This window comes from Methylobacterium jeotgali (genome assembly GCF_022179345.1).
In the GTDB taxonomy this organism is placed as follows: Bacteria; Pseudomonadota; Alphaproteobacteria; order Rhizobiales; family Beijerinckiaceae; genus Methylobacterium; species Methylobacterium jeotgali.
Map to the genome: position 1 here is coordinate 112,493 of NZ_BPQR01000010.1, position 51,512 is coordinate 164,004.

The window sequence follows — 51,512 nt, forward strand, 5'->3', positions numbered from 1 at the left end:
GTGGCGCAAGGCGGTCCAGGCCATCGGACTGCTGGTCGATCACAGGGCGGCCACGCAGGCCGCGACCGGACTTCCCGCCCCCTGGGGGCCCCACTACCTCCAGACGCTCAAGATGCACCTGCGACACGGCACGTTCGTCGAGGTCGACAAGGTACTCGCGTGCCCATTGGGCCTTCACTGGCAGGGCCGCGGCGAGCGGGCCGTCTGGGAGGCCATGTCCCACATCACCCGGTTCGGGGACTTCTGTACGGAGCGCTACGGCTGGCCGTGGCTGAACCCCTACGCGATGCTCCCCGTCCCCGGGCGGACGTGGCGCCGCACGGGACCGGACGGAGCGTTTCCGCGGGGCGATGCGGGCCGAGGGAGACTGGACAACGAGCGGGTCGTTCCCATCAGGATCGGCGGTGGCGGCCCGGCGTACGGGGATCCACCGGCCTTCCCGGCGGGCCGCCTCGACGACCTGCTCGGGGCCTTCCTCCGCCGCGGGGCGCGGGAGGGTCAGCCCCGCGAGACCCGGCTTCACCTCCGGGACATGATGATCGCGGTGCTGCAGGGGGCCGCCGGCCTGCGATGCTCAGAGCCGTTCCACATCTACGTGGGCGACGTGGAGGAGGACCCGACGCAGCCCGGCGTCGCGCGCGTCCGGGTGCACGACCCGGTGGACAGCGCCGTGCCGTGTCCCGGGCCGGGAGGGACCTGGCACCCAGTCCGACGGGCCGATTTCCTCCAGGGGCAGTCCTACGTGCCGCGTAACCAAACCCACGGGGGGACGCGGGCCGGCTGGAAGAGCCCGATCGTCAAGCAGGACGGTCGGTACCGGTATTTCGAGGTGCAATGGTACCCGATCCGCTACGGTGTCCTCTTCCTCGACCTGTACAGGGAATACACCGCTCGCGGGGGGGCTCGCTCGTCGCCCTACCTGTTCCTGAACGACGCGGGCTCGCCCTACACGATCAGGCAGTACGAGAAGAAGCTCAAGCTGGCCTGCCTGCGTGTCGGCGTCGAACCCACGAAGGCTGCCGGCGGCACGACCCACGGGCTCAGGCATCACTATGCGCAGGGGCTCAAGGCCGCGGGACTGTCGGAGTCCGCCATCGCCGCCTGCCTGAACCAGAGCGACGAGCGTAGCGCGGAGACCTACACGCGCCCGTTCATGGCCGACGTGGCCCGGCAACTCCGGGACGTCGACCCTCTCACGGCCAACGTCGTCATCCCCGGCCTGTCGTCCCGGTCGGCGCATGCGCCGCGCGCGCGCGCGGGGGAAACCCGGTGACGAACAGGACGGTCAGGGCCGCGGCGCCCCGCATCGCGACGGACGCTTCCGGCCGCGCGCTCAAGCTCGGGCCGGCGCGGAGCGACCAGCACTTCACCATGCTGGAGCCTTTCGAGGCCGACCGCGTGTGGCGCGCCTGCGACTTCTTCCTGAAGTCGAAGCAGGACGTCCGCCACGCCAGCGAGCGCCCGCGGAAGGAAGTCCGCCTTGCCATCGCCAAGTTGCGTGACGTGGAGACCGCGCGTGCGTTCAAGGACGCGCTCGACGAGACGTTCGAGTCCATCGCCAAGTGGAACCATCGGCCGCAGCACGCCCTGGAGCTCGCCGTCCGCCTTTGGGAGGAGGGATGCATCGTCCTGCCCAAGGGCCTGCTCATCCCGGGCACGGACCACGTGTTCAAGGAAACGCTCAAGCGCGACCGCGCGTTCAAGTGCCTCCCGAGCCTGCGCGGCGATGCGGGCGCGCTCATCGAACGGGTCCGCGCCCACGCGCACGAGACCGAGGCGTGGCCCGAGCCCAGGCGCGTCGTGGCCGCGCTCTTCTGGGCCTTGGTCACGACCCAGGGGCTGGCCCGGGGCGCCACGCTGTCCTGGACCGAGGCGCGGGAACTCTACGGGATCGGCCGGGACGACACCAACAGCTGGCGGCTCAAGCACGCGCTCGACGCGCTGCTCCCGCCCGTCGACGACGCGGTCGGCCAAGCCCCCGACGGCCGGGCCCCCAACGTCCGAGGCGGCGGCGAAGGTTCGAGGTCGGATCCGGAGTTCCGTTGGGTCCTCGCCGTCGATCCCGCCATGGACGCGTGGCGGCGGCTCTGCGCGCAATGGATCCGCATCCAGGAAACGAGGCAGGCCCAGGCCCAGCTCACGACGGCGAACTTGGTTCTCCAGGTCCTGTCGAGCCTGCCTGCGGATTGCCGCGATCCCTACGTCCTGCTCGACCCCCGCCACGCGATCCACGGGGCCGTCGTCGAAGGCATGAAGAAGCGCCTGAAGGGCGGCTACCTGACGGCGTCGCTCAAGCGTGCGCGCGCCCTGTTCGCCCAGGCGCTGCTGGAGCTGGAGGCCGCGCCGGACCGGCGCCTCCGTCCGACGACGGCCCTGGAGAACCCCGTGGCGCCCAGCCAGATCCCAAGACCCCCGGCCAGGCAGAGGAAAACGTCCAAGGAGCCGATCCCGACCGAATGGGTCGAGATGATGGCGCGCATCCTGACGGACGACGACTATGCTTGGCCGCGCACCCGTCAGAGCGACTACTTCCTGGACACGGACGGCCGGACGAGGATCTGGTCCCCGGTGAGGGCGTGCATGATCCTGGCCCTGCTGAGTTACCAGGGGAGGTTCTCGACCTTCGCCATGGCGGATTCGGGCGAGGGCGACCCGTCCCTACCGCGGTATCACGACGAACCCCACCCCGAATGGGACGACGGTCGTCCCGGTTGGGTCGAGTGGGTGAACAACGACTTGCCCGTCGAACGGCACAAGAGGGAGCGCGGCATCATCCGGCGCATCGAGGCGGCGCCGGGCGCGCGGTTCCACTTCGAGGCGAACAAGGGCGGCAAGGAATACGCGTCGCACTGGCGCAACAGGCCGCTGTACAGGATCCTGACGGAGCTGCGGGATTGGCAGGTCGCCAACAATCCCGTTCGCGCCCCGACCCCGTACGACCGCGTCCCGTCAGGCAAGACGGCCACGAAGATCGGTCGCGAGGCGAATTCGGCGCGATACTACCTGTTTCGGGACCCGACGAACACGGCGGACCCGACGCTTCCGGTCTCGCGCAGCCGCGTCCGACGCTTCTTCATCGCCCTCCTGGACGAACTGGAGACCCGGTTGAGGGCGCAGGGTTGCGACCTGCCGGACGGATCGCGGCTGCGCCTCGTCCGCTCGCGCACTCGGTCCGGGCTGGCCAAGAGCGTGATGTTCACCGTGCACACGACCCGCGTGACCGTGATCACGCACCTGATGGCGGCCAGGGTGCCGCTCGCCGTCGTGCGGTCCGATACGGGGCATTGGAGCCACGCCACCACGTCCTACTACGACAAGAGCGGGTATGCACCGAGGCAGGCGGGCCCCGGGGAGCCGGCGGAGGCCGGGGGAAGGCCCGGGGCCGCGGCGCACTTCCTGGCCAGCCTCGCCGGCAGCGAGACCGCGCGCGACGTGCAGCTCGAAAGCGCCGGCCGCGGTCCGGCGAATCCCGGGCCGCCCGCGTCGGCGCGACCGTGGCGCCTGTTCGAGTACGGCGCCTGCCCGAACGGAGCCACGCGGTGCGCGGAGGCCGGCCACGCGTCCCCGGATGCGGGTGGGGAAGGCGCGCCCTGCCTGCGTTGCGTCCACCTGCTGTCGGGGCCAGGCTTCGCGTCCGGCATGATCCGCCGGCACAGGGCCGCGTGCGAGGCCGCGTCGACGGCGGAGCGGACCAAGCGCGAGCTCACCGCGGAGATGGACAGCATCGAGGAACTCCCGCTTCCGGTTCCGGCCGACAGGCTCCGGAAGGTCGAGGCGGATCTCGCGGCGGCCGGCGCCCGGTACGAGGCCGCCATCGACGAGTTGGCGAGCCTGTCCTGCCACCTTGAGGCGAGCATGCGGCTGCTCGTAGACGCTGGACCGGGGCCGGGCCATGGTCCCACGTTCGTCGCGGTGCACGCCGGGGCGGAGCCGTCCGTGGCAATGCCGCCCCACGGCGCGGCGACCGTCGCCGGGCCGGGGGGCGAGGCCGTCAGGGTCGTCCGGGCGGACGCGGACCCCGCCTCGCCCCGGATGCAGCTCGCGGCGATGCTCGTGGCACTCGGGAAGAGCGATGACGCCGAGGCCGCGCCGGCGCGCGCGCCCGCCGCGTCGGCATCCGTGCGTCTGGCGATGCGGTCCGCGTCCGCCGAACTGGAGCGCTGGGCCGCCGCCAAGCATGCGAACAGGGCGGGCGTGTGGGCGCCGGACGGCAACCCGGGGACAGCGGCCGGCTCCGGCGAGCGCCCCATGGGCACGCCCCGGCGGCCCGTGTCCGGTGGCACTCGCCCGCAGGCCCCCGGCGCCGGGAGCCGGGACCTCGCATCGGAGGCATCATGACCACGAGACCGACGCCGCCCCAGGACACCGGACGACCCGCCTTCTTCAAGCCGGAAGGGCACGATCTCGTCGGCACGTTCGACCCGGAGCGACTCGATCCGTTCCCGGGAACCCGGGCACGTTACGACGCCCTGGTGGCCCAGGCCCGGAGCCCCACCGCGCGACGCCAGCTGGGCAACGTGGCCCATGCCCTGCTCCAGCTGCACAAGGGCGGGGCACGGATCCTCGGTCCGTCCGCCGTCGGCGCCGTTACGCAGAAGTGCGGCGGCCCGAGCGTCAAGGCGCTCAGCAACGCGACATCGGCTCATCACCAAGCGCTGATCGCCGCATTCAACGAGGAGACCGGGGCGGCCGCAGGCAAGGTCAGGCCCAAGCGGCCGGAGGGGCTCTACGACGAGATCATCCGGGCCCTACCCGACATGCATCATCGCGCCGCGGTCCAGGCCCTCGTGCAGTCCAAGAGGTCCAACGAGCGCCAGATCCATATCCTCAAGCAGCAGGTCGGGGCTGCGTCGCTGCCGCTGGCGAGCCCGCTCGTCGTCGGCGACGCCGGGCCGTTGCCGGCCGTCGCCCCAGGCGGTCGCCAGAGCGCCGAGCCCGGCCAGGACGACGAGCGGCTGGCGCTGCTCCGGAGGGCCTTCAGCGTCGACGGCCTGAGGAGGAAGGGCCTCGCCATCGTCGATGGGGCGCTCGTTCTGGAAAGGATCAACCAACGCATCCTCAGCCCGCCCGAGTTAAGGGCCATCCGCGCGCTGCTGGGGGAGGACGTGGGCGGTGCTAATGGCACCGACTGACGCGATCCGGCCCGACCGGACCGGAGGTTCATCTCGTCCACGTACGCGCGAATGTGGATCTCGTGACGGGACGTCGTCGTCCCGGGTTCGGGCAAGCCGGTTACGGCCGAAGAGGTCGCCAAGCCGACCCGGCGCAAGCGGCGGTGTTCGGGCCTTGCCGCGGTGTATCCATGGGGATGGGCGCGATACCCTCTCAGCAGTCGCGGCGGGCGCCTTCTCGCCCAAGCGCCGCCAAAGCTTCCCACGTCCCGTGCGCATCATGACGGGCCCGAGCCGCCGACCGGCCGGCGGTCTGTTGCCTCAGCCCGTTACGCCGGCGAGCGCCCGGGGGTGCAACTCGGCCTGGTAGGTGCTGGAATGCCTGAGCAGCCGGCGCATCTGGTCCAGCCAGCCGAGGTCCCGGGCCGCCGTGTCGTAGATGCAGATGGAGAGGCCCATCGTCAGGGCGGGCTCGATCTTGGCGTAGGCGTTCGAGACACCCATCGAGACCAGGGTCGGATCGGCCAGGGGACGCCTGACCAGCATCGCGAACTCGATGTACCGGATGTCGCGGTCGCGCAGGTGGAAGACCACGGACTTGTGCCGGAACCGGGGGCGCTCGAACACCGGGCACGGTCGCAGGTCCACGAGCGCGGTCACGGCGTTCAGCGCCAGGAGCCTGAACAGCCGCTCCTCGTCGAGCGCGCCGACGTCGACGAACGCGACCTTGCCGCGGCCCTCGTCACGGGCGGGGAAGAGGGAGTGCTGCACCTGCACGCAGGAAGCGGCGGTTGCGGCCCCGGCCCTGACCGGGAAGCCTATGACCTTGGCCTCAAGCATCGCGCTTCTCCGGAACGAGGGCGGCGGCCTTCTCTTCCACGGACTCCAAAGCCCTCAGCCGCACCGCGTGTTCCGGGATGCCGCCGACGGGGGCCCGGTAGCTCCCGTCCTCGTTCTTCAACTCGGCCCGCTTGACGAAGAAGTCCTCGTACATGCGCACGCCCACCCCCGTGAAGGGGACCACGACCATCTTGTCCGCATCCACGGCGGACCCGCCCCTCTGGCGCCTCGGGAGCTCGTTGGCGATGGCGTCGGAATGCAGCTCGCTGGCGAGGCTTTTCTTGTAGGGTTCGACGTAGTAGACCCGCTCAACCCCGGCGGTCACGAGGTGCCGGGCGCAGTTATGGCACGGGTAGGTCGTGCAGTAGAGCGTCGTGCCGACCGGCGACACCCCCTTGCGGGCCGCCGAGAACAGCGCATCCATCTCGGCATGGATGGACCGGGAGTATTCGATCAGGTCCTTGACCCCCGGCATGTCCCCCATGATCTCGGCCTTGGCGATGAGCTTGGCCGAGATGTCGGCCTGGGCCCTTTCGCGCGCGGTCTTCGCGACGTCGATGCCGGTCTCGGGCACCGGGTGGGCTGCCAGGGCGAGGTCCGCGCTGAGGTTCGTCGCCATCCAGCGGGCGAGTTCGTTCCTTAGGTTGTTCTTCTTGCGGGTGTTGTGGCAGCCGACGAACTGCAGGCCGCCCTCGCCAGTCCACCGCCACGCGCTGCAACGGTTGTCGTCGGGGCTGTCCTCGTCATAAACGCCGCCGCCGAACGCCGGCGGGTCGTTCGTCCCCGTCGAGACGATGGTCCCGTCTTCCGCGGTTAAGGCGGCGCCGACCTGGCGCGACAGGCATGAGGATTGTCGGGCGGCCGCGTAGGCGTGCTTGATCGCCCGCTCGGCCCGCGTCGGGCGCACCAGGCCGGTCCCGAGGAGGAGGTTCGTGAACCGCCGGAGATCGTCCGTGAGGTTTTCGCCCTCCTGGCTGACCTCGTTGTTGTCGATGAAGAAATCGGCGAGGTGGAAGGCGTCGCGCACCTGTTGGCCGTGCGGCTTCCCGACGTCCTTCTCGTCCCGCTCCATGTACCGGAGCACGTCCTCGCGGTCGACGCCGCGGTACTTGGCGACCGCCATCTGCGCACCGATCAGCCGCCGTTCGCGGTTGGCGGGCTCGCAGTGCGTGGCGACGAGGCGAAACGACTGCCCGTAGACGTTCTGAAGCAGCTTCACCTCATCCGAGTGCTTGATCGAGTCGAGGATGACGGCGAGCTTCCTCTCGCCGGGGACGGCCTCGCCCCGCAGCTTCATAATCTCACGTACTGCCAGGGCTGCCACGGCATGGTTGCCGTGGGCCTTCCTGAGTTCATCCCCAAGGTTTTGCAGGTCGCAGGCGCGGGCGAACCGCGACGGGCCCAGATGCACGCCGGTACCCAGCTGGGTTATCGGACTGCCGGCGAACTGCCGCTCGATCAAGGTGCTCAGCTTGACCGGCTCGACGTCATACCCGGCGACTTCCAGGAGAAGTTGGAGCCGCTTCACGGCGGTCGAGCAGCCCGAGCCGGCGAACCCGACGATGCCGATCACGAGCTCCTTCGACAGCGGCGAGACGCCGGATGGATCGGGCGCGTCCGCGGCGTCCGGCACGGCCTTCAGCTTGGTGTTGCCCGCCTTCGCCACCGACCGCCGCCCCCATTCCGGCCCAGCGCGGCCATCGGCCGGCTCGAATCCCCCGTCGCGCGGGACCCTATGGCGGCAAACCTTACCGATGCGTGGGCATCCGACAATGGTCGAGATTGCGCGCCGGCAGCCTGTCCACGACCGTTCAGCCGATGGCATGCCCGGCCGGGTCCGCAACCATCAGCCGGAGCTGGGCGCTCGCATCCGACGCGGGGATTTCGGCCATCCGATCGAGCGCCGTCGGCTACCGGTGCCTGCCACTCGTCGCGCGGTCAGGCCAAGCCAGCTTCGACGGGGTGGGCGGGCACGAAGTCCGTCCGCTCCTCGATCCGGCCGCGCGCTGCAGTTCCGCGCGGAGGGGTTCTGGGACCGCGTCATGCAGGAGATAGCCGAGTTCCTCGTCGGGCGCGGCAGCCTGAGGCCAACCGAGATCCAGCCGAACTCGGAGCCTTGACGCTTCGCGGCGCCACCCTGCACAGGGAGCCGCTTAAACCCCGGGCAGCCTCAAGAAGAAGATGGACGTCCCGGTCTCGTCAGGACGCTGCTTCGAGCCTCGCGGCGAGGGACGCCATGCCCTCTGGGCCGGGTGAACCCCTTCCTGGCCTACTCTGCGTCGTAGCCGCCCTGTTCGCCGGCCGAGGGTTTGTGCGGGCGATGCTCGGCCGTGGTGGGACCTGGGCGGGTCGCGACAGCTCAAGCCCATGTTCCTGAGGGTGAGGCCGGTGCGATCACCGGGCTTTGGGAGGGGCCTTCACGGCTCATGTCCGCGAACCTCGCCCGGCTTGTGTACGGTCGCCCGAAGGTAGTCGGGACTGGCCCAGGCTCGCGCGAGCTCGAAGGACGTCGTCGTGCCGCCGCCCCTCCGGTCAGGGGAGGCGCGGATGGCCGTTTCGGCAGCCTCCAGTCGCGGTGCCGGGACGATGACCTGATAGTCCGCGTCAGCCTGGCCGTCCGCAGCGGCCATCGCGATGACGGGAGCCGTTCCACCGTTCCGTGATGGGCATCGGGAAGCGAGGCCCCGACGACTAATTCAGGCGGTTGGAGGCCAGGGCCGCGCGGTCGGCGAGCTCGACCTGCCCGCGCCGCAGGATGACGAGACCGGCCTCGGCCCACTGCGCCAGGATGCGGCTGACAACCTCGCGGACGCTGCCCACGTCGGCGGCGAGCTGCTGATGGGTCTTGTGGACCACGCCGTCGGGACCGGCCTCCGTCAGCAGCCGGCGCGCGAGCCTTTGCTCCAGCGGCGCGAAAGCCACCTCTTCGATCAGCGTGAACATGCTCGCCATGAGCCTGGAATAGTCGTCGAGGACGAAGCTTCGGAACTCCGGGCTCTCGGCCATCAACTGCTGGAACGTGGCCGCCGGGATCGCCGCCAGTTCGGTACGCTCCTCCGCGATGCTCTCGGCAGGGAAGCCGCCGCCGGCCAACAGGCACTGGGTGGTGAGCACGCATGTCCCGCCCGCCTTGACCTTGTAGATCAGCACCTCGCGCCCGCCCTCCGACAGCCGAAACACGCGGGTCCGACCGTCGATGCACATGAGGTAGTTCGCGCACGCGCCGTCGAGCTCGTAAGCGACGGCGCCGGCTTCGAGGACAGGGAAGTGCACCGTGCCGCGCGCGATCTGCAGGTGGGCGGCCGAGAAGCCCTTGATGAGGGGAAAGCGCTCGATCCAGCGCTCGACCTGATGGTTGTCCGGCATATGTGACGTCCGCCTGCCGCCGGTGCGATGCATGACCGCCCGGTCGTTCTTGCAAGTTTCTCCCGCCGTTCAATGCCGGTGCTCCCTGAGGGCACCGGCTCGTTCGGCCTCGTCGGCATAGCATTTCCCGCGAGGCCCCATAAGCCGCTCACGAGGACGTTAATCCGTACCCTCGCGATGCACCTCGACGCACGCGGACACACGCCGTCCCCGTCCGGCGTCGGCCGGCGAGTTGCAGCCCCGTCCGCCATCCGACGCGAACCCGACCCAACCGCGCAGCGACCGTTCCAGGGAGATTCTTGAGCGTCCGCCGACTTGCGTGACCCAGGTCACCGACGCCCGGCCAGAGAACGGCTACCGTCTCCTTAACCGGACCTGCGAGCGGCAGGCATGACAACAACGGAGGAGCAAACGCCATGGCATCATCGCGCCGGACGACCGCCCTGCTGGCGGGCCTGATCCTGCCCACCCTGCTCGCCGCCGGATCGGCGCATGCCGCGGCGGGCGACACCGACAGCCAACGCGCCGAGCGCTGGGGCGAGATCAAGCAGCAGATCTTCGGCGACGCCAAGATCCAGTCCGGCGGCAAGGCGGTGAAGATCGACGCCCCGAAGCGGGCGGATGACGCCTCTCTGGTGCCGATCACCCTGACCGTGCCCGACAAGGACAACGTCGCGGAGCTGTCGCTCATCATCGACGACAACCCGACGCCGTACGCCGCCCACTTCGTCTTCGGCCCGGCGGCCGACCCCAGCGAGCTCAAGCTCCGCGTGCGCGTCAACAACTACACCGACGTCCACGCCGTCGCGAAGATGAAGGACGGCACGTTCCAGGAGGCCACCGAGTACGTGAAGGCGTCCGGCGGCTGCTCGGCACCGATGGGCATGAGCGACGAGGAGGCGATGCAGGGCATGGGCGACATGCGCATGAAGTTCGGCGAGACGCAGCCGGGCAAGCCCGTCCAGGCGACCCTGATGATCCGCCACCCGAACTTCTCGGGCATGCAGATGAACCAAGTGACGCGCGACTACACCCCGGCCCGCTACATCCAGAAGATCACCGTCAGCTACGGCGACAAGAGCGTCTTCACGATGGACGGGGACATCTCGATCTCGGCGAACCCCGTCATCAACTTCGGCTACCTGCCGGACGGCGCCGGCCCGATGAAGGTCACCGCCACGGACAACCAGGGTGGCCACTGGGAGAAAAGCTTCCCGGTCCGCTCGGCAAGTAACTGATGCGACCCATGCTCCGCCTTCCCATCGCCGCCGCGGCCGCCGTGCTCCTCGTCGCCGCAGCTCCCGCCGACTCGCCGGTTGGCGTGCGGGAGCCCGACGGCTACTGGCAAGGCGCGCTGCACGGCTACACGCCGAAGACCCTGGCAGGGGCCACGGTCGTCGACGCCGCCCAGGTCGCCAGGCTGATCGAGGAGCACAAGCCGGTGCTCCTCGACGTCTCCGAGGTCGACCGGAAGCCCGCGGGCCTGCCCCCGGGCGGCCTGTGGTTCCCCGTCCACCGCAACATCCCCGGCAGCACGTGGTTGCCGGGCGCAGGGGACGGGGACCTCGACGCGGCCGCCCAGGACGCCCTCAAGGCACGTGTCGCCGACCTGACCGGGGGCGATCTCGAAAGGCCCATCGTCACCTACTGCCACCCGGACTGCTGGGGCAGTTGGAACCTGGGCAAGCGCCTCGTGACCTTGGGCTATCGGAAGGTCCACTGGTTCCCGCAGGGCATCGACGGCTGGCAGGACGGCCACGACACCGCCGTCTCGCGCCCAGACCCGAGCTGGGCCGCCCGCCCCAAGGCCACAGCCGGCCAATAACGCTTACCGTCCCCCATCCTGAAGGCTCGTCCCGATGATCCGCCGCTCCCTCCTGGCTTGTCTCGCCATAGCGCCGCTCACGCTCGCCCCGGCCCGAGCTGCCGACTTCCTGCCGTATACGCCGGAAGCCCTGGCCGCCGCACAGAAGGCCGGCAAGCCCATCCTGGTCGAGATCAGCGCGCCCTGGTGCCCGATCTGCAAGACGCAGAAGCCGATCCTGGCGAAGCTCGGTGCCGACCCGCGGTTCAAGGACCTGCAGGTGTTCGACGTCGACTTCGACAGCCAGAAGCCGGCTCTGAAGGCGCTCAACGCCCGCATGCAGAGCACCTTGATCGCGTTCAAGGGCGAGAAGGAGGTCGGGCGCTCCATCGGCGAGACCCAACCCGAGTGGATCGAGGGACTCGTGGAAAAGGCGCTCTGAGGCAAAGCCCATGGTCGCCACCCTCGGCCTCGCCTTCCTCGCCGGCGTCCTCTCCGTCCTGTCGCCGTGCGTGCTGCCGTTGCTGCCCCTGGTGCTCGGCGCAGCCGCCTCCGAGCACCGCCTGGGGCCTGCGGCGCTGGCGGCAGGCCTCGCGCTGTCGTTCGTCGTGATCGGGCTGTTCGTCGCCACCGTCGGCTTCGCCATCGGCCTCGACACCGACGTCTTCCGCACCGTCGCCGCGGTCCTGCTGGTGCTGGTCGGCCTCGTCCTGATGGTACCGGCGGTCCAGACGCGGCTGGCGGTAGCCGCCGGTCCCGTGAGCGACTGGACAGAAACCCGGTTCGGCGGCTTTTCGACCGCTGGCCTCCTCGGCCAGTTCGGCGTCGGCGTGCTGCTCGGCGCGGTCTGGAGTCCCTGCGTCGGCCCGACGCTGGGCGCCGCCTCGCTCCTGGCTTCCCAGGGCCGGAACCTCGGCACCGTCGCGTTGACCATGTTCCTTTTCGGCGTCGGTGCGGCGCTTCCGCTCCTGATCCTCGGCACCCTGTCGCGGGAGGTCCTCCTGCGTTGGCGCGACCGCATGATGAGCGCCGGCAAGGGTCTCAAGGCCGCGCTGGGCCTGATCCTGGTGGTGAGCGGGGCCGTAATCCTCTCGGGCTACGACAAAGCCATCGAGGCCGCGCTGGTGAATGCTTCGCCCTCCTGGCTCACCGACCTCACCACCCGCTTCTGAGGGCCCGACCACCCATGCGCCTCGTCCAATCCTGCCTCGCTGCCTGCCTCGTCATGACGCCGTTGGGCGCCGAGGCCTGGGACATGAGGGGCACAAAGCGGATCGAACTGCGTACCCGGGACGGCGATACCATCCCCGTCGGTACCGTGACCTTCGAGCCCGACGGCGCGGGGTCGAGGTTCAAGGTCGCGCTCGACCTGTCCGATTTCCGCGACCATTTCCTATCCATGCGCGAGTTCAAGTGCCTGGAAGGACCCGAGCTGCAGTGCTTCGTGCCTTACCCGTACAAGAACCCCGCCATCGTCACACAGGCGGATCTTTCTTGGCTGGAGCACAACCTGATCTTCTTCTTCAAGGCCCCTACCGACTATGGGGCCAAGCTGGCGAACGGCCTGTACTACACGATGCGGGTCACCGATGCCGGCATCGTCGGAACCCCGCAATCGGTCGATCTCAACGAGATCGCCGCTCCGCCGGGCAATCCCGACATACCGCCCCTGGGTCCCGAAAGCCGATCCGACATCGAGCCTCGGGCAAGGTGGATTGAGGCGCTGCTCATCCGCTGACATCGGCAGACGCGACCGCCTCGTGCCAGCACTCCGCAGTGGCGGCACTCGGCCGGAAAGACCACGGGCCTGTGACCGACCTGGCCGGCGCCGGTCGCGGGCCGGAAAGGCGAAAGACCGCCAGTTCGCCGGCGGCCTTGCTGCTGTTCCAGGTTGCTCAAGTGCGGAACCTCGACGTCTGAGCCCGTAAGACCGGGTCGGCTATCACCGTCGGCTTCGGGCCCTCGCCCGAGGGAGGCGGTCTCCGCCGCCCTTCGCGAACCCGCCGACCGGACCCGCCCCAACGCGCCTCGCTGCTGGGCCATTGTCGATTTATTATATCAACGGTATAATAGATGGTTCGGTCGTGAAGCCGCGACCGTCCTCGCCTCATGCCATCGGGGAGCCGAGCCCCGAGTGAACGCGGCTTGGAGTTGGCCGCCGACCGTCCGAGGCGGTGGCGTCACCGGCATCCCCTTTGCCGCTCGCGCCGGGGAGGCCTACCGCAACGGAGATCCTCATGCCGAACGACACTCTTGCGGGCGCGCCGCCCGGTGACATCCATCTCGGCGGCCTCGCGCGATCCGTCGACGTGACGCTCGCCTCGGTCCTGGCGACCGAGTTCCCGGTCGACCCGATACTGGGCAGGGAGATCTCCGACCTGGTGTCCAAGGCTGCGAGTCTCCAGAAGCGGCACGGCCTTCTGTTGGAGGCCGGGATCGTCGCCGCGTTGCGCGCCTCGGGCCGGTTCGAGGTCCTGACCGGCGTGTCCATCCCGATCACCGCCGCCGCGGACTCGCTCGTGGCCTCGACGCCCCCCGAGACGCTCGAACGGATCGCGCTGCGCTACGACGCCCCCGTCTCGCGTGCCGTGAACATGGACTTCGTGGTCGTCGATCTGGAGGCGGGTTGGGCCGGCGCCTACGACTGCAAGCGGGGGAACGGCACGCTGACCACGCGTCTACTCCGCCCGCTGGTGCGAGACGTGGAGTGCGTGGGCATCCTGCTCCGCTCCTTCCTGAGGGACAGGGGATACGCTGCGGTCGACAGGGTGACGGCCGGCCTGGTGGACATCTACGGCCAGAGCGGCGTACCCGCCCACCTGGCCGTCGGCCTGCGTGATCTGGACGCGCATTTCGGCGTTCCGGTCGCGTCGATCCTCGAAGCGATGAACCGGCGCCTTACGGCCGGCTTCAAGGCCGCGGTCCCGGGCCTCTTGGCATCGGTTCAAGCGAAGGTGTCGGAGGAAGCGGCTCACCGCGCGGTCATGGACGGGCCGGTGGACGCCGGCCCCCGAGCGACCGCGGTCCGCACCCCTGCGCGCCTCGCGGGTCCCGGGCACCTGACGGCCAGACGCGCGCCCGGCCGTCATCCCGGACGACGTCCTGGCGTTCCGCCTGCGGCGCGTCAGCCCCTCGACCCGGCACGGCGCGCCAGAGGCTGACCATGCGGACGCGTGCGGCCCCCGGACCCGGCATCGCGCGGCGAGGGGGCCGGCGGGCCTTGGGGCGCGGGTCCCACGGTTGAGACGCCCCCGGCCGACAGGGTATCGAGCCATGCGTGCCGACCGCGACCCGGGGGCGGGGCGGGCTCTCGGCGTGCCGGCCATCCTCGTTCGCGCGGCGGCCCTGGCGTGGGCCAGCGGCCGCCCGGGACGCGTCGTCCTCCACGACCTCTACCTAGAACTCCGGATGCAAAGCAGGCGCATCCGATGGGATGGCCACCCGAGTTGGAAGGTGTCCCGCCGAGCATCTTCCACGTCGCTCCGACAGACCCCGTCGACGCGACGAACGCGTGCCCATAGAGGTCGACGAGCCGAACGACAGGATCGGCTTGGCCTGACCCGGAACATGCCCTGCTGCCCGGGCCAGGACGAGCCCATCTTCGGAGGGCGCCCCGGTCTACCGAAGCCGGCGATGCGACCGCGTCGGGGCGAGGTGCTCGCTCCCGTTGGGGTCGAAGCGACGCTCGATACCGTTGCCCGCCGATCCCGTGTCCGAAGGGACCGGCGACCGCGAGCGGTCCCTCGCCGGAGGTTCTTCTTGACCCTCGCAGGGGGATTCCCGTCCGGGCATCGGCGCGGGACGGGATCCGGTCCCCGTCGTTTTTCCGCCGCCGACGAGGTCGACCCGCCTTCGACGGGCCGCGGACATCGCGCGTTCGGCGCCGGCGTCGGCACGGTCTCGTCAGCCGCGCGCGGGGTCGATGGCTGCGATGAACTCCGGGTCGTTCGCGAAGTCGCCAAGGTCGTTGTCGGATGTGTTCGCCGACGGGTCGAACAGGCTGCGCATCGTGACGCGCGGCGGAGTTTCCGGATCGGGCGCCAGCGCGACGGCACGCGCCAACGCCGCCAGGGCCTCCGCCCTGGCCTCGGCCTTCTCGCTATCCGCCCCGGATGTCTCCGACAGCCAGCGATGCCTCTGACCGTATGCGCAGGCGCGCCAGACGTGGACCATCGGGTCGAGCGCCCCCTCCGGATGCTGTGCCAATCCGTCCGCCAGCCGGAGCGCACGCGTGAAGCCATCCGGCATCGGCAGGTACAGGGCGTGGAACAGCTCCCGACGCCGGATCCGCCAATCGTGCGGTGCCTTGTCGGCCGCCTCGCGCAGGTTCTCGACCGCCCGCCGGATGTCCCCCCGCAAGGCTCGGACCTCCGCCAGCCTGCGGAGAACGAGCGAGCTGGTGGGATCGAGGGCATTGGCCCGCTCCAATGCCGTCTCGGCCGCCTCGAAGTTGCGGGCACGCGCCTGCGCGGCGCCCCAGGCCGCGAACTCCTCGGACGTCCGGAGGCGGTCGAAGTTCACCCCGAGAAGCGTGGCATCGGCCGGCAACGAGGGCGCGGTGGCAGCCGGAAGGCCGATCCTGGCGGAAAGCGCGGCGATGGCCGCACGTCGGAACCCCTCGTCGACGATCGGGGCTTCGTTGGCCGCGTCGATGTCCGCCTTGGGGACGACGGTGGCATCCTGCGCGTCCTCGGTGGCGAAGAACATCAGCGTGATGCGGGTTCTCGTCTGGAGATAGAAGTAAAGGAAGCCGATCAGGAGCCCGCTCAGGCCCACGCCCATGACCAGGAGGTCGGAGGCCGGCGAACCCCGGAGGCCGCTCGTCGCGACGTAAGCGGCCAGTCCACGCACCGTCGAGACCGCCTCGCTCGCATGGACGAGGCCTAGGCCGACGAGGATCTTGGTGATCCAGTCGGAGATCTCCTCCAGGTTCGAATTGCCGACCAACGGCCGGACCTGCGTCATCGAACCGGCGCTGCCGGGTTCGGACGCTGGGGATGCACCCGCCGGGTCGCCTTGCGCCAGGAGCCGGGGGATGCCGAAGAGAAAGCCTGCCAGGGCCCCGGCGAGGCAAGACGCGACGAGCACGCAGGCCAGGACGGACAGCGAGGTGGCGAAAGCCCGCGGATCCGTCGCCTGTCCCAGGCAGTACGCCGCGGCGACCGCGCAGACCGTGAGAAGCAGGACGGTCGCCCATCGGTCGAAGCGTGCCAGGTTGTCGTCGAGATGCGAGCCGAGCTCGTCCCGCGGCCTGCCCACCGCCTTGCCGCCCGCCATATCCATGCGACGATCCCTCATCCACCACCGAAACCTCAAAGACGGCCCGACGCCTTCCGGCGTCATCGCCCAGGGACGGGCATCAGGACGGAGGCGGATAGCGCTCGATGCTTTCGACACCGTCGCGGCCATTGCCGCGCAACTCGTACACCCGCAGGATCGGGATGCCGTCGCCGCGGGGACCTGCACCCTCCACGCGGTCGAACTTCTCGATCAGGTGCCTTGCCATCGCACGGCTGGAGGTGGTGACGACGAGGTTGGTCCGGTGTCTGCCGGAAATCGCCGAGGCCCGGAGGACGTCGAGGAGGCCCACCCTGTTCACGTCGTCCAGATGAATGACGGGCTCGTCGAGGAAGAAGGTTCCTCCGAGACTTCTCGCCCGCGCGATGAAAAGGGCCAGGGCGAGGTCCTGCCGCTGGCCTTGGCTGAAATTCCGGCCGGGATCGAAGCTTCGGCCGCCGATGTCCGACCGCCACCGGAGCAGGTCGTCGCCCTCGCCGAAACCGATGCTGTCGTAGACCTTGTTCGCGTGCATACGGGCGAAGAGCGGGTTCACGATGTCGCGGAGCGCATCGACCTGCCGCCGGCTGGCTTCCTGGTAGTGTGTGTCGAAAGCGCGGTAGGCCCTGTCCGCCGCCGCCTGCTTCCGCGTCACCGAAGTGAGCCTGGCCTGTAGCCGCGAGAGATTGGCCTCGGCCGCCGCGAGGCCCTCCCGGCGGTTCTCGCGGGCGATGGCGGCGTCGGCGGCCGCGATATGCGCTTCCGCCCGTTCGAGCCGTGCCGTCTCGTCCGTGATCTCGGACCTGACGATGGCCAGGTTCGCCTCGGTCCACGCGCGTTGACCGGCAAGGCGCGTCCAACCCCCGACCAGTGCGTCCAGGCGTGCCTGGATGGAGGCCCGGCGCTCCCTCGCCCGCTCATCCGCGGCCGCTCGTTCCGAGTTCGCGGACACGAGCGCCGCGACCGCGGAACGCGCGCCGTCCAGCGCTTCTCCGAGTTGGAGCCGTTCGAGGCCTACCGCGGCGGCCCGCTCGGCGATGTCCCGGTCGAGCCGCGCCCGGGCGGCGGGGAGGGGCGCGCGGTCGTCGACGGCGACGCCGAAGCCCGTCGCGAGCAGATCGCCGAGCCCGTCGGTCTCCAGGAGCGACGCGGCGAGGCGTAGGCAGGCGGCCTCCTTCCGGAGCCGTCCCTCGAAGGTTGAGGCTGGTTCCGGATCGATCCCGGCGGAGCGGGCGGACCTTTCGAAGCGGGCGATGTTCTGGCGGAGCTGGGCGAGCTCCGCTGTGAGCCGTCTCTCGCGCTCCGCGGCCTGCGTGGCTGCCGACAGGCTCGACCGGGATGCCGCCACGGCCAACGTCGCCCTGTCGACGGACTCCTGTGCGACGGCCACGAAGGCGGGGGTGCGGTCCATCAGGGCCTGCACTTCGGCCAGCAACTTGCCATGCGATTGCCAATCGTGACCGCAAGTCGGACATTGGGTGGCGTCGTGGTCATGCCGCAGGAAGGCCTCCCCGGCGGCGCGGAGCCGCTGCATCGGCCCTGCCTCGCGCTCAAGCCGCTCGACTGCCGCCGCCAAGTCGTGTTCGGCCCGCGAGAGCGTGTCGGCCAGCGACTGGATCTCCTCGGGACCCCTCGGTTCGGATCGGACCTCGGCGAGGGCGGCCTCCGTTTCCGCGAGGCGCGCCGACCAGGTCTGGATGTCGAGGTACCTGCTGAGCAGTCCCTGTATCTCCCGTTCCACGGCAACCCTGCGTGCGGTCGGCAAGCGCGCTTGAGGGACAGCCTCGCGAACGACTTGGAGGGGCGGCCGCGCAGGCAAGCCGATGTCGGTGGCCAGGAATTCGCACTCGGTCGTGAAGGCGGAGAGTTGCCGCGACAGGTTCGCCCCCAGCTCCTCCAGCCTGCGCCTGCGGAGCTCGACGGCCCGAACGTCCGCCTCCGCGTCTCGAACGCGCGCATTGGCTTGCTGCATCCGGTCTTCCGAATCCTCGGTCGCGGCGTCCCGCTCGGCCGCACCCTCGCCTTCGAGGGCGCGACGCAGTTCCCGCCGGTGCCGCCATTCCGTCATGACGACTTGCAGCGCATCGGCTTGGGCCGTCAGCGCCTGCCTTCGACGGGCCACCTCGGCCGCGGCCGTTCCGAGCCGGTCGACCGACGGCGTGAGACCCAGCTCCTTCTCGGCCGCCTCGATTTCCCGGCTGCTCGCCGCGCTCCCCGGGTCGTCTCCGACGCCGGCCCTGGCCGCGTCGGCGGTCGCGCGGGCCTTCTCGATTTCCTTGGTCAGCAGCGCCAAAGTCGGCCTGAGGGCATCGGCGTATTGCCTGATCCGGTCCTTGGCATCCGCCTGCTGGCGAACCCCCAGGAGGTCCGAGAAGACGCGGCGCCGACGTTCGACCGTATCGTCGTCCGTGTCCAGGAGGGCGGCAAGGGTTTCGACGGAGAGGAAGCGCGCGCCGCGAAGCCACTGCCTGCGGAGGGCCGTCGCGTTCCGCTGGTGGCGCCCCGGACCGGCCCCGTCGGGGGCCAGGATCTCAAGCAAGTCGTTTGGCCCGACCGGGATCGGGGCCTCGCCTGCCACCGCGATGGATGCGCCGTCGAACCCGCGTGCCAGGACGCTGGCCACCCCGTCGACCTCGATGTCGGCATCGACCCTCGGGAACGCGTCAGGTGCGAAACCGGACCGCAGCTCGTCGAGCCCGGCGGCGTCGCGCACGGACAGCCGTTCGACGGCGGCCGTCATCAGCCACTCGGCCGCGTCGCAAAGCGTGGTCTTTCCCGTGCCGTTGGAGGCGTACACGAGGGTGAGGGGCGACCGCAGGTCGAGTTCGAGCCGCCCGGTGATGCCGCGGAACGCCTCGATTCCGAGGCGGTCGATCCTCAGCGAGGTCAAGCGCCGTCTCCCTCTCGGTCTTGGTCGGCCGCCTTGCGGAAGCCGAGCCTCTCTATCCGTTCCCACAGGGCCGCCGCCTCCTGGTCGAGCACGGGGGCGGCCACGGCCTGGTCGGGTGCGCCCACGTCGGGAAAGCCGAGCACGCTGACGGCGGCCAGCCCACGCCATCCGCAGGGACTCTCCGTGCACGGCCAGACCACCTGCTTGCGGCAGACGATGGTGGACAGCTCGACGCTTCGGATGAAGGACCGCGCCTTCTCGTGTCCCGGCGGGGCCGGCAGGCCGATCACCAGGTAGCCGTCGACCGGGCGGTCGCTGCTCTCGGCCGCGGTCAGCACGTCGTCCAGCCAAGCCTCGCCCTCGTTCGCCGCGTCGGCGAGTGCGTCCTCGGCCGCGGGCCAGAACGCCACGCGCGCGTAGGCTCCACTCCAGAACGCCGCTTCGGCCGGCGGTACCACGGGTGTTTGCGGCATCTCCGGTAACTCGGGCACGCGTCGGATGTCGACGTCCGCGCACAGCGCATCGAGGATCTGATACGGCCAAGCCATGCCCTCAGCCCTCGCCACCGACGACGTCGCGCAGGAGGTGCGTCAGGAAGCCTGCGATCCTCTCCGCGTCCAGGTCCGCGTCGTGGTCGAGGTAGAGCTCCTCCAGAAGCGCGAGGTCGATGCACGTCGCCCGCCGGGTCCCGCGCGGCTGCGTGATGTCACGGCTCGCCGCCCTCGCGGGACCGAAGCCCTCGGCATCGTCGGAGGGTGGTGGCGTCGTCCAGTCGGAGCGCCTGTCGCGTTCGACCGGACCGGCCCGCAGAGGAAGACCGCGGGATGGGGAGCCGACCACCACCAGGGGCGGGTGTCCGCCGGCCTGCGCCGTCCAGGCTTGCAGGATGCGGTACATCCGCGTGCCGATCTGCTTGCGTGCCTTCCAGACCAGGATGTGGGCGTCGGCGTCGCGGAACCTGAGCTGGCCGTCCATGCCGGTCCGGTCATGCGGCACCAACTCGTCGAACGTGCATAGGACCGCCAGCGCGTGGATCGCGGCCTCCAGCTCCGGCATCGAGAGGTACAGGTCGTCGGTGATGTCCTCGGCCGCGGCCTCGGTCCCGCGCAAAAGCGAGCGGAGGATGTCGCGAGCGTCCGGCGAGGCGCGTCTCTCAAGGTGCGTCCGCAGCACGGCGAGCCCCTGGGCCACGCGCGGACTGTAGGCGTCCTGGCCGGGATGGCGCCGCGTGAGCCGATGCGTCTCGTAGGTCGCGGCGCAGGCGTGCGGGGTGAAGGCCGGGCCGATGCCCTCGCCGCCCACCGGGAAGCAGGTCGCCGCCTGCCAAAGATGCAGTCCCGTCACCGGGCCGACCCTGGACACGAGGATGGGGCCACCGACCACGCAGGGGCCGCAGTCGCGGATGACCAAGCCCTCCGCGGAGGCTCCGACCGACACCGGGCGACCGCCCGGGAACGGGGTGGCTCCCTTCGGATAGGCCTGCTTGCTGGCGTAGACACCGCTCAGCGAGCGCCACTTGTCCTCGTCTTCCGTTTCGCGGGGGCGGCCGTAGGCCTGGTTGGCTATCGCCACGACCACGGTGCGGTTCGGCGCGGCGTCGGCGACGACCGCCCCGATGGCCCGCTGCCAGTTCCAATCCCACGGCCTGCCCTGAAGCAGCGAGCCGGTGACCAGGACGGGCCTGCCGCCGGGGTCGGCCGAGATGGCTCTTGCGACCCGCTGCCGAGGCGTCGACCCGGATGCATCGGGCTCCTGGAGGAGATCCGCGCAGACGAGGGGGAACACGTCCACGTCCGGGAAGGACAGGCGAACGATGTTCCGACCGCGGTCGAGGCCTCGGTGCGGGGCCTCTGTCCTCTGCTCGGGGAAATTCTTCAGCGCGGCGACGCAACTGGTCCCCGCCCCGGGGCGGTGTATCCAGCACCACAGGCCGTTGTACACCCTATCGCCGGCCCGCACCTCCCGGTCGATGTCCCAGCCTGCGAATCGCCGCGTCGCGCCCTCCGAGCCAAGCCACTCGCGCAGCCACGTCCCGGGCGTCATCCCGAAACCGGCGATGAGCACGAGCGGTCGGTCGGCGGCGCGGACGAGGTCGTCGACGGCGGACCAGTCGGGGGAGCCGAAGGCATATTCCGGGGCGAGCAGGACGGTCGCCGTGCCGCCGGTAACCAACTCGTTGAGGACCGGCTGCGACCATGCGCCGTCCCGACCGTGCAGGAGATCCCGCAGCGCGGCCACCATGTGGGCCCGCGTCGAGTCCCCGACGATGGCCGCGTCCGCGACGATCATGGATTGCACGACGCACAGAGGTATCCCGCCGCCGTCGATCAGGGGGAGGTCGCATGAGAAGCTGATGATCCCCGGCACGCTGGCGTTCGCGTCGATAGGCTGGGCAACCACGGGGCTCTGGCTTCAATCGGGGGCTGGAACGCCCCGCAGGTCGGGAGAGATCAGAAGTGGAACAAATCGACCGGTCGAAGCAAGCGCTTCCAGCCCCCGCCGAGGGAATAGATGACGATTGCGGCCCCCGGGCACCCGCGCAGGCGCGGGCTCGGCGCCCCGACCGAAGCCGCAGACGTCACCGACCGCGCCGGGCCAAGCCAACGTGTGGGCGGCGAGGCGCTCGCGGGCAGATCGGGTCTCGGGCCGCCAATGCTCGGAAACCCGCCCGCCCGCCGGCGACCCGGCGCGGCAGCTTCGGGCGAGCGTTCCCGTTGTTGCATCGGCCGACCAGGATCCTAGAACGATGGCGGGTCGCGACCCGGGCGCGCTGCAGGGTCCTGCGAACACGAAAGCCGGGGATTTTTCGGCGGCCCGGCCTGGGATTTATTGGGATTTATGTTGAAAGCAGCCACCGCTAAGTGACTGAAACCACGCACCTATTTCGCAAGGGAAATAAGTGGTGGAGCTGAGGGGATTCGAACCCCTGACCTCCGCAGTGCGATTGCGGCGCTCTCCCATCTGAGCTACAGCCCCGTCCGAGGCGCCGGCCTTTTAGGCTTGCGCGCTTGAGCCTGTCAATCGGAGCTTTTCCGCCAGCGGACGGCACCTGCCGGCCGGGGTCCGGGGCGGAGCCGTGGAGTTCAAGAACCGCGCATGTACGCCCTCCTCTGGCTCTTCGACACCCTCGTCCAGATCCTGATCTACATCCTCATCGCGAGCGCGGTGCTGAGCTGGCTCGTGGCGTTCAACGTCGTGAACGTGCGCAACCCCATCGTCTCGCAGATCGGCGAGTTCCTCTACCGGGTCACGGAGCCCCTGCTGCGGCCGATCCGCAACCTGCTGCCGAACCTCGGCGGGGTCGACGTCTCGCCGATCATCCTGATCCTGCTGTTGCTCTTCATCAGCCGCCTGCTGCATGAGTTCGTGCCGGCGCAGACCTACGGCGTCGCGGGCTGAGGGCCCGCGCGGCCACATCCGGCACGAGGGTTCCGACGACGTCATGAAGACCAATCCCGGCCGCTTCTTCGAGGATTACCGCCTCGGCGAGACCATCCGCCACGCCACGCCGCGCACGGTGACCGAGGGCGACGCCGCCCTCTACACCGCGCTCTACGGCCCCCGCTTCGCGGTGCAGTCCTCCGACGCCTTCGCCCGCGCCATCGGCTATCCGGGAAAGCCGCTCGACGACCTGCTCGTCTTCCACGTCGTGTTCGGCAAGACCGTGCCGGACATCTCGCTGAACGCGCTCGCCAATCTCGGCTACGCCGAGGGACGCTTCCTGAAGCCCGTGAAGGCCGGGCAGACCCTCTCGACGGTCTCCGAGGTCATCGGCCTCAAGGAGAGCTCCAACCGGCAGACCGGCGTCGTCTACGTCCGCTCCACGGGCTCCGACGAGAGCGGCGAGACCGTGCTCAGCTATTGCCGCTGGGTGCTGGTGCGCAAGCGCGACCACGGCGCGACGATCGCCGAGGAGCACGTGCCGAGCTTCGCCAAGGCGGTCGATCCGGCCGATCTCGCGAGCGCCCTCCCCCGTCTCGACGCGGGCGCCTACGACACCGACCTCGCCGGCAGCCCGCATCGCTTCGCGGACTACGCCAAGGGCGAGCGCATCGACCATGTCGACGGCACCACCGTCGAGGAGGCCGAGCATCAGCTCGCCACCCGGCTCTACCAGAACACCGCCAAGGTTCATTTCGACGCGCTCGCCACCCGCGAGACCAAGTTCGGCAAGCGGCTGATCTACGGCGGGCACGTCATCTCCATCGCCCGCGCGCTCAGCTTCAACGGGCTCGCCAACGCCTTCGCGCTCGCCGGCATCAATGCCGGGCGGCACGTGGCGCCGCTGTTTGCCGGCGACACCGTCTATGCCTGGAGCGAGGTGCTCGACACCGCCACGGTCCCGGGCCGCGACGACGTCGGCCTGCTGCGCCTGCGCACGGTGGCGGCCAAGAACCGCTCCTGCGCCGGCTTCCCCGACCGCGAGGGCGAGGGCTACGACCCCTCCGTGATCCTCGATCTCGACTACTGGGCCTTCATCCCGCGCTGACCAGCGCCAGCACAGCCTGCCGCAGGGGGTTGGCGGGGTCTGAGAGCAGCCGCAGCGCCATCGCGCAGGCGATGGTGACGAGGAGCGGCCGGATCAGCCTTGCGCCGAGGCGCACGGCCAGCGCCGAGCCGATCTGAGCGCCGAGGAAGGCGCCCGCCGCCATCGCGAGCCCGATCGCCCAAACGACGTGTCCCGAGGCGGCGAACAGCGCCAGCGCCCCGACGTTGCTCGCGGCGTTGGCGAGCTTGGTGTGGGCGGTCGCCCGCACCACGCCGAGCCCGAGCAGGGTGACGAAGCCGACCATGTAGAAGGCGCCGGCGCCGGGGCCGAACACGCCGTCGTAGAAGCCGACCAGCGGCGCCACGGTCGCGGCGAAGACGAGCGGCGTGACGCGGGCCGCGGCGTCCTCGTTGCTCATCCGCCGGGCGGTGGCGAAGTAGAGGGCGATGCCGACGAGGAGCACCGGCACGGCGGCGTCGAGCACCGCCCGCGGCAGCAGGCTCACGCAGAGCGCGCCGGCGACCGAGGCGAGCCCGGCGGCGAGCGCGATCGGCCAGGCCTCCGGCCAGCGGATCAGCCCGCGCCGGGCGAAGGCGACCGTCGCCGAGACCGAGCCCGCCGTGCCCTGGAGCTTGTTGGTGGCGATGGCGCTCACCGGATCGAGCCCGGCGAGGATCAGGGCCGGCAGGGTCATCAGTCCCCCGCCCCCGGCGATGGCGTCGACGCAGCCCGCCCCCACGGCCACCCCGAACAGGCCGAGGAGCAGGCCGGGATCGATGTCGAGGGGCATGGCGGACCTGTACGGAGGTAGGCCCCGCGCCGGTGCGGCGCGGGAACGGGTTCTAGTCGCGGACGACGACCTTGGTGCCGACACGGACGCGGTCGTAGAGGTCGACCACGTCCTTGTTGGTCATGCGGATGCAGCCGGAGGAGACCGCCGCGCCCATCGTCTCCGGCTCGTTCGAGCCGTGGATGCGGTAGAGCGAGGAGCCTAGATAGAGCGCGCGGGCGCCGAGCGGGTTGTCCTGGCCGCCGGCCATGTAGCGGGGCAGGTCCGGGCGGCGGGCGAGCATCTGGGCCGGGGGGCGCCAGTCCGGCCACTCCTTCTTCATGGTCACGGTCTTGGTGCCCGACCACGAGAAGCCCCGCCGGCCGACGCCGACCCCGTAGCGGATCGCCTCGCCGCCGCCGAGCACGTAGTAGAGCCGGCGCTGGCTCGTGGAGACGACGACGGTGCCGGGCTTCTCGGAGCCGCGCCAGGCGACCGTCTCGCGGGGAATCGCCTGCGTGCGGAAGACGTTGAGGAAGTCCGCGATCGGGCCGCTGTCGAGGGGGTTGGCGCGGGCCGGCACCGCGCCCGCCGCGAGGCAGAGGGCGAGGATCGCGGTGAGGTGCTTGCGTCGCGCGCCGCGGAAGGGGTTGGCTGTCGGCATCGTCGGGATCGTCCTCCGGGCCGGGCGGCCGTGCCGCCCCTGGACGGTCGGTGAAGCCCGGCTTCGCGGCGGGGATGTGGTCGGTCAAGCCCGCGGGCGCCGATCCCGGCCGGCTGTGGGACGGCGGCAACGCCTCCGCGGAGGAACGATCCTCTCCCGTTCGGGATGAACGAGATGTCGCAGCCTATTGCGAAGCTCGCGTCGCAGTACCACCCTCCCCTCGTGAGACCCGGCACCACGATCGAGAGCGGGCGCTTCGGCGCGGCCGTGCAGCGCGCCTTTCCGGCGCTGCGCTCCGGCTGCCGTGCCCTGCTCAGCTTCGTCGTCGCGACGCTGCTCGTCGCCCTCTCCTCCCTGCCGGACCCGAACCCCGAGCCTCCGCGCGGACCGGTCTCCGCGGTGTCGATCCATTCGATCCACGCGCCGGGTGCGGGCGGAGCGGGCCGGCAGGCCCTCAGCGCGATGCACGCGGATGCCGATCTTCCCCCCGGCAACCTCCGCACCGCCGCGCCCGCCTTACCGGCGGTCGAACGGCGCCTGGCCGATGCGGGCTTCGCGGTTCCGGCCGCCGCCTGGCCGCCGTCCCGGACCGCGCCCCCGCCCGACCGGCCTCCGAGAGCCGCCTGACGCCGCCCCCGGCCATCCGCACGCTCGCGGTGGGCCGGATCATGCTTGCGCCGTTTTCATCGTCCTCGGATACCGGACGCGCCGGCCGCCGTGCCTGCGGTCGCTCGCGATCCGTATCGGGATCTGCGGCGCCGACCCGTCAGACCGCCCCTCAGGAGCGACGTGCCCTCGATGTCTTCCCGCCCCGTCAGCTGCCGGCCCCGCTCGTTCGCGTCGCTGCGCGCCTGGTCCGTTCCCGTGGCCGCCGGCCTCGCGCTCGCCACCCTGTCGGCCTGCAACCAGAAGCAGGCCGCCGCGCCCGTGCCCGGTCCGCCGCCGGAGGTGACGGTGGTCACCGTCGCCCCGCAGCCGATTCCCTACGTGCGCGACCTTCCCGGCCGGGTGGCCCCGATGCGCATCGCCGAGGTGCGGGCCCGCGTCTCCGGCCTCGTCGTGCGGCGGCTGTTCGAGCAGGGTTCGACGGTCAAGGAAGGCGACATCCTCTACAAGATCGACGCGGCCCCCTACGAGGTCGAGCTCGCCAGCGCCGAGGCGGCCCTCGCCCGCACCGAGGCCGCCCTGGTCCTGGCGAGCCAGCAGGCCGAGCGCCTGGAGACGCTGCTCTCGCGGGCGACCGCGAGCCAGGCCCAGTACGACGCCGCCTTCGCCGCGAAGAAGCAGGCGGAGGCCGAGGTCGCCGGCGCCAAGGCGACCCGCGACCGGGCCAAGCTCAACCTCTCCTGGACGGACGTGCGCGCGCCGATCAGCGGCCGCATCGGCCGGGCCCTGCTCACCGAGGGCACGCTGATCGAGCAGGGCAGCGCCCAGGTGCTGGCCACGATCCAGCAGCTCGACCCGATCTACGTCGACATCACCCAGTCGGTGGGCGAACTGAACAAGCTGCGCCGGGACCTCGCCAGCGGCGAGCTCGACCGCCTCGACAAGGACCACGCCAACGCGCACCTGATCATGGACGACGGCACGCTCTACCCGCTGGCCGGCCGGCTCCTGTTCTCCGACGTCACCGCCGATCCGAGCACCGGCCAGGTGACGCTGCGCGTGCAGTTCCCCAACCCGCACGACGAGCTCTTCCCCGGCATGTACGTGCGCGCCCGCATCAAGCAGGGCATCGATTCCGACGCCATCGCCGTGCCGCAGCAGGCGATCCAGCGCACCACCGACGGCAAGGCCGAGGTCTGGGTGGTCGGCGCCGACGACAAGGTGATGCTCCAGCCCGTCGAGGTCGGCCCTGTCGTCGGCCAGAGCTGGCTGATCCGCGACGGCCTCAAGGCCGGCACCCGCGTCGTCACCGAGGGCTTCCAGAAGATTTCCACCGGCAGCACCGTGAAGCCGGTCGAGACCGGCACCCCGGCCGAACAGGCCGCGCTCGGCAAGCCGCAGGATTCCGACGAGACGTCGGACCTGATCGACGTCCGCGGCCGCTGACGGACCGGAGGAGCCGCGATCATGGCACGCTTCTTCATCGACCGGCCGATCTTCGCCTGGGTCGTCGCGCTGTTCATCTGCTTGGGCGGGGCGCTCTCGATCCCGCTCCTGCCGATCGCCCAGTACCCGATGATCGCCCCGCCCTCGATCGCGCTGTCGACCGCCTATCCCGGCGCCTCGGTCGAGAACCTCTACACGGGCACCACCCGGCTCATCGAGGACGAGCTGAACGGGGCCGCCAACATCCTCAGCTTCGAGTCGGCGAGCGACTCGTTCGGCAACATCGAGATCACCGCCCAGTTCAGGCCGGGCACCGACCCGGCGCTCGCCGGCGTCGAGGTGCAGAACCGCCTCAAGCGCGTCGAGGCCCGCCTGCCGGCGGAGGTGCGCCAGCAGGGCATCCTCGTGGAGGAGGCTTCGGCCGCCACCCTCAACATCATCACCCTCGTCTCGCCGGACGGGTCGATGGACGAGGTCGCGCTCGGCGACTTCCTGACCCGCAACGTCATCAACGAGATCCGCCGCATCCCCGGCGTCGGGCGCGCGACGCTCTACTCGACACAGCGCTCGCTCCGGGTCTGGATCGACCCGGACAAGCTGCGCGGCCTCTCGCTCAACCCCGCCGACGTGACGCGGGCGATCCAGGACCAGAACGTCCAGATCGCCTCCGGCGCGGTCGGCGCCGCGCCGAGCCCGGCCAAGAACGCCGTCAACTTCCCCATCATCGTGAAGGGGCAGATGACCGAGCCCGAGTCGTTCGGCGCCATCGTGCTGCGGGCGAACCCCGACGGCTCGAACGTGCGCCTGCGCGACATCGCCCGGATCGAGCTCGGCGGCGAGGACTACAAGTTCACGACCCGGCTCAACGGCGGCGAGGCGGCCGGCATCTCGGTGACGCTGGCGCCGGACGGCAACGCCCTCCAGACCGCCCGCTCGATCCGCGCCAAGATGGAGGAGCTGGCCCAGTTCTTCCCCGACGGCGTGAAGTGGGACATCCCCTACGACATCACCCCCGCCGTCGACGCCTCGATCCAGAAGGTGCTGATGACGCTGATCGAGGCGGTGGTGCTCGTCTTCGTGGTGATGTTCCTGTTCCTGCAGAACATCCGCTACACCCTGATCCCGACCATCGTGGTGCCGATCGCGCTGCTCGGCACCTGCACGGTGATGCTGCTCGCCGGCTTCTCCATCAACGTTCTGACGATGTTCGGCATGGTGCTGGCCATCGGCATCCTCGTCGACGACGCCATCGTCGTCGTCGAGAACGTCGAGCGCATCATGAACGAGGAAGGTCTCTCCCCGAAGGAGGCGACCCGCAAGGCCATGGGCCAGATCACGGGGGCGATCATCGGCATCACGCTGGTGCTGGTGGCGGTGTTCATCCCGATGGCCTTCTTCCCCGGCTCGGTGGGCATCATCTACCGCCAGTTCTCGATCGCGATGGTCACGTCCATCGCCTTCTCGGCGCTGCTGGCGCTGTCGCTGACGCCGGCGCTGTGCGCGACGCTGCTGAAGCCCGTCGAGAAGGGGCACGGGCACGCGAAGCGCGGCTTCTTCGGCTGGTTCAACCGCATCGTCGAGCGCGAGACCGCCCGCTACGGGCGCGGCGTTGCCTGGTTCGTCGCCAAGTCGATGCGGGTCATGGTGGTCTACCTCGCCCTCGCGGTCGGCCTCGCCTACGCCTTCGTGCGCCTGCCGGAGGGCTTCCTGCCGGTGGAGGACCAGGGCTTCTTCACCGTCGACGTGCAGACGCCGCCGGGCTCCTCCTTCAACCGCACGCTCGCGGCGGTGAAGAAGCTCGAGGAGCACCTGATGGCCCAGCCGGGCGTGGCGACCGTGACGATCGTCAACGGCTTCTCCTTCTCCGGCCAGGGCCAGGTCACGAGCCAGGCCTTCGTCACCCTGAAGCCCTGGGGCGACCGCGACGCGGACAACTCCGCCGCGAAGCTCGTGGAGGGCACCAACAAGGCGCTCGCGACCTACCGCGACGCGACGTTCGACGCCCAGGAGCCGCCGCCGATCGACAACCTCGGCAACGCGGCGGGCTTCTCCTTCCGCCTCCAGGACCGGGCGCAGCGGGGCTACTCGGCGCTGCTCGCCGCGCAGGAGCAGCTTCTCACCCTCGCTCGCCAGAGCCCGGTGCTCCAGAAGATCAAGGTCGAGGGCCTGCCGCCGGCCCCCCAGGCCGAGCTCGTCATCGACCGGGAGAAGGCGGCCGCGCTCGGCGTCAACTTCGACGACGTCAACGACACGATCCAGGTCAATCTCGGCTCTGTCTACGTCAACGACTTCCCGAACCGGGGCCGCATGCAGCGCGTCATCGTGCAGTCCGAGCAGCTCCAGCGCCTCAACGCGTCGGACCTGCTCAACTACGGCGTCAAGAACGCGCAGGGCACCATGGTGCCGATGTCGTCCTTCGCCGAGCTGAAATGGGGCGTCGGGCCGGCCCAGATCGTCGGCTTCAACGGCTACCAGACCGTGCGCGTCACCGGCGAGCCGGCGGCGGGCTACACCTCGGGCGACGCCATCGCAGAGATGGAGCGCCTCGCGGGCCGGCTGCCGAAGGGCTTCGGCTTCACCTGGACCGGCCAGTCGCTCCAGGAGAAGCAGGCGGGCTCGCAGGCGAGCCTGCTGCTGGCGCTCTCGGTGCTGATCGTGTTCCTGTGCCTCGCCGCCCTCTACGAGAGCTGGTCGATCCCGTTCTCGGTGATGCTGGTGATCCCGCTCGGCGTCATCGGCGCCGTGGCGGCGGTCTACCTGCGCGGCCTGCCCAACGACGTCTACTTCAAGATCGGTCTCATCACGATCATCGGCCTCTCGGCCAAGAACGCGATCCTGATCGTGGAGTTCGCCAAGGACCTCTGGAAGCCGGGCAAGTCGCTGGTCGAGGCAACGATCGAGGCGGCGACCCTGCGCTTCCGGCCGATCGTGATGACCTCGCTGGCCTTCATCTTCGGCGTGGTGCCGCTGGCCATCGCCTCGGGCGCCGCCTCGCGGAGCCAGCAGGCGATCGGCACCGGCGTGATGGGCGGCATGATCTCGGCGACCGTGCTGGCGGTGTTCTTCGTGCCGGTGTTCTTCGTCGTGGTGATGCGCCTGTTCCGCCGCAAGCAGGTGGCGGCCGAGGAGACGGCACCGGCACGGGCGGAGCGCGCGGCGCCCGCTGGGGGCGTCCCGGCGGAGTAGGGTCCGCTCGAGCCTTTTCAGCCGAAGTGGGCGCCGGTTCGGCGTCAGAAAATGCGGCCGAACGAGAACCTGAAGCCGCTTCAGCGCCGGGCGAGGTCGCGCAGACCCTGCCCGGCGATCCGGGCGCGCTCGTGCGCCCAGGAGTGGCCGGGCCAGAAGCGGCCCTCCGGCGTGTCGAAGAAGCCGCAGAGCAGGAGGCCGCGCGGGCGCGCAAGGCCGAGGCGGACGAGCGCCCGGTGCCATCGCCCGGTCTCGCCGCCGGGTAGGCCGTGCGCCCGCAGCAGCATGAGAACGGCAAAGCCCGTCGAGGGCGCCGCGAAGGCGATGTCGGGGACGAGCGGATAGTCCTCGCGCACCGCCGGGTCGTCCGCCGCGAAGCGGCTGCGGGGCACGGCGCCGGGATCCGGGAGCGCGCCGCTCCGCGGGTCGTTCAGGCAGAGGAGCAGGTGGAAGCGCTCCGGCGCCGCCTGCATCGCGTCGAGTGTCCGCGCCTCGGTCGGCCAGCCGTGGAAGCGCCCGGTGTCGAAGTGCTGGCGCAGCACGAGCACGTTGAGATGACGGCCGGACAGGAACCGCGGCAAGAACGGCGCCCGGTTGAAATGCACGACCGCGTCCCGCTCTGCGCACGGCACGGCGGCGAGGTCGCGGGGCGTCAGGGTGGGGTTGTTGGCGAGCAGCGTGACGCTTCGCCGGCCCCGCAGCGCCGACACGAGACCCGCGATCGCGACCGGCGCGCGATCGGGCTCCGAATCCGGCGGCGAGATGGGGCTCGAAGGCGGCATCGGCGGTCTCGCGGATGGGACGGCGGAGGAGACCTGTTCAAGACCCGGCGCCGGCATGGTCAAGAGGCTGTCGGCTCATGGACGCCGTATTGCGATCCCGTTAGGGTTGTGGCCGGGGCTGATCCGGGAGAGCGTCATGCGCAAGACCGTCCTGACCGGCGTCGTCCGTCTCGGGAGCACCTGCGGCCTCGCCGCCCTGCTCCTCTCCACGCCCCTCGCCCCGCCCGCCGCGGCGCAGGACGGCGCCTCGCAGCCGGGCGCCGCTTGGCAGGATCCCCCTGCCCGCCTGCCGCCGACGCCAGCGGCCAAGGCCCCGAAGACCGAGACGCGGGAGAGGCCGGTCGCCGAGGCGAAGCCGAAGGCGCGCAAGGTCGTTCGGGAGGTTCGGGCACCGCGTCGGGTACGGGTGTCGGAACGCCGCGAGACCTCCCGCCGGATCGAGACCGTACGCCCCGCTCACACGCGTCGGGTGGCGATGACCCCCCGGGGTTCGGTTGTCGCGCAGTATCCCGCCTATGCCGGCCCGCCGGTGGTCTACGGGAGGACCCTCGAGGACGAGCGGCTCGCCCGCATCCGGGCGGCCCAGGCCGCAGGCTACATCGTCGTCCGCTCCCGCTCCGTCGAGTTTCCCGACGGGCGCTCGCTGCGGACCTACCGTCCCTACGAGGACGAGGAGGACTGAGTGCCGCGCCTCAGCGGACGCGCGGCGGCCGGCTCGGCTCGAACACGATGCGGCGATGGAACGCGCACCAGCTCTTGCCGTCGGCGACGGGCGCGCCGCAGCACAGGGCGCCCTCGCTCGGCTCGCCGATGATGAACTTGCACACGAACGCGCCCGATTGCGCGAACGGCACGCGGTAGGTCTCGGAGGGCTCGGCAAGGCTCTCGGCCTCGGCGAATTCGGAGAAGCGGACCACTTGGTTCATAGCGCTCGACGGTTGTGCGGGCATCGGCGGCCATGCGGCGCGCCTGCCGAAGAAGGGAGGAAGTCTCGCCGGACCCGGCGGCTCATCCGCATCGGCACGAAAGACCGGGGCGCGGGCGAATCCGACACTGCGACATCACACTGTCATAGATAGTCTTACCGCACCGCGAAACAAGCCCGTCATGCATCATGCACAGGGGTGCACAGTGTTCCGCAGCGGGGAATGCGTAGCCGTGAGGAAGGTGACAGATTCGTCACCGATCTTCCGCACGCGAAACCTCGGTGCCCGGCCTGCGTCGAGACGCCGCCGCTTCCTTGAGCCCTCGTCCGCCCCGTTGTAAGGCCGCCCGGTCCGCCGGGGGGATCAGGACCGATGCGCGCGCTCGTGACCGGCTCGGCCGGCTTCATCGGCTATCACCTCAGCCGGCGCCTCCTGGGCGAGGGGCACGCGGTCGTCGGGCTCGACGGCTTCTCCGACTACTACGACGTCGCCCTGAAGCGGGCGCGCCACGCCGAGCTTGAGCGCCTGCCCGGCTTCGAGCCGGTGGAGGGCCGCCTGGAGACGCCCGGCCTGCTCCACGATCTCCTCGGACGGGTGCGGCCCGACATCGTCGTCCACCTCGCCGCCCAGGCGGGCGTGCGCTACAGCCTCGAGAACCCGCAGGCCTATGCGGATGCCAACCTCACCGGCTCGTTCAACCTGCTGGAGGCGGTGCGCGCCCATCCGGTCCGCCACCTGCTGCTCGCCTCGACCAGCTCAGCCTATGGCGGCAACACCGCGCTGCCCTTCCGCGAGACCGACCGGGCGGTGACGCCGCTGACCCTCTACGCGGCCTCGAAGCTCGCCATGGAGGCGATGGCGCATTCCTACGCGCATCTCTTCGGCCTGCCGACGACGGCGTTCCGCTTCTTCACCGTCTACGGGCCCTGGGGCCGGCCGGACATGGCGCTCTTTCTCTTCGCCCGGAAGATCCTGGCGGGCGAGCCGATCGAGGTCTTCTCCGGCGGCACGGCGGAGCGGGACTTCACCTACGTGGACGACCTCGTCGACGCGATCCGCCGCCTGATCGACCGGCCGCCGCCGGCGCCCGGCGGCGAGGGCCCCGCCTGCGCGGCCGACACCCTGAGCCCGGTCGCGCCCTATCGCCTCGTCAACATCGGCGGCGGCCGCCCGGAGCGGCTCGGCCGGATGATCGACGTTCTGGAGGCCGCGATCGGGCGGCCGGCGGAGCGGATCGCCAAGCCGCTGCCGCCGGGGGACGTCGCCCGCACCCATGCCAGCACGGAGCTTCTCGAGTCCCTGATCGGCACAGTCCCCAGCACCCCGATCACGGACGGCATCCCCGCCTTCGTGCGCTGGTACCGGGACTACTACCGCGTCTGAGCGGCCCGGCGGCGGGGACGCCGCAGAGCCTTCTCGGTTCGAGCGGAGCCGCCCGATGGGATCAGGAGGTCGACCACTCCCGCTTGGCCTCCTCGGCGGAGCGGTCGAGGCGCACCTGGCCGCCCTCGACGGCCTGCACGAAGTCGACGGGGATGTAGTGGTGCAGGCCGCCGGCATCCTTGTCCGTCTTGGTGAGCTTGATCTGTCCGGCATCGACATGATCCACGGTGCCGACATGGGCGCCGTCGGAGCCGACCACCTCGGCGTGTTCCTTGATCTGCGAAACGTCGACCATTCGAAGTCCTCCTCTCGGGTCCCGGCCAACCGCCGCCGGCCGCCGGTGTTCCGCGCCGGGGCACGGGGCTGCGCCATCGATCTCGCCCGTTCCCTCGGGCGCGCGGATCGTCCAGAAGGGGCCGGTTCGAGAACAGAACGGAGCGCATGCGGATGACCGGTTCGGCCCAAGCCCTCGTCTCGCCGGAATGGCTGCACGAGCGCCTCTCGGCGCCCGATCTCGTGGTGCTCGACGGCTCCTGGTACCTGCCCGCCGCCGGGCGCGATCCGGAGGCGGAGTTCCGCGCCGCCCACATCCCCGGCGCGATCCGCTTCGACATCGACGCGATGAGCGACGAGGGCTCGCCCCTCCCCCACATGATGCCGCGCCCGGAGGTGTTCGCCTCGCGGATGCGGGCCCTCGGGGTCGGCGACGGCGTGCAGATCGTCGTCTACGACGGCATGGGCCTGTTCTCGGCCCCGCGCGTCTGGTGGATGCTGCGCAGCTTCGGCGTGCGGGACGCGGCGGTGCTCGACGGCGGCCTGCCGGCCTGGGTGGCCGCGGGCTTTCCCACCGAGGAGGGCGAGGCCCGGCCGCGCGAGCGGCGCCATTTCAGCGCCCGCTTCGACAACGGGGCCGTGGCGGATGCGGGCGACGTCGCGCGCGCCCTCGACACCGGCAGCGCCCAGGTGGTCGATGCCCGCTCCGGCAGCCGCTTCCGCGGCGAGGAGGCCGAGCCCCGCCCCGGCGTGCGCCCCGGCCACATGCCCGGCGCCCTCAACATGCACTATGCCGCCCTCCAGTCGAACGGCCGCATGAAGGACCCCGACGCCCTGCGCGCGGCGTTTGCCGAGAACGGCATCGACCCGGACCGGCCGATCGTGACGACCTGCGGCTCCGGCGTCACCGCCGCGATCGTGTCGCTCGCCCTCGAGACCATGGGCCGCCCGGCCCGCGCCCTCTACGACGGCTCCTGGTCGGAATGGGGTGCCGACACCGCCCGCCCCGTGGCGACGGGGCCGGCCCGGTAGGGGCCCGAAGGACCGGCTCCGTCATCCGCCTGTCATGGCAGGCGGGCTCGGCTGGCGGCGCAGTCCCGCACCGGGATCGCGGAGAGTCGTTCAACTTTTCGTGCGTCGGATTGCCGGAAGTATAGCATTTGCTATGGCCAAGGCGGGGCGTTCGCGGGGAACAGCGCGGTGGCGGAACGGCGGAGAGCGATGGGGCGGAGCGGCCTCGCGGCCGGAGCGGTCGCGCTCGCTCTCGCCGTTCCCGGTGCCCGTGCCGCCGATCCGGCAGCGCTCCCGGCGGAGCCGGCCTTCATCGACTGGTCGGGGCTCTCTCTCGGGATCGAGGGTAGCGCCGGCGCCTCCTTCGGCGCCTTCGGCTTCGGGCCGACGACGGTCGGCGGCCGGCCGGTTCCGCCCTTCCGCACCGGCGACGCCACCGGACGCAACGATCGCAGCCGCGAGGCGACCACCGCCGTCGGTGGCGGCTTTGCCGGCTATGCCTGGCAGGCCGGGCCGTGGCTGTGGGGCATCGAGGCCGACCTCGCCGGCTCGAACCTCAAGCGCCCCGTCTCCTTGACGGTGCCGGGCTTCGGCACCGAGGCGATCGATCCCGCCTTCAGCCTGATCCGCGCCAAGACCGACCTCTACGGCACCCTGCGGGGCCGCTTCGGCCTCGCCTTCGAGCGCTCCCTCGTCTACGCGACCTTCGGGCTCGCCGGCGCCCGCACCCGCTACCTCGCGAGCTATCCCGACGCCGCGGGCGGCGTCGCGGGGGCGCAGGCCGAGCGCACCGGGATCGGCTTCACCCTCGGCGCGGGCGTCCAGTACGCGGTCACCGACACGATCGCGCTCGGGCTCGACTACCGCTACCTCGATCTCGGCTCGACGGGCCGCTTCACCCTCGGCGCCGTGCCGGGCCTCGGGCCGGTCTCGACCCGGGCGGCCTCGACCGCCAACCAGATGCTGGCGCGGCTGATCTGGTACCCGCAGGGGCTGCGCCTGCCCCCGGAGGCCGAGGCGCCGGAGGACCGCGAGGCCCGCTTCTCGCTCCACGGCCAGACCACCTTCGTGAACCAAGCCGTGCCGGGCTTCCGCTCGCCCTATCAGAGCGGCAACAGCCTCGTGCCGCATCAGGCCCAGGCGACGACGACGGCGACTCTCTTCCTCGGCTTCAAGCTGATGGAGGGGACCGAGCTCTACTACAACCCGGAGTTCTCCCAGGGCTTCGGCCTGTCGCGCACGCTCGGCATCGCCGGCTTCGTCAACGGCGAGGCGCAGAAGGCCGGCGCGCCCTTCCCGAAGCTGCGCTCGAACCGCTACTTCGTGCGCCAGACCTTCGGCCTCGGCGGCGAGACCGAGGAGGTGCCCGACGGCCCGAACCAGGTCGCGACCCGCCGCGACGTGGAGCGGATCACCGTCGTCGCCGGCAAGTTCGCGCTGGGCGACTTCTTCGACGGCAACGCCTACGCCCACGACCCGCGCGTCGACTTCATGAACTGGTCGCTCTGGGCCTCCTCGGCCTGGGACTTTCCGGCCAACCTCCCCGGTTTCACGCAAGGGGTGATGGTCGAGTACAACCGGGCCGAGTTCGCCCTGCGCGCCGCCTATACCCAGGTGCCGAAGGAGCCCTCGAGCGACGTGCTCGACCCCCGCCTCCTCGACCGGGCCGGCGCCAACATCGAGCTGGAAACCCGCCACACCCTGCCGGGGATCGACCAGCCCGGTCGCATCCGGCTCGGCGCCTTCTCGAATGTCGGCAACACCGCGAACTACCGGCAGGCGGTCGTCCTGACCCAGGCGGGCCTCTTCGCCGACGCGGCGGAGGCCGCCTCCGCCACCCGCCGTCCCCGCCGCAAGAGCGGGGTCTACGCCAACCTGGAGCAGGCACTCACCGCCGATCTCGGGATGTTCGCGCGGGCCAGCCTCTCGGACGGGCGCAACGAGAGCCTGTCCTTCACCGACATCGACCGCAGCCTCTCCGGCGGTCTCTCCCTGAAGGGCACCGCCTGGGACCGGCCGACCGATACGGTCGGGATCGGCGGCGCGGTCAACGGGCTCTCGCCGTCGCACCGGGCCTACTTCGCCAATGGCGGCCTCGGGCTCCTCATCGGCGACGGCCGTCTGAACTACGGCACGGAGCGGGCGGTCGAGACCTACTACGCCCTGAACCTGACCAAGATGCTGACCCTGACCCTTGACTATCAGTTCGTGACGAACCCCGCCTACAACCGCGACCGCGGGCCCGTGCACGTCTTCGCCACCCGCCTGCACGCGGATTTCTGAGGGCGCTTGCGGCAGCGCGCGGGCCGGTCCACTGAGCCGGCATGAGCGAAGACGACCGCCCCCGCCGTCCGGCCCCCAAGCGCCCGGAGCGCCCGCGCAAGCCCTTCCCCGGACGCGGCGGCCGTCCCGGCGTGCCGCCCGACCGCCGGGGCGGCCCCCGCTCGGGGCCCGATGCCGGCCCGCGCGGAGGCCCCGACGACCCGATCGTGCTCTACGGCTGGCACCCGGTCTCGCAGGCGCTCGCCAACGAGCATCGCGCCCTGCACCGGCTGCTCGCCACGGAGAACGGCGCGGCGCGCCTCGCCGAGGAGCTGGGCACCCTGCGCATCGCCCCGGAGCTGGTGCGGCCCCGCGACATCGACCGCCTGCTCGGGCCGGACGCCGTGCACCAGGGCCTCTACCTCGAGGTCGATCCCCTGCCCGCCCCGGACCTCGACGCGCTGCCCGAGGACGCGCTGCTCGTGGCCCTCGACCAGCTCACCGACCCGCACAACGTCGGGGCCATTGTGCGCACGGCCGCCGCTTTCGGGGTCACGGCGATCGTCACCACGGCCCGGCACTCGCCGGCCGCGACCGGGGTGCTGGCCAAGTCCGCCTCCGGCGGGCTGGAGCACGTGCCGATGGTCGTGGTGCGCAATCTCGCCGAGGCGCTGATCAGCCTCGGCGAGCGCGGCTTCACCCGCATCGGCCTCGATTCGGAGGCGCCGGAGACGCTGGCTGCCGTCGGCCCGCGCCGGCCGGCGGTGCTGGTGCTCGGCGCCGAGGGCAAGGGCCTGCGCGAGCGCACCCGAAGCTGCTGCGACGTGCTCGCCCGCATCCCGTTCTCGGGGGCGATCCGCAGCCTCAACGTCTCGAACGCGGCGGCGATCGCCCTCTACGCCCTTAGCCCCGGGGAGGCCTAAGACCGTAACACCTTCGAACCGAAGCGTTCGAAGGTGTGCAGGCAAGCCCGAACGGGCGCCCGCGCCAATGCGCGGAACGCAGCTGGTCTGTGATCCCTCATCGCCAGAAGGGCTTGGCGTCCATGAGGTCGTCGTAGGCGTCGGCCGCGGCCTCGATCAGCCCGGCGCTGCCGGCCTCCCCGTCCGCGGCGGTGAGGCCGGCAGCGAAGGCGGCCCGGCCCGAGCCCGGCCCGCCATCGGCCACGTCGGCGAGCACAGTGTGGGCGGTGGCGAGGTCGTTCAGCGCGCCAAGATGATCCTGAAGGTCGGAGAGCGCCGCGGCGAAGGCCTTGTGGCGCTTCCGGGCGGTCTTCTCGGGGAAGAGCGAGGCGAAGAAGTCGGCCCCGTAGCGCAGCTTCTTGGCGGCGATCCGCACCCGGTGGCGCGCCTCCGGATCGAGCCCGGCGAGATCGCGCCCGCGCTTCTTCACCCGCTTGCGGAAGCGGTCGAGCACGAGGCCGGCGAAGTCGCGGGCGGGGCCGTCGCGCTCCGGCGGACCGCCCTCCCCGAGCCAGGGGCCGGTTTGCGTCCAGGCGACGAGATCGAGGAGCAGGCCGCGCCACTCCGGCGAGGCGAGCACGGCGAGGACGGCGGCGTGGGCGGCGTCGCGGTCCGCGCCGAGGCGGGCGCCGAGATCGGCGAGGCCCGGCTCGTCCGGCCGCCGCTCGGCCGAGGCGGGCAGGGTCTCCTCCAGGAAGACGTCGAGGTTGCGCGCCCGCCCGAACGGCTCGGCGATGCGCTTGATCTCCTCGGCCAGCGCCCGCGCCGCCGGGTCGTGGGCGAGGATCGGGTCGAATAGGCTGAAGGCCGAGCGCAGCCGCCGCAGGGCGACGCGCATCTGGTGAAGCGCCTCCGGATCGCGGGAGAGGAGGAACACCGCCTCGTTGAGCCTGAGATGCCGCAGGCAGGCGCCCGCAATGGCCTGGAAGGCCTGCGCCGCACTCGCGCCCTCCGGCAGGGCCAGGGGGGGCGCCTTGCTCGGCGCGCGCCCGACGCCCTCGACGAGGCGGAAGCCCCGGGCACTCTTCGACAGCGCGCCGAGCCGCAGCGGCACGCTCTCGCCGATCTCCCGGGCGAGACCGAACAGCTCCCCCGGGTCCCCGGAGACGAGCTCGAGCTCGAGCTCGCCGAGAACGGCGTCGCCGGCCTCCGTCTCGATCCGGCCCTCGTCGACGATCGCGAGGATCACGGTCTCGTTTCGGGTGACGCGGCTCTGGCGGCGGGCGACCACGGTGCGGAATACCGGCACCAGCCCCTCCTCGCTCCCGGCGAGAAGCTCGGCGGCCGGCGTATCGGCCAGGGCCTCCGTGACCGGCGTCTCGCCCGCGACGGTCGATTCCCACTCGTCCCGGTCGAACAGGCCCGGCGTGCCTTCGCCGGCCTTCACCGTCTGCACGAATCGGGCGCCCTCCTTGCGCACGCGCAGCGTCAGGCCGGCGGCCTTGAGCGCGTGCGAGGGGGTGTCGTAGTAGGTCGAGAGGAGATGCTTCGCCCGGCCCTTGCGGCCGCCGAGCAGCCTGTGGGCGGCGAGGGCGGCAAGATCCGGTCCCTCGCACTCGAGCTTCAGCTCAACCTCGCGTCCCACCTGCACCTGCTCCCGATCCCCGGCATCCGATATGCCGCAATCGCGCATAGGGGCAGCAGGTTGCCCCCGGCGTCAACCGTGGCCGTCACAAAGATATCGCATTGCAATAGGAAATCTTCCGCAGTGCGGCGCGAGTAAAGCGGCCGCCTTCGACTTGAGAGCCGGCTAATCTCCTGCGCGGGTGAAAGTGAATTTTGTGTTACGAACTTTCGCCGCATTCAACTGTCAGGACGAGCAGGATCTTCCGGAACGGCTGATAACCCTGCTATTGCCCGCTCTCGCAAAGACCCGAGCCCGATGCCCCGCCTGTCTCCCGCCTTTCCCCGCCTCGGCCGCCTGACCCGCGCGGCGGCGCTCGTCGCCGGCCTCGCCGTGCTGCCGACCGCGGTGCTCGGCTATGCGAACCTGCTTCCCGATCCGTTCGAGTTCGCGCTGCTCGGCCTCGGCGCCCCCTCGGCGGACCTGCCCAACACCGCCCGCCGGCTCGCCCAGGGCGAGTCGGTCCGGATCGTCGCCTTCGGTTCCTCCTCCACGGAGGGCGTCGGCGCCTCGAGCCCGGCGATGACCTACCCGGCCCGCCTCGAGGTCGCCCTGCGCAAGGCCCTGCCGCAGCTCAACGGCGCCGTCACCGTGGTCAACCGCGGCATCGGCGGCGAGCATGTCGACGACATGCTCAAGCGCCTGGACCGCGACGTGATCGGCGCCGAGCCGAATCTCGTGATCTGGCAGACCGGCAGCAACGATCCCCTGCGCGGCGTCGACCTCGACCATTTCCGCGAGGCCACGATCGCCGCCGTGCGCCGCATCCAGGAGGCCGGCATCGACGTCGTGCTGATGGAGCCGCAATGGTGCCCGAAGCTCGACGACACGCCGGGTGCCTACCGGTTCCGCGACGCCGTGCGCGAGATCGGCGAGGAGCTGACCGTGCCGGTGATCCGCCGCTCCGAGCTGATGCAGGACTGGGTGGCGCAGGCCAAGCTGACCCGCAAGCAGCTCTTCTCCGCCGACGGCCTCCACATGGCGGATGCCGGCTACGCGCTGCTCGCCCGCGCCGCCGCCGACGAGATCCTGCGCGATCTCGGCACCGCCGCCGCGCCGAAGGTGGCCTCCGCCTCGGCGGAGTGAGACGGGCCGCGTCTGCGGCCTCGAATCCCGGTCCTGGTCCGGTTCCTGCGTGATGGACGGCGGGCGCCGCGGCGTCCATGCTCCCGCCGGACCCGTCGCGACAGGATACCGGACCGCATGCATCATCTGCGCTGGCTCGCGCTGCTGCCCTTCCTCGGGATGCTCGTCGGCCCGTTCTTCCTCAACCGGGTGACGCCGTTCGTCCTCGGCATGCCGCTGCTGATGGCCTGGCTGGTCTTCTGCGTGCTCGGCACCTCGGCGGTGATGGGCGTGATCTACCTCACCGATCCGGCCAACCGCACGGCGGGCGGCACCGATTCGTCGGGAGAGGGCCGGTGAGCGTCGCCCTCGCGATCATCGCGTTCACCTTCCTCGGCGCCCTCGCCCTCGGCCTGCGAGCGCGCTCGGGCCGGCAGATGAGCCTGGAGCAGTGGACGGTGGGCGGGCGCGGCTTCGGCACGCTCCTCGTCTTCCTGCTCATGGCCGGCGAGATCTACACGACCTTCGCCTTCCTCGGCGGCTCCGGCCTCGCCTACGGCAAGGGCGGGCCGGCCTACTACATCCTCTGCTACCTGGCGCTGATCTACGTCATCTCCTACTGGCTGCTGCCGCCGATCTGGGCCTACGCCAAGGCCCGCAATCTGTTCTCGCAGCCCGACTTCTTCGCCGCGAAATACGAGAGCCGGGGGCTCGGTCTCCTCGTCGCCGTCGTCGGGATCGTCTCGCTCGTGCCCTACATGGTCCTCCAGCTGAAGGGCCTCGGGATCATCGTCTCGACGGCCTCCTACGGCGCGGTGAGCCCCGCGGCCGCGATCTGGATCGGGGCGGCGGGCGTCACCGCCTACGTCGTGGTCTCGGGCGTGCGCGGCTCGGCCTGGACGGCGGCGATCAAGGACGTGCTGATCCTGTTCGTGGTCGTCTTCCTGGGCCTCTACCTGCCCTACCACTACTACGGCGGCATCGCGCCGATGTTCGAGGCGATCGAGGCCGCCCGCCCCGGCTTCCTCGCCCTGCCGGAGCGGGGCCAGAGCGCGGTCTGGTTCGCCTCGACGACGCTGCTGACGGCGCTCGGCGGCTACGCCTGGCCGCACGTCTTCGCCTCGCTCTACACGGCGAGCGACCCCCGCACCTTCCGGCGCAATGCCGTGATCCTGCCGCTCTACCAGCTCGTGCTGCTCTTCGTGCTGTTCTGTGGCTTCGCGGCCGTTCTCCAGGTCCCCGGCCTGAAGGGCGCCGACGCCGATCTCTCCCTGTTCAAGCTCGCGCTCCAGACCTTCCCGCCCTGGTTCGTGGGCGTGATCGGCGCGACGGGCGTGCTCACCGCCCTGGTGCCGGGCTCGATGATCCTGATGTCGGGGGCGACGCTCGTCGCCAACAACCTCTACCGGCCCCTGAGCCCGGCCGCGACGGACGCCTCCACCGCCCGCCTCGCCAAAGGCATCGTGCCGGTGCTGGCGCTGGTCTGCGTCGGCTTCGCGCTGCACGGGGGTGACACGATCGTGCAGCTCCTGCTCATGGGCTACAACTTCGTGACGCAGCTCTTCCCCGCGCTGCTGGCGAGCCTGATGCGGCGCAATCCCCTCACGGCGGCCGGCGCCATCGCCGGGATCGTGGCCGGCGTCGGCAGCGTGGCGGCGACGGTGATCCTCGGCCTCAGCGTCGGCGGGCTGTTCCCGTTCCTGCCGGCCGCGCTTCAGGACATCAATGTCGGTGTCCTCGCGTTGACCCTCAACGTCGTCGTGGCGGTCGCTGTCAGCCGATGGGGCGCCCTCGCAGTCGCCGCTCCGGGCGGCCGGGCGTATTGAGACAGATCGTCTCAGTTTCGGGGCGTGACATCACCGCCGGGCGGTGGAAGATGCTTCCGAAGACCTTGATTCGGGAGGAGCGGATGTCCCCGGAATTGCGGGAATCTCGGGTCGCGCTGCTCTTGCTGGCACTGTCGGTGGTCTCGGTGCTCGTGTTCGGCGCCGCGACCCTGATCGGTCTGACGAGTTGACCGGCAAACACAGAAATTTCTTCGGGTTTGGCAACCTCAAGTTGACGTCGCTCTGGAACTTAGTGATCTAGGTTATAGTATCTGTCTCCGAGACCGAGGAGGCTCGGATATGGCGACCCTTGCCGTCGGACATGCTCCGACGCTCGTTGATTGCGACCTCAGAGCGGCCCTGGACGCCGCCGGCGTCATCGGCACTTGGTACTGGTCGGCCTCGAACGGTCGTTTCATCCTCGACGAAGGGGCCGCGAGCCTCCTGGCCGGCGACGGGGCGCTTGCCGGCGCGATGCTCCTGCCGGACCGCGCCCGCGCGCGGATGCTCGAATCCGATCACGCCCGCTTCGAGCGGCGCTTCCGCATCGCCTGCCGGCTCGGCGGCTCGTTCTTCACGGAGTATCGGGCCCGCTCCGCCGAGGGCTACCGATCCGTCATCGAGCGCGGCCGCCTCTTCCACGACGAGGCGGGGCGGCCGACCCACGGCCAGGGCATCGTGCTCGACGTGACCGAGCCCGCCGACAAGCCGTTCTCGATCGTGCCTGCCGTGCATGGCGAACGCGCCGAGGCGCTCGATCTCGCCGCCGACCACGCCATCGCCTGCCGGCAGGCGCTCGACCGCCTCGCCCATTCCGAGCTGCGTCTCCTCGCCGATCTGCTGCTGATGCGCCTCGGTCAGGAGATCGCCCGCTAGAGTCGGTCCGGGAGACGTGGAAGCCGGTTCTCCGTCAGGATTATCGATCCGACGGGAGATCAGGGTCTGTCAGGCGTTTTCATGAACGCCCGACGGACCCTGGGAAGCCTCCCGGGACCCGCTACTGCACCAGCACCGCCTGGTCGCAGCGGGTGCCGTCCACGCCGACCTCGGCGAGGCCGACCCGGATGCCGAGCGTACGCAGGGTCGAGTCGAGGAGCTGGTCGAGGACCGGAGCCGCGGCGGCCAGGGTGGTTGCGAGGGCCGGCCGCAGGAGCGGGGAGAGGCCGATCCCGTTGATGTCGAACGTGGCATCGCGCATCAGGCCGGCGGTGGCCGAGCCGACGAGCCCGCTCGCCGAGACGCTCTGGACCCGATGCCGGGTGATGTCGTCGTCGCCGAAGGTCAGGGTGCGGGCATAGGAGCCGCCGAGGCTCGTGCGCCCGGCCGCCCGGATGCTCAGGCCCGGGGCCCGCAGGATCTCGCTCGGCTGCGACAGGTCCGGGCCGGCACCCGCGGCGCGCAGGGCGGAGCGCGAGACGTCGGCGAGGGCGAGGGTCAGCACCCCCGTCTGCGCGTCGACGCTCACCTGCCGCTGGCTCGGGCTCGTCCAGGGGCAGGTCACGGAGCGCAGGCTCGCCTGCGCCGAGGCGGCCTCGGCGTAGAGGGAGAGGTTGAGGTCGGCGAGCCCCAGGGGTGCCGCGAGGCCGGCCTCGATGAGGAGCCGGGTCTGCGCGGTCCGAAGGGTGGCGTTGGGCGTGCCCGGCTGCACCCAGCCCGAGTTCTGGCGGCGCTCGCCGATCGCCAGGGTCAGCCGCGTGCTCGTGAGGCCGGGCACCGTGGCGCCGAGGTCGACCGAGATCTGCCGCTGCCCGTTGGCGACGGAGGCGGTGGCCGCGACGAGATCCATCAGGGACATCTCGGGGCCCCGGCTGCCGCGGGCCGGCGAGAGGGCTGCGGCATCGCCGAGATCGAGGATGCGCCCTACGGGCAGGCTCGCGCCCGCGCCGGGCAGGGCGGCGGAGAGGGCCGCGAGGGCGACGCCGGCCCGCGCCTCCCCGGCAACCGCCACCTGGAGCGCCGAGAGGACCTGCCCGACGCTGGCACGGGCGCCGAGCACCTCCGCGTAGCTGCCGGCCTTCAGGTTCAGCCGCGCGTCGAGGGCATCGAGGAAGCGGAAGGCGTCGACGCGAGTCGAGAGCAGCGCGTCGTAGTCCATCGCCCGGAGGGACAGGCGGGTGTCGAGGAGCGCGCCGAGCACCGCGTTCGCGATGCCGCCGTCGAGGGCGGCGAGGCCGGAGCCGACATGGAAGGCGGCGAACTGGGCCCGTGCCGCCGTGCCCCGCGCCCGGATGCCGACCTCCGCCGGCAGGCCCAGCGCCCGGGCGAAGTAGGTGCGGGCGGTGGTCGAGAGATCGATCCGTACGGCGTTGGCGGGCGTGTCCGCCGCCCGGAAGCGGGCCTCCGGCGCGAGAGTCGCGTTCGCCTCGTAGCGGCCGGATTCGATGCGGACCGCGCTCGTTCCGTAGCCGTTGTCGGCGAGCGAGCGCCGGGCCCTGTCCTCGGCGGCGCCGATCTCGGTCGCGGCCACGAGGGCGGCGACGTCCGCGGCGCCCTGGGCCTTGCGCGAGGCCTGATGGAGCATGCCGAGGTCGACGCCGATCGCGGCGGCCCCCAGCAGCACCGTCGCCCCGAGCGCGGTCATCACGGCCACGGAGCCGCGCCGGTCGCCGCGAAAGCGCCGGACGGCGCTCACAGGCCCCCCCGGCGGACGGCGACGCGGCTGCGCATCATGTCCGGCGGCAGCGGCACCAGCCTGGCGAAGCCGCCGAGGCCGAGCGCGGTCGAATCGTAGCTGAGGGTGACGACGTAGAGCGTCGGATCGCCGAGATCGGCCCCGACCTCGACCCCGACACTGCCGGGCCGGAATAGCGAGCCGCCGGCGAGGCTGGTGTCGACCCGCTGCCGGGCGAGGCTCGCCCGCTCCGCGTCGGTGACGCCCGCCACGGAGGCGCGGGCCGCCTCCGCCGCGAGCTGGCGCAGGCTGCTCATCGCGCCGAGATAGAGGCCGAAGACGACGATGCCTGCGAACAGCGCGATGAGCACCGGCGCGACGATCGCGAACTCGACCGCCGAGCTGCCGCCCGCGTCGGAACCGAGGCGCCGGACCGCTGCCCACCCCCGCCTCGCCGTCATCGCGCCCTCCCGGCCAGTTGCATCGCCTCATGCAATACAACCAAAAGTGATAGAAGCCGGTTAACGGGTTGTGTCGGGTTGTCGGTGTCCCTTCAGCCGCCTAGGCGTCCGGGCCGGTTTTCTCCCGGCGTTCGAGGAACGCTCCGAGATAGCCGGCCAGCGCCTCAGCGCGCTCGACAGCGAGCATGTGTGCGGCGCGCGGCAGCAGCACCAGCTCGGCCTCGCCCAGGCCCGCGCAGATCTCCTCCGCGAGCGTCGGCGTCGTGGACGGGTCCTCGCGGCCGGCGACGACGAGGGCCGGCACCCGGATCGCGGAGAGCCGCGGCCGAAGGTCCATGCCGCCGATCGCACCGCAGCAGGCCGCGTAGCTGCCGGGATCGCAGGCGAGGAGCGCGGCGCGCAGCCGCTCGACCGCCTCCGGCGACCCCGCGCGGAAGGGCGCCGTGAGCCAGCGCTCCAGGGTCGCCTCGGCGATGGCGGCGGTGCCCTTCTCCCGCACCGTCGCGGCGCGCTCCGCCCAGCTCGCCGCGCTCGGCAGGTGGGCGGCGGTCGCGATCAGTGCGAGGCTCGCCACCCGCTCCGGCGCGCGGATCGCCAGCGCCTGCGCAACCATGCCCCCGAGCGAAATGCCGGCGCAGTGGGCGCGGGCGATGCCGAGCGCATCGAGAAGCCCCGCGAGGTCGCCGGCGAGGGCCTCGATCGTCACCGGCGCGTCGCAGGCCTGCGAGCCGCCGTGTCCGCGCGTATCGTAGCGCAGGCAGCGGTAGCGCGCCGCGAGCCGGGGCATGACGCCCTCCCAGAGGCCGAGGTCGGAGCCGAGCGCGTTGGAGAAGGCGACGACGGGGGCGCCCTCCGGCCCGTCGAGCCGGTAGTGGACGGCGCGTCCGCCGATCGCGACATGTGGCATCGTGTCAGCCCTCCGCCCGCAGGCCCAGCAGCGCCCGCGCCTCGGCCGGCGTCGCCGGACGGCGCCCGTGGCGCGCGATGGCCTCGACGGCGAGCGATACGAGCTCGGCGTTGCTGCCGGCCAACCGGTCCTTCGCCACCCGGATGTTGTCCTCGAGCCCGGTGCGGACCGCGTCGGCGCCCCTTGCCAGCGCCCAATCCATCACCCGCGCCTGCTCGCGGCCGATGCCCGCGGCCGTCCAGGTGGCGTGCGGCAGGACGCGGCGCAGCTCGCCGAGCAGGATGTCGAGGAGGCGTTCGTCCGCCGGCAGGGCGTTCTTCACGCCCATCACCACCTGCACGTGCGGGCGCGCGTTGATCAGGCCCTCGTCGAGGAGGCGGCGGGCGCCGTGGAGATGGGAGAGGTCGAAGATCTCGATCTCGGGCCGCACCGCGTTGGCGCGCATCTGCCCGGCGAGGTCGCTCACGAGCGAGGCGGGGTTCTCGTAGACGATGGTCGGGAAGTTCACCGAGCCCGTCGAGAGCGAGGCCATGTCCGGCCGGTGCTTCAGCGGGAGGCCGCGGCTCGCCGGATCGCGCCCGCGCCCCCCCGTCGAGAACTGCACCACCATGCCGGGGCAGTGCTTTCGCAACCCCTCCTGCACGGCGGCGAAGCGGTCCGGGTCGGAGGACGGGCTCTCGTCGTCGTTGCGCACGTGGATATGGGCGAGGCTCGCGCCGGTCTCGAAGGCGCCTTGCGTCGATTCGATCTGCTCGGCCACCGTGATCGGCACCGCCGGGTTGTCGCGCTTTCGCGGCACGGAGCCGGTGATCGCGACGGCGACGACGACGGGGGATGCGCTCATGGTTCGGGGCTCTCGCAGCCGATGCTCGACAGCCGGAACCTAGCGCGCGGCGCGCCGCAAGGGGACCGCGGCGTGGGCCGGTTTCGGCCGCCACGCCGTCGGACGCTGTCGCCGGCCCCGCGCCCGCCGCATCCGATGCAGACGCCGAAACGGCAATTTGCAACTTAAGATTTAGTTCATCCTATAGAGGTTGTATTTCAGGGTCGATGCCACCCCAGCGCGAGATCGGACAGCGAAGCGTCGTCCCGTCCGGCTCGCCCGATCCGGGTGTCCTTCTTCGATCCCCCGCAACGGAGACGCCGGATGGGCGGCCTCGGACTCAGCGTCCTCATCGTCACCCACGACGCGGCCTCGGAGATCGGCCCCTGCCTCGCCTACCTGACGGGCAGCGAGATCGGCCGGTCCTGCGAGATCGTCGTGGTGGATAACGGCTCGCGCGACGGCACCGGGCAGATCGTCGCCGGCCGCTGGCCGGAGGTGCATCTCGTGGCCGGCCGCCGCGGGCACGGTGTCGCCGGCGGCACGGCGCTGGCGTTCGCCGCCTCGCGGGGCCGCTACCTGCTGCTGCTCGCCCCGAACGTCCTCCTGATCGATCCCGGAACGGTGGCCGGCCTGATCGAGGGGCTCGACGCCAGGCCCGAGGCGGGAGCGGTCGGCCTCCGCCTCGTCGCCGACGGCGGCGCGGGCGCCGCGCCGGGCCGTCTCGCCGCGGCCGTCCGGTCGCTCGGCATCGGGCCGCGCGGTGCCGCGACGGTCGGGGGAGCGTCCGAGGCCTGCCTGATGATCCGGCGTGAGGCGGCCTGCCCGGCGGGGGCGAGCCCTCTGTTCCTCGGCGGCGGGACCTGGCCCGCGCGTCTTCGCGGAGCCGGCTGGGGCGTCGAGGTCCTGCCTCGGCTCGAGGCGATCCAGCTCGGCCGATCGGTGTCCGCGCTTCCGGCCCGCGTCCGTCGCGAGCGCCGATCGGGGACGGCGCAGGCCTGCACCGTGACGGAGATCTCGGAGCGCCGCCGCGCGCCGTGAGCCGCTCAGAGCGCCTTCTCCAAGAGCCCCTCGATCCACTCCGGCTGGGTCTCGCCCACCGAGCGGCCGACCTCCCGGCCGCCCTTGAAGACGATCAGGGTGCTCTGGGAGCGCGCCTCGAAGCGGCGCATCGCCTCCTTGCGGGTGTCGAAGTCGATGTCGAGGACGAGAAGGTCCCGGAAGCGCGGATCGGCCGCGAGCTTGGCGAGGATCGGCTTCTGCGCCTTGCAGATCGGGCACCAGGGCGCGCTCACCGCCACCAGGATCGGCCGCCCCGCCGCCAGCGCGGCCTCGAACGCCGCGTCGGTGTAGGGGGCGGGGTCGGCGCGGGCGGGTAACGCGGCGGCGACGACGGCGAGCGCCGCCATGGCGGCGGCTGGACGGAACGGCATGGGGCGGCCCTCCCGCCCGCCGTCTCGGGACGCGGGCGTCGCTCCCATATAGGGCGCCGTCCTGCCCCGGCTGCGCCGGACTCCGGGGCCCCGTTCACGATCCTGCGCGGGATGGCCGCGCCGTCCGTAGTCTTCGGCGCGGTCTTCGCCTCAATCTTGCAGTCCTGCGGTGCTAGAGAAGCTCTGTGAGTTTGGGACGACGGATCGTGAGAGCTGTGGCGTGTAAATCCGGGACGGTGCCGCGGCGTGCCGATCCCGTCGCGGGACGGTGCGTGTCGGCCGGCCGGGCCCTTCTGGTCGCGCTCTTCTGTCTCGGCGGCGCGCTCCTGTCCGGATCGGCCGGGGCCGAGCCCTTCCGCCTCGGTCAGGACGACAAGGTCGACGTGCGCGTCTTCGGCCGGCCCGATCTCTCGATGAGCCTCAAGATCGACGCCGACGGCAACCTGCGCCTGCCGCTGGTCGGCAGCGTCCCTGCGGCCGGCCAGACGGTCGACGCGGTCGAGGAGCGGCTGAACGCCGCCTATCGCGACGGGGCCGGCATCGTCGGCCCGAAGGTGACGGTGACGGTGCTCGAGACCGGCCCGATCTTCGTCGGCGGCGCCGTGCAGAGCCCCGGCCGCTACCCCTGGGCGAGCGACCTGACGCCGGCCAAGGCCTACGCGCTCGCCGGGGGGGCACCGCGCCTCTCCGAATCCGGCGGGCCGCTGCTGGCCTTCGAGTCCTACCGGGCGGTCGAGCAGGAGGAGCAGACCCAGACGCGGCTCGCCTCCGCCGTGCTGCGCCGGGCCCGCCTCGGCGCGGAGGCCGCCTCCGCTGCGACGTTCGAGCCGCCGAAGGGCTGGGCCGAGGGCCTCGCCACCGCCCAGGCCGACGAACTGCTCACCCGCGAGCGCCACCTCTTCGCCAAGCGCCGGGAATCGCTCGCCGGCGAGGTCAACAACCTCAAGCGCCAACAGCAGATCCTGGTGGAGCAGGACGCCGCCTATCGGGCGAGCCTCGTCAAGAAGGCGCAGCAGCGCTCGCTCCTCCAGCAGGAGCTCAGCGCCATGGACGGCGAGGCGACCACCGCCCGCCTCGTGCCCGTGACGCGCCTCCTCACGCTCAAGCGCCAGATCGTCGAGGTCGAGAACGACCAGCGCGACATCGAGCGGCGCATCACCGAGACCAAGCTCCAGGGCACCATCACCGAGACCACCATCGCCAACCTCCAGAACGCGCGGATCGTCGAAGCCTCGACGCAGCTCGCCGAGGTGGAGCGCGAGCTCGTGTCGCTCCGCGACAGCCTGGAGCCGAACCGGCGTCGCGCCGACATCGCCCGGCAGGTGATCGGCAACGGCGGCGCTGGTGCCCGCGGAGCCCGGACCGAGCGGGACGCCCGTGCCCGCGAGCCCCTCTTCTCGATCCGCCGGCAGGTCGCAGGCCGCACGGAGGTCATTCAGGCCGGGCCCGACACGCCGCTGATGCCCCGCGACCTCGTGCAGGTCGCCGTTCCCGCGCCGGTCCCGGCCTCGGCGGAGCGTGCGCCGGCCGAGCCGCCGGCGCCGCAATCCTCGGCCACGGGCACCCTGCCCGGAAAGCCCGGCGCCGCGGCCTCCGCCTCCCGCTGAGGGGCACTTCCCGACACGCCTGACCACCTTCGGGACAAGGCCCGAGACGGCGGTTTAGCCCGGCATTAAGCATGCCGGTTTACCGTCTTCGCATGGTCTCGACAGGCAGAATCTCGGCGCGGGGACGGCTCTGCGTCTTCGCACTCCTCTGCGGCGCGGCGCTTCCCGCGTCCGCCGAGACGCTCGACAGCGCCCTGATCCGCGCCTACGCGGCGAACCCCCAGCTCAACGCCAGCCGCGCGGGGCTTCGCGCCACCGACGAGAACGTCGCGATCGCCCAGGCCGGCTACCGGCCGCGGGTCGCGGTCGACGCCGATCTCGGCGTGCAGAAGTTCGACGGCGTGCTCTCGGGCACCCGAATCAACCAGACGACGCTGCCGGGCGGCGCTGGCATCACCGTCAACCAGACCCTGTTCAACGGCTTCCAGACCGACAACGCTACGCGGCAGGCGGAATCCACCGTCTACAGCCAGCGCGAGGGTCTGCGCACGACCGAGATGACCGTGCTCTACAGCGCGGTCCAGGCCTACATGGCCGTGCTGTCCGACACCGCCACGCTGGAGCTGCGCCGCAACAACGTCGAGGTGCTGGAGGAGCAGCTCCGCCAGACCCGCGAGCGCTTCCGCATCGGCGAGGTGACGCGCACGGACGTGGCGCAGGCGGAGGCGCGTCTGGCAGGCGCCCGCTCGGACGTGAGCGCGGCGGAGGCGCAGCTGCGGGCCTCGATCGGCCTGTACCGTCAGTTCGTGGGCGTCGAGCCGCGCCAGCTGGCGCCGGGGCGTCCGCTGGACCGCTACGTGCCCGGCAGCCTCGACGGGGCGATCGAGATCGGGCTGAAGGAGCACCCCTCGATCCTCTCGGCGCTGCATCAGGTCGACGCGGCGGAGGCGCAGGTGAAGGTGCTGGAGGGCCAGCTCTACCCGACGGTGGCGCTGCAGGGTCAGGTCAACCAGCGCTACGACCAGCAGCTGGCCGGCTCGAACGGGGTCTCGGCGACGATCCTCGGGCGGCTGACGGTGCCGATCTACGAGGGCGGGCAGACCTACGCGCAGATCCGCCAGGCGAAGGAGCTGGTGGGGCAGTCGCGCATCCAGGTGGAGCAGAGCCG

The 51,512-nt window shown here is 71.3% G+C and carries 44 protein-coding genes and 1 tRNA gene (1 of these 45 cut by a window edge); 26 read left to right on the forward strand and 19 right to left on the reverse strand.

The window, feature by feature from the left end; genetic code table 11:
* From MFF04_RS03295 to gmtX, 3 genes are all read left to right on the forward strand, one after another.
* Positions 1–1,273, forward strand: the 3' portion of a protein-coding gene (locus MFF04_RS03295; protein ID WP_238274037.1) for a tyrosine-type recombinase/integrase. 158 nt of this gene lie to the left of the window's left edge; the window shows 1,273 of its 1,431 coding nt (coding positions 159–1,431); the start codon falls outside the window, past its left edge; the stop codon is at positions 1,271–1,273.
* A gap of 98 nt (positions 1,274–1,371) precedes the next feature.
* Positions 1,372–4,338, forward strand: coding sequence for a VPA1269 family protein (locus MFF04_RS03300; protein WP_238274038.1), 2,967 nt, complete (start codon positions 1,372–1,374; stop codon positions 4,336–4,338).
* Positions 4,335–5,132 (forward strand): gamma-mobile-trio protein GmtX, encoded by a 798-nt coding sequence (gene gmtX / locus MFF04_RS03305; RefSeq protein ID WP_238274039.1) that lies wholly within the window; start codon positions 4,335–4,337, stop codon positions 5,130–5,132. Before MFF04_RS03300 ends, gmtX begins: the two co-directional genes overlap by 4 nt.
* A gap of 300 nt (positions 5,133–5,432) precedes the next feature.
* On the opposite strand, the gene MFF04_RS03310 is transcribed toward gmtX, so the two are convergent.
* The 3 genes from MFF04_RS03310 to MFF04_RS03320 form a co-directional block, all read right to left on the reverse strand.
* Positions 5,433–5,951 carry a hypothetical protein gene (locus tag MFF04_RS03310; protein ID WP_238274040.1) on the reverse strand — a complete coding sequence of 173 codons (519 nt, stop codon included), beginning with the start codon at positions 5,949–5,951 and terminating at the stop codon, positions 5,433–5,435.
* On the reverse strand, positions 5,944–7,617 hold the full coding sequence (locus MFF04_RS03315; RefSeq protein WP_238274041.1) for an anti-phage dCTP deaminase: 1,674 nt from the start codon (positions 7,615–7,617) through the stop codon (positions 5,944–5,946). Before MFF04_RS03315 ends, MFF04_RS03310 begins: the two co-directional genes overlap by 8 nt.
* A 1,025-nt stretch (positions 7,618–8,642) precedes the next feature.
* Positions 8,643–9,317 (reverse strand): Crp/Fnr family transcriptional regulator, encoded by a 675-nt coding sequence (locus MFF04_RS03320; protein WP_238274042.1) that lies wholly within the window; start codon positions 9,315–9,317, stop codon positions 8,643–8,645.
* Positions 9,318–9,733: 416 nt separating this feature from the next.
* Between MFF04_RS03320 and MFF04_RS03325 the strand changes: the two genes are divergently transcribed.
* The 6 genes from MFF04_RS03325 to MFF04_RS03350 all read left to right on the forward strand — a co-directional run bounded on the left by MFF04_RS03325 (position 9,734) and on the right by MFF04_RS03350 (position 14,282).
* Positions 9,734–10,555 (forward strand): quinoprotein dehydrogenase-associated SoxYZ-like carrier, encoded by an 822-nt coding sequence (locus MFF04_RS03325; RefSeq protein WP_238274043.1) that lies wholly within the window; start codon positions 9,734–9,736, stop codon positions 10,553–10,555.
* Complete coding sequence (locus MFF04_RS03330; RefSeq protein ID WP_238274044.1) at positions 10,555–11,142, forward strand: rhodanese-like domain-containing protein; 588 nt, start codon at positions 10,555–10,557, stop codon at positions 11,140–11,142. The genes MFF04_RS03325 and MFF04_RS03330 overlap by 1 nt, the downstream gene beginning before the upstream one ends.
* Positions 11,143–11,176: 34 nt before the next feature.
* Entirely contained in the window at positions 11,177–11,563 is a 387-nt protein-coding gene (locus MFF04_RS03335) for a thioredoxin family protein (RefSeq protein WP_238274045.1), read from the forward strand.
* A gap of 10 nt (positions 11,564–11,573) precedes the next feature.
* The gene (locus MFF04_RS03340; protein ID WP_238274046.1) at positions 11,574–12,293 is read left to right on the forward strand and encodes a cytochrome c biogenesis CcdA family protein; all 720 of its coding nucleotides are present in this window, start codon (positions 11,574–11,576) and stop codon (positions 12,291–12,293) included.
* Positions 12,294–12,307: 14 nt separating this feature from the next.
* Positions 12,308–12,859, forward strand: coding sequence for a hypothetical protein (locus tag MFF04_RS03345; RefSeq protein WP_238274047.1), 552 nt, complete (start codon positions 12,308–12,310; stop codon positions 12,857–12,859).
* A gap of 499 nt (positions 12,860–13,358) precedes the next feature.
* Complete coding sequence (locus tag MFF04_RS03350) at positions 13,359–14,282, forward strand: hypothetical protein (RefSeq protein WP_238274048.1); 924 nt, start codon at positions 13,359–13,361, stop codon at positions 14,280–14,282.
* Between the two features lie 742 nt (positions 14,283–15,024).
* On the opposite strand, the gene MFF04_RS03355 is transcribed toward MFF04_RS03350, so the two are convergent.
* The 5 genes from MFF04_RS03355 to MFF04_RS03375 all read right to left on the reverse strand — a co-directional run bounded on the left by MFF04_RS03355 (position 15,025) and on the right by MFF04_RS03375 (position 22,264).
* Positions 15,025–16,404, reverse strand: a complete 1,380-nt coding sequence (locus MFF04_RS03355) for a tetratricopeptide repeat protein (RefSeq protein WP_238274049.1) — start codon at positions 16,402–16,404, stop codon at positions 15,025–15,027.
* Between the two features lie 76 nt (positions 16,405–16,480).
* Complete coding sequence (locus MFF04_RS03360) at positions 16,481–19,288, reverse strand: AAA family ATPase (protein WP_238274050.1); 2,808 nt, start codon at positions 19,286–19,288, stop codon at positions 16,481–16,483.
* The gene (locus tag MFF04_RS03365) at positions 19,285–19,836 is read right to left on the reverse strand and encodes a hypothetical protein (RefSeq protein WP_238274051.1); all 552 of its coding nucleotides are present in this window, start codon (positions 19,834–19,836) and stop codon (positions 19,285–19,287) included. Before MFF04_RS03365 ends, MFF04_RS03360 begins: the two co-directional genes overlap by 4 nt.
* A 4-nt stretch (positions 19,837–19,840) precedes the next feature.
* Complete coding sequence (locus MFF04_RS03370; RefSeq protein WP_238274052.1) at positions 19,841–21,688, reverse strand: ABC-three component system protein; 1,848 nt, start codon at positions 21,686–21,688, stop codon at positions 19,841–19,843.
* Positions 21,689–22,188: 500 nt separating this feature from the next.
* Positions 22,189–22,264: transfer RNA gene (locus tag MFF04_RS03375), tRNA-Ala, on the reverse strand.
* Between the two features lie 120 nt (positions 22,265–22,384).
* On the opposite strand from MFF04_RS03375, the gene MFF04_RS03380 reads away from it, so the two are divergent.
* Positions 22,385–22,687, forward strand: a complete 303-nt coding sequence (locus MFF04_RS03380; protein WP_238274053.1) for a YggT family protein — start codon at positions 22,385–22,387, stop codon at positions 22,685–22,687.
* Between the two features lie 43 nt (positions 22,688–22,730).
* On the forward strand, positions 22,731–23,777 hold the full coding sequence (locus MFF04_RS03385; RefSeq protein WP_238274054.1) for a MaoC family dehydratase: 1,047 nt from the start codon (positions 22,731–22,733) through the stop codon (positions 23,775–23,777).
* Here MFF04_RS03385 and MFF04_RS03390 read toward each other — a convergent pair.
* Both MFF04_RS03390 and MFF04_RS03395 read right to left on the reverse strand, forming a co-directional pair.
* Entirely contained in the window at positions 23,764–24,567 is an 804-nt protein-coding gene (locus MFF04_RS03390; RefSeq protein ID WP_238274055.1) for a TSUP family transporter, read from the reverse strand. The genes MFF04_RS03385 and MFF04_RS03390 overlap by 14 nt on opposite strands.
* Positions 24,568–24,619: 52 nt before the next feature.
* On the reverse strand, positions 24,620–25,210 hold the full coding sequence (locus tag MFF04_RS03395) for a L,D-transpeptidase (protein WP_238274056.1): 591 nt from the start codon (positions 25,208–25,210) through the stop codon (positions 24,620–24,622).
* A gap of 174 nt (positions 25,211–25,384) precedes the next feature.
* Here MFF04_RS03395 and MFF04_RS03400 point away from each other — a divergent pair, with 174 nt between their 5' ends.
* The 3 genes from MFF04_RS03400 to MFF04_RS03410 all read left to right on the forward strand — a co-directional run bounded on the left by MFF04_RS03400 (position 25,385) and on the right by MFF04_RS03410 (position 30,448).
* The gene (locus MFF04_RS03400) at positions 25,385–25,837 is read left to right on the forward strand and encodes a hypothetical protein (protein ID WP_238274057.1); all 453 of its coding nucleotides are present in this window, start codon (positions 25,385–25,387) and stop codon (positions 25,835–25,837) included.
* Positions 25,838–26,008: 171 nt separating this feature from the next.
* The gene (locus tag MFF04_RS03405; protein ID WP_238274058.1) at positions 26,009–27,262 is read left to right on the forward strand and encodes an efflux RND transporter periplasmic adaptor subunit; all 1,254 of its coding nucleotides are present in this window, start codon (positions 26,009–26,011) and stop codon (positions 27,260–27,262) included.
* 21 nt (positions 27,263–27,283) lie between these two features.
* Positions 27,284–30,448, forward strand: coding sequence for an efflux RND transporter permease subunit (locus MFF04_RS03410; protein ID WP_238274059.1), 3,165 nt, complete (start codon positions 27,284–27,286; stop codon positions 30,446–30,448).
* Positions 30,449–30,528: 80 nt separating this feature from the next.
* Here MFF04_RS03410 and MFF04_RS03415 read toward each other — a convergent pair whose 3' ends face one another.
* Positions 30,529–31,230: a hypothetical protein gene (locus MFF04_RS03415; protein ID WP_238274060.1), complete on the reverse strand. Its 702-nt coding sequence runs from the start codon at positions 31,228–31,230 to the stop codon at positions 30,529–30,531.
* A 136-nt stretch (positions 31,231–31,366) separates the two neighbouring features.
* Here MFF04_RS03415 and MFF04_RS03420 point away from each other — a divergent pair, with 136 nt between their 5' ends.
* On the forward strand, positions 31,367–31,912 hold the full coding sequence (locus MFF04_RS03420) for a hypothetical protein (RefSeq protein WP_238274061.1): 546 nt from the start codon (positions 31,367–31,369) through the stop codon (positions 31,910–31,912).
* Between the two features lie 10 nt (positions 31,913–31,922).
* Here the strand turns inward: MFF04_RS03420 and MFF04_RS03425 are convergent, their stop codons facing one another.
* Positions 31,923–32,156 carry a hypothetical protein gene (locus MFF04_RS03425; protein WP_238274062.1) on the reverse strand — a complete coding sequence of 78 codons (234 nt, stop codon included), beginning with the start codon at positions 32,154–32,156 and terminating at the stop codon, positions 31,923–31,925.
* A gap of 372 nt (positions 32,157–32,528) precedes the next feature.
* Here MFF04_RS03425 and MFF04_RS03430 point away from each other — a divergent pair, with 372 nt between their 5' ends.
* Entirely contained in the window at positions 32,529–33,539 is a 1,011-nt protein-coding gene (locus MFF04_RS03430) for an NAD-dependent epimerase/dehydratase family protein (RefSeq protein WP_238274063.1), read from the forward strand.
* A gap of 61 nt (positions 33,540–33,600) precedes the next feature.
* Here the strand turns inward: MFF04_RS03430 and MFF04_RS03435 are convergent, their stop codons facing one another.
* Entirely contained in the window at positions 33,601–33,834 is a 234-nt protein-coding gene (locus MFF04_RS03435) for a DUF2171 domain-containing protein (RefSeq protein ID WP_238274064.1), read from the reverse strand.
* A gap of 152 nt (positions 33,835–33,986) precedes the next feature.
* Between MFF04_RS03435 and sseA the strand changes: the two genes are divergently transcribed.
* From sseA to rlmB, 3 genes are all read left to right on the forward strand, one after another.
* On the forward strand, positions 33,987–34,844 hold the full coding sequence (gene sseA, locus MFF04_RS03440) for a 3-mercaptopyruvate sulfurtransferase (protein WP_238274065.1): 858 nt from the start codon (positions 33,987–33,989) through the stop codon (positions 34,842–34,844).
* Between the two features lie 189 nt (positions 34,845–35,033).
* A complete protein-coding gene (locus MFF04_RS03445) occupies positions 35,034–37,106 on the forward strand; it encodes a carbohydrate porin (protein WP_238274066.1) in 2,073 nt (690 codons plus the stop codon).
* A gap of 41 nt (positions 37,107–37,147) precedes the next feature.
* Positions 37,148–38,008: a 23S rRNA (guanosine(2251)-2'-O)-methyltransferase RlmB gene (gene rlmB / locus MFF04_RS03450; protein WP_238274067.1), complete on the forward strand. Its 861-nt coding sequence runs from the start codon at positions 37,148–37,150 to the stop codon at positions 38,006–38,008.
* 97 nt (positions 38,009–38,105) lie between these two features.
* Here the strand turns inward: rlmB and MFF04_RS03455 are convergent, their stop codons facing one another.
* A complete protein-coding gene (locus MFF04_RS03455; protein WP_238274068.1) occupies positions 38,106–39,638 on the reverse strand; it encodes a CYTH and CHAD domain-containing protein in 1,533 nt (510 codons plus the stop codon).
* Between the two features lie 291 nt (positions 39,639–39,929).
* Between MFF04_RS03455 and MFF04_RS03460 the strand changes: the two genes are divergently transcribed.
* The 4 genes from MFF04_RS03460 (at position 39,930) to MFF04_RS03475 (ending at position 43,438) form a co-directional block, all read left to right on the forward strand.
* Positions 39,930–40,757 carry an SGNH/GDSL hydrolase family protein gene (locus tag MFF04_RS03460; protein WP_238274069.1) on the forward strand — a complete coding sequence of 276 codons (828 nt, stop codon included), beginning with the start codon at positions 39,930–39,932 and terminating at the stop codon, positions 40,755–40,757.
* 117 nt (positions 40,758–40,874) lie between these two features.
* The gene (locus MFF04_RS03465) at positions 40,875–41,096 is read left to right on the forward strand and encodes a DUF3311 domain-containing protein (RefSeq protein WP_238274070.1); all 222 of its coding nucleotides are present in this window, start codon (positions 40,875–40,877) and stop codon (positions 41,094–41,096) included.
* Positions 41,093–42,562, forward strand: coding sequence for a sodium:solute symporter family protein (locus tag MFF04_RS03470; RefSeq protein WP_238274071.1), 1,470 nt, complete (start codon positions 41,093–41,095; stop codon positions 42,560–42,562). Before MFF04_RS03465 ends, MFF04_RS03470 begins: the two co-directional genes overlap by 4 nt.
* Positions 42,563–42,862: 300 nt before the next feature.
* On the forward strand, positions 42,863–43,438 hold the full coding sequence (locus MFF04_RS03475) for a PAS domain-containing protein (RefSeq protein ID WP_238274072.1): 576 nt from the start codon (positions 42,863–42,865) through the stop codon (positions 43,436–43,438).
* Positions 43,439–43,559: 121 nt separating this feature from the next.
* Here MFF04_RS03475 and MFF04_RS03480 read toward each other — a convergent pair whose 3' ends face one another.
* From MFF04_RS03480 to MFF04_RS03495, 4 genes are all read right to left on the reverse strand, one after another.
* Positions 43,560–45,194 (reverse strand): TadG family pilus assembly protein, encoded by a 1,635-nt coding sequence (locus MFF04_RS03480; protein ID WP_238274073.1) that lies wholly within the window; start codon positions 45,192–45,194, stop codon positions 43,560–43,562.
* Complete coding sequence (locus MFF04_RS03485) at positions 45,191–45,634, reverse strand: TadE/TadG family type IV pilus assembly protein (RefSeq protein WP_238274074.1); 444 nt, start codon at positions 45,632–45,634, stop codon at positions 45,191–45,193. Before MFF04_RS03485 ends, MFF04_RS03480 begins: the two co-directional genes overlap by 4 nt.
* A 100-nt stretch (positions 45,635–45,734) precedes the next feature.
* Complete coding sequence (gene pcaD, locus MFF04_RS03490) at positions 45,735–46,541, reverse strand: 3-oxoadipate enol-lactonase (RefSeq protein ID WP_238274075.1); 807 nt, start codon at positions 46,539–46,541, stop codon at positions 45,735–45,737.
* Positions 46,542–46,545: 4 nt separating this feature from the next.
* Positions 46,546–47,385: a 3-oxoadipate:acetyl-CoA acetyltransferase gene (locus tag MFF04_RS03495; protein WP_238274076.1), complete on the reverse strand. Its 840-nt coding sequence runs from the start codon at positions 47,383–47,385 to the stop codon at positions 46,546–46,548.
* 303 nt (positions 47,386–47,688) lie between these two features.
* Between MFF04_RS03495 and MFF04_RS03500 the strand changes: the two genes are divergently transcribed.
* On the forward strand, positions 47,689–48,405 hold the full coding sequence (locus MFF04_RS03500; RefSeq protein ID WP_238274077.1) for a glycosyltransferase: 717 nt from the start codon (positions 47,689–47,691) through the stop codon (positions 48,403–48,405).
* A gap of 5 nt (positions 48,406–48,410) precedes the next feature.
* Here the strand turns inward: MFF04_RS03500 and MFF04_RS03505 are convergent, their stop codons facing one another.
* Complete coding sequence (locus MFF04_RS03505) at positions 48,411–48,797, reverse strand: thioredoxin family protein (protein ID WP_238274078.1); 387 nt, start codon at positions 48,795–48,797, stop codon at positions 48,411–48,413.
* Between the two features lie 272 nt (positions 48,798–49,069).
* On the opposite strand from MFF04_RS03505, the gene MFF04_RS03510 reads away from it, so the two are divergent.
* Entirely contained in the window at positions 49,070–50,404 is a 1,335-nt protein-coding gene (locus MFF04_RS03510; protein ID WP_238274079.1) for a polysaccharide biosynthesis/export family protein, read from the forward strand.
* A 92-nt stretch (positions 50,405–50,496) separates the two neighbouring features.
* Positions 50,497–51,512 (forward strand): TolC family outer membrane protein (locus MFF04_RS03515; protein WP_238274080.1); only part of this gene is annotated, 1,016 nt, incomplete at its 3' end.

What these genes read in the sequence shown, in the direction of transcription:
- MFF04_RS03300 (WP_238274038.1), top strand. Translation starts at nt 1,372, where the DNA reads ATGCTGGAGCCTTTCGAGGCCGACCGCGTGTGGCGCGCCTGCGACTTC.
- gmtX (WP_238274039.1), top strand. Translation starts at nt 4,335, where the DNA reads ATGACCACGAGACCGACGCCGCCCCAGGACACCGGACGACCCGCCTTC.
- MFF04_RS03310 (WP_238274040.1), bottom strand. Translation starts at nt 5,951, where the DNA reads ATGCTTGAGGCCAAGGTCATAGGCTTCCCGGTCAGGGCCGGGGCCGCA.
- MFF04_RS03320 (WP_238274042.1), bottom strand. Translation starts at nt 9,317, where the DNA reads ATGCCGGACAACCATCAGGTCGAGCGCTGGATCGAGCGCTTTCCCCTC.
- MFF04_RS03325 (WP_238274043.1), top strand. Translation starts at nt 9,734, where the DNA reads ATGGCATCATCGCGCCGGACGACCGCCCTGCTGGCGGGCCTGATCCTG.
- MFF04_RS03330 (WP_238274044.1), top strand. Translation starts at nt 10,555, where the DNA reads ATGCGACCCATGCTCCGCCTTCCCATCGCCGCCGCGGCCGCCGTGCTC.
- MFF04_RS03335 (WP_238274045.1), top strand. Translation starts at nt 11,177, where the DNA reads ATGATCCGCCGCTCCCTCCTGGCTTGTCTCGCCATAGCGCCGCTCACG.
- MFF04_RS03340 (WP_238274046.1), top strand. Translation starts at nt 11,574, where the DNA reads ATGGTCGCCACCCTCGGCCTCGCCTTCCTCGCCGGCGTCCTCTCCGTC.
- MFF04_RS03345 (WP_238274047.1), top strand. Translation starts at nt 12,308, where the DNA reads ATGCGCCTCGTCCAATCCTGCCTCGCTGCCTGCCTCGTCATGACGCCG.
- MFF04_RS03350 (WP_238274048.1), top strand. Translation starts at nt 13,359, where the DNA reads ATGCCGAACGACACTCTTGCGGGCGCGCCGCCCGGTGACATCCATCTC.
- MFF04_RS03355 (WP_238274049.1), bottom strand. Translation starts at nt 16,404, where the DNA reads ATGGATATGGCGGGCGGCAAGGCGGTGGGCAGGCCGCGGGACGAGCTC.
- MFF04_RS03365 (WP_238274051.1), bottom strand. Translation starts at nt 19,836, where the DNA reads ATGGCTTGGCCGTATCAGATCCTCGATGCGCTGTGCGCGGACGTCGAC.
- MFF04_RS03380 (WP_238274053.1), top strand. Translation starts at nt 22,385, where the DNA reads ATGTACGCCCTCCTCTGGCTCTTCGACACCCTCGTCCAGATCCTGATC.
- MFF04_RS03385 (WP_238274054.1), top strand. Translation starts at nt 22,731, where the DNA reads ATGAAGACCAATCCCGGCCGCTTCTTCGAGGATTACCGCCTCGGCGAG.
- MFF04_RS03390 (WP_238274055.1), bottom strand. Translation starts at nt 24,567, where the DNA reads ATGCCCCTCGACATCGATCCCGGCCTGCTCCTCGGCCTGTTCGGGGTG.
- MFF04_RS03395 (WP_238274056.1), bottom strand. Translation starts at nt 25,210, where the DNA reads ATGCCGACAGCCAACCCCTTCCGCGGCGCGCGACGCAAGCACCTCACC.
- MFF04_RS03400 (WP_238274057.1), top strand. Translation starts at nt 25,385, where the DNA reads ATGTCGCAGCCTATTGCGAAGCTCGCGTCGCAGTACCACCCTCCCCTC.
- MFF04_RS03405 (WP_238274058.1), top strand. Translation starts at nt 26,009, where the DNA reads ATGTCTTCCCGCCCCGTCAGCTGCCGGCCCCGCTCGTTCGCGTCGCTG.
- MFF04_RS03410 (WP_238274059.1), top strand. Translation starts at nt 27,284, where the DNA reads ATGGCACGCTTCTTCATCGACCGGCCGATCTTCGCCTGGGTCGTCGCG.
- MFF04_RS03415 (WP_238274060.1), bottom strand. Translation starts at nt 31,230, where the DNA reads ATGCCGCCTTCGAGCCCCATCTCGCCGCCGGATTCGGAGCCCGATCGC.
- MFF04_RS03420 (WP_238274061.1), top strand. Translation starts at nt 31,367, where the DNA reads ATGCGCAAGACCGTCCTGACCGGCGTCGTCCGTCTCGGGAGCACCTGC.
- MFF04_RS03425 (WP_238274062.1), bottom strand. Translation starts at nt 32,156, where the DNA reads ATGAACCAAGTGGTCCGCTTCTCCGAATTCGCCGAGGCCGAGAGCCTT.
- MFF04_RS03430 (WP_238274063.1), top strand. Translation starts at nt 32,529, where the DNA reads ATGCGCGCGCTCGTGACCGGCTCGGCCGGCTTCATCGGCTATCACCTC.
- MFF04_RS03435 (WP_238274064.1), bottom strand. Translation starts at nt 33,834, where the DNA reads ATGGTCGACGTTTCGCAGATCAAGGAACACGCCGAGGTGGTCGGCTCC.
- sseA (WP_238274065.1), top strand. Translation starts at nt 33,987, where the DNA reads ATGACCGGTTCGGCCCAAGCCCTCGTCTCGCCGGAATGGCTGCACGAG.
- MFF04_RS03445 (WP_238274066.1), top strand. Translation starts at nt 35,034, where the DNA reads ATGGGGCGGAGCGGCCTCGCGGCCGGAGCGGTCGCGCTCGCTCTCGCC.
- rlmB (WP_238274067.1), top strand. Translation starts at nt 37,148, where the DNA reads ATGAGCGAAGACGACCGCCCCCGCCGTCCGGCCCCCAAGCGCCCGGAG.
- MFF04_RS03460 (WP_238274069.1), top strand. Translation starts at nt 39,930, where the DNA reads ATGCCCCGCCTGTCTCCCGCCTTTCCCCGCCTCGGCCGCCTGACCCGC.
- MFF04_RS03465 (WP_238274070.1), top strand. Translation starts at nt 40,875, where the DNA reads ATGCATCATCTGCGCTGGCTCGCGCTGCTGCCCTTCCTCGGGATGCTC.
- MFF04_RS03475 (WP_238274072.1), top strand. Translation starts at nt 42,863, where the DNA reads ATGGCGACCCTTGCCGTCGGACATGCTCCGACGCTCGTTGATTGCGAC.
- MFF04_RS03485 (WP_238274074.1), bottom strand. Translation starts at nt 45,634, where the DNA reads ATGACGGCGAGGCGGGGGTGGGCAGCGGTCCGGCGCCTCGGTTCCGAC.
- pcaD (WP_238274075.1), bottom strand. Translation starts at nt 46,541, where the DNA reads ATGCCACATGTCGCGATCGGCGGACGCGCCGTCCACTACCGGCTCGAC.
- MFF04_RS03495 (WP_238274076.1), bottom strand. Translation starts at nt 47,385, where the DNA reads ATGAGCGCATCCCCCGTCGTCGTCGCCGTCGCGATCACCGGCTCCGTG.
- MFF04_RS03500 (WP_238274077.1), top strand. Translation starts at nt 47,689, where the DNA reads ATGGGCGGCCTCGGACTCAGCGTCCTCATCGTCACCCACGACGCGGCC.
- MFF04_RS03505 (WP_238274078.1), bottom strand. Translation starts at nt 48,797, where the DNA reads ATGCCGTTCCGTCCAGCCGCCGCCATGGCGGCGCTCGCCGTCGTCGCC.